General features: G+C 32.3%; 44 protein-coding genes, 1 tRNA gene, 1 other RNA gene and 2 pseudogenes. 26 read left to right on the top strand and 22 right to left on the bottom strand.

The genetic code is table 11. From position 1 onward, the window contains the following. Positions 1–130 (bottom strand): annotated as a pseudogene (locus tag C8P70_RS14335) (IS982 family transposase); the annotation flags it as partial. A gap of 259 nt (positions 131–389) precedes the next feature. Here C8P70_RS14335 and C8P70_RS11230 point away from each other — a divergent pair. The 6 genes from C8P70_RS11230 (at position 390) to lgt (ending at position 5,439) form a co-directional block, all read left to right on the top strand. Further along, a complete protein-coding gene (locus tag C8P70_RS11230) occupies positions 390–1,226 on the top strand; it encodes a universal stress protein (protein WP_133713415.1) in 837 nt (278 codons plus the stop codon). A gap of 171 nt (positions 1,227–1,397) precedes the next feature. Next, the gene (locus C8P70_RS11225; RefSeq protein WP_243832702.1) at positions 1,398–1,877 is read left to right on the top strand and encodes a hypothetical protein; all 480 of its coding nucleotides are present in this window, start codon (positions 1,398–1,400) and stop codon (positions 1,875–1,877) included. Between the two features lie 129 nt (positions 1,878–2,006). After that, positions 2,007–2,678 (top strand): GTP cyclohydrolase I FolE, encoded by a 672-nt coding sequence (gene folE, locus C8P70_RS11220; protein ID WP_133713414.1) that lies wholly within the window; start codon positions 2,007–2,009, stop codon positions 2,676–2,678. Between the two features lie 17 nt (positions 2,679–2,695). After that, a complete protein-coding gene (gene cysS / locus C8P70_RS11215; protein ID WP_133713413.1) occupies positions 2,696–4,174 on the top strand; it encodes a cysteine--tRNA ligase in 1,479 nt (492 codons plus the stop codon). 47 nt (positions 4,175–4,221) lie between these two features. Beyond that, positions 4,222–4,446 carry a membrane protein insertion efficiency factor YidD gene (gene yidD, locus C8P70_RS11210; protein WP_133713412.1) on the top strand — a complete coding sequence of 75 codons (225 nt, stop codon included), beginning with the start codon at positions 4,222–4,224 and terminating at the stop codon, positions 4,444–4,446. Positions 4,447–4,509: 63 nt separating this feature from the next. After that, positions 4,510–5,439, top strand: a complete 930-nt coding sequence (gene lgt, locus C8P70_RS11205) for a prolipoprotein diacylglyceryl transferase (protein ID WP_133713411.1) — start codon at positions 4,510–4,512, stop codon at positions 5,437–5,439. A gap of 79 nt (positions 5,440–5,518) precedes the next feature. On the opposite strand, the gene C8P70_RS11200 is transcribed toward lgt, so the two are convergent. After that, positions 5,519–6,607, bottom strand: a complete 1,089-nt coding sequence (locus C8P70_RS11200; protein ID WP_133713410.1) for a M42 family metallopeptidase — start codon at positions 6,605–6,607, stop codon at positions 5,519–5,521. A gap of 79 nt (positions 6,608–6,686) precedes the next feature. On the opposite strand from C8P70_RS11200, the gene C8P70_RS11195 reads away from it, so the two are divergent. The 4 genes from C8P70_RS11195 (at position 6,687) to C8P70_RS11180 (ending at position 10,010) form a co-directional block, all read left to right on the top strand. After that, on the top strand, positions 6,687–7,382 hold the full coding sequence (locus C8P70_RS11195) for a DUF4294 domain-containing protein (RefSeq protein ID WP_133713409.1): 696 nt from the start codon (positions 6,687–6,689) through the stop codon (positions 7,380–7,382). Between the two features lie 47 nt (positions 7,383–7,429). Continuing rightward, positions 7,430–8,515 (top strand): DNA polymerase III subunit gamma/tau, encoded by a 1,086-nt coding sequence (gene dnaX, locus C8P70_RS11190; protein WP_133713408.1) that lies wholly within the window; start codon positions 7,430–7,432, stop codon positions 8,513–8,515. A gap of 299 nt (positions 8,516–8,814) precedes the next feature. After that, positions 8,815–9,159, top strand: coding sequence for a DNA polymerase III (locus C8P70_RS11185; protein WP_133713407.1), 345 nt, complete (start codon positions 8,815–8,817; stop codon positions 9,157–9,159). Between the two features lie 20 nt (positions 9,160–9,179). Continuing rightward, the gene (locus C8P70_RS11180) at positions 9,180–10,010 is read left to right on the top strand and encodes a CvfB family protein (RefSeq protein ID WP_133713406.1); all 831 of its coding nucleotides are present in this window, start codon (positions 9,180–9,182) and stop codon (positions 10,008–10,010) included. A 134-nt stretch (positions 10,011–10,144) separates the two neighbouring features. Here C8P70_RS11180 and C8P70_RS11175 read toward each other — a convergent pair whose 3' ends face one another. The 7 genes from C8P70_RS11175 to C8P70_RS11145 all read right to left on the bottom strand — a co-directional run bounded on the left by C8P70_RS11175 (position 10,145) and on the right by C8P70_RS11145 (position 14,479). Continuing rightward, positions 10,145–10,525, bottom strand: a complete 381-nt coding sequence (locus tag C8P70_RS11175) for a DUF3037 domain-containing protein (RefSeq protein ID WP_133713405.1) — start codon at positions 10,523–10,525, stop codon at positions 10,145–10,147. Then, on the bottom strand, positions 10,512–11,312 hold the full coding sequence (locus tag C8P70_RS11170) for a HipA family kinase (RefSeq protein WP_133713404.1): 801 nt from the start codon (positions 11,310–11,312) through the stop codon (positions 10,512–10,514). Before C8P70_RS11170 ends, C8P70_RS11175 begins: the two co-directional genes overlap by 14 nt. 112 nt (positions 11,313–11,424) lie before the next feature. Further along, a complete protein-coding gene (locus tag C8P70_RS11165; RefSeq protein ID WP_243832701.1) occupies positions 11,425–11,703 on the bottom strand; it encodes a hypothetical protein in 279 nt (92 codons plus the stop codon). A gap of 363 nt (positions 11,704–12,066) precedes the next feature. Then, entirely contained in the window at positions 12,067–12,597 is a 531-nt protein-coding gene (locus C8P70_RS11160) for a mechanosensitive ion channel domain-containing protein (protein WP_133713402.1), read from the bottom strand. A 2-nt stretch (positions 12,598–12,599) separates the two neighbouring features. After that, positions 12,600–13,184 carry a Maf family nucleotide pyrophosphatase gene (locus C8P70_RS11155; protein ID WP_133713401.1) on the bottom strand — a complete coding sequence of 195 codons (585 nt, stop codon included), beginning with the start codon at positions 13,182–13,184 and terminating at the stop codon, positions 12,600–12,602. A gap of 14 nt (positions 13,185–13,198) precedes the next feature. Continuing rightward, positions 13,199–13,726 (bottom strand): KdsC family phosphatase, encoded by a 528-nt coding sequence (locus C8P70_RS11150; RefSeq protein WP_133713400.1) that lies wholly within the window; start codon positions 13,724–13,726, stop codon positions 13,199–13,201. Further along, on the bottom strand, positions 13,727–14,479 hold the full coding sequence (locus tag C8P70_RS11145) for a Rossmann-like and DUF2520 domain-containing protein (RefSeq protein ID WP_133713399.1): 753 nt from the start codon (positions 14,477–14,479) through the stop codon (positions 13,727–13,729). 52 nt (positions 14,480–14,531) lie between these two features. On the opposite strand from C8P70_RS11145, the gene C8P70_RS11140 reads away from it, so the two are divergent. Continuing rightward, the gene (locus C8P70_RS11140; RefSeq protein ID WP_133713398.1) at positions 14,532–14,921 is read left to right on the top strand and encodes a group III truncated hemoglobin; all 390 of its coding nucleotides are present in this window, start codon (positions 14,532–14,534) and stop codon (positions 14,919–14,921) included. 74 nt (positions 14,922–14,995) lie between these two features. Here C8P70_RS11140 and C8P70_RS11135 read toward each other — a convergent pair whose 3' ends face one another. Then, positions 14,996–15,835 carry a 1,4-dihydroxy-2-naphthoyl-CoA synthase gene (locus tag C8P70_RS11135; protein ID WP_133713397.1) on the bottom strand — a complete coding sequence of 280 codons (840 nt, stop codon included), beginning with the start codon at positions 15,833–15,835 and terminating at the stop codon, positions 14,996–14,998. A 293-nt stretch (positions 15,836–16,128) separates the two neighbouring features. Here C8P70_RS11135 and C8P70_RS11130 point away from each other — a divergent pair, with 293 nt between their 5' ends. Further along, complete coding sequence (locus C8P70_RS11130; RefSeq protein WP_133713396.1) at positions 16,129–17,316, top strand: serine hydrolase domain-containing protein; 1,188 nt, start codon at positions 16,129–16,131, stop codon at positions 17,314–17,316. A gap of 85 nt (positions 17,317–17,401) precedes the next feature. On the opposite strand, the pseudogene tnpA reads toward C8P70_RS11130, so the two are convergent. Both tnpA and C8P70_RS11120 read right to left on the bottom strand, forming a co-directional pair. Further along, a pseudogene (gene tnpA, locus C8P70_RS11125) lies at positions 17,402–17,713 on the bottom strand (IS200/IS605 family transposase); the annotation flags it as partial. Positions 17,714–18,147: 434 nt separating this feature from the next. Then, positions 18,148–18,711 carry a hypothetical protein gene (locus C8P70_RS11120; protein ID WP_133713395.1) on the bottom strand — a complete coding sequence of 188 codons (564 nt, stop codon included), beginning with the start codon at positions 18,709–18,711 and terminating at the stop codon, positions 18,148–18,150. Positions 18,712–18,824: 113 nt separating this feature from the next. Between C8P70_RS11120 and cobT the strand changes: the two genes are divergently transcribed. From cobT to C8P70_RS11105, 3 genes are read left to right on the top strand one after another with little or no spacing between them, the layout of a single operon-like run. After that, positions 18,825–19,829, top strand: coding sequence for a nicotinate-nucleotide--dimethylbenzimidazole phosphoribosyltransferase (gene cobT, locus C8P70_RS11115; protein ID WP_133713394.1), 1,005 nt, complete (start codon positions 18,825–18,827; stop codon positions 19,827–19,829). Then, entirely contained in the window at positions 19,826–20,602 is a 777-nt protein-coding gene (locus C8P70_RS11110; protein ID WP_133713393.1) for an adenosylcobinamide-GDP ribazoletransferase, read from the top strand. The genes cobT and C8P70_RS11110 overlap by 4 nt, the downstream gene beginning before the upstream one ends. Next, positions 20,587–21,147, top strand: a complete 561-nt coding sequence (locus C8P70_RS11105; protein WP_133713392.1) for a histidine phosphatase family protein — start codon at positions 20,587–20,589, stop codon at positions 21,145–21,147. Before C8P70_RS11110 ends, C8P70_RS11105 begins: the two co-directional genes overlap by 16 nt. 38 nt (positions 21,148–21,185) lie before the next feature. Here C8P70_RS11105 and C8P70_RS11100 read toward each other — a convergent pair whose 3' ends face one another. Genes C8P70_RS11100 through C8P70_RS11090 form a run of 3 tightly spaced genes read right to left on the bottom strand, consistent with a single transcriptional unit; the run spans position 21,186 to position 26,193 of the window. Beyond that, positions 21,186–21,965: a hypothetical protein gene (locus C8P70_RS11100; RefSeq protein WP_133713391.1), complete on the bottom strand. Its 780-nt coding sequence runs from the start codon at positions 21,963–21,965 to the stop codon at positions 21,186–21,188. A gap of 54 nt (positions 21,966–22,019) precedes the next feature. Further along, positions 22,020–24,482, bottom strand: coding sequence for a TonB-dependent receptor plug domain-containing protein (locus tag C8P70_RS11095; RefSeq protein ID WP_133713390.1), 2,463 nt, complete (start codon positions 24,480–24,482; stop codon positions 22,020–22,022). A gap of 16 nt (positions 24,483–24,498) precedes the next feature. Then, entirely contained in the window at positions 24,499–26,193 is a 1,695-nt protein-coding gene (locus C8P70_RS11090) for a M23 family metallopeptidase (protein WP_133713389.1), read from the bottom strand. Between the two features lie 194 nt (positions 26,194–26,387). Here C8P70_RS11090 and C8P70_RS11085 point away from each other — a divergent pair, with 194 nt between their 5' ends. From C8P70_RS11085 to rny, 4 genes are all read left to right on the top strand, one after another. Continuing rightward, positions 26,388–26,678, top strand: coding sequence for a hypothetical protein (locus C8P70_RS11085; protein WP_133713388.1), 291 nt, complete (start codon positions 26,388–26,390; stop codon positions 26,676–26,678). A gap of 6 nt (positions 26,679–26,684) precedes the next feature. After that, complete coding sequence (locus tag C8P70_RS11080) at positions 26,685–26,981, top strand: cell division protein ZapA (RefSeq protein ID WP_133713387.1); 297 nt, start codon at positions 26,685–26,687, stop codon at positions 26,979–26,981. Positions 26,982–27,039: 58 nt separating this feature from the next. Then, positions 27,040–27,147: non-coding RNA, 6S RNA (gene ssrS, locus C8P70_RS11075), on the top strand. A 51-nt stretch (positions 27,148–27,198) separates the two neighbouring features. Continuing rightward, entirely contained in the window at positions 27,199–28,761 is a 1,563-nt protein-coding gene (rny, locus tag C8P70_RS11070; protein WP_133713386.1) for a ribonuclease Y, read from the top strand. A gap of 42 nt (positions 28,762–28,803) precedes the next feature. Here the strand turns inward: rny and xerD are convergent, their stop codons facing one another. Both xerD and C8P70_RS11060 read right to left on the bottom strand, forming a co-directional pair. Beyond that, positions 28,804–29,700, bottom strand: a complete 897-nt coding sequence (gene xerD / locus C8P70_RS11065; RefSeq protein WP_133713385.1) for a site-specific tyrosine recombinase XerD — start codon at positions 29,698–29,700, stop codon at positions 28,804–28,806. Positions 29,701–29,812: 112 nt separating this feature from the next. Continuing rightward, positions 29,813–30,475 (bottom strand): outer membrane beta-barrel protein, encoded by a 663-nt coding sequence (locus C8P70_RS11060; protein WP_133713384.1) that lies wholly within the window; start codon positions 30,473–30,475, stop codon positions 29,813–29,815. A 417-nt stretch (positions 30,476–30,892) separates the two neighbouring features. Between C8P70_RS11060 and aroQ the strand changes: the two genes are divergently transcribed. After that, the gene (gene aroQ / locus C8P70_RS11055) at positions 30,893–31,312 is read left to right on the top strand and encodes a type II 3-dehydroquinate dehydratase (RefSeq protein ID WP_133713383.1); all 420 of its coding nucleotides are present in this window, start codon (positions 30,893–30,895) and stop codon (positions 31,310–31,312) included. Between the two features lie 29 nt (positions 31,313–31,341). Here the strand turns inward: aroQ and murA are convergent, their stop codons facing one another. The 3 genes from murA to C8P70_RS11040 all read right to left on the bottom strand — a co-directional run bounded on the left by murA (position 31,342) and on the right by C8P70_RS11040 (position 33,694). Next, on the bottom strand, positions 31,342–32,652 hold the full coding sequence (gene murA, locus C8P70_RS11050; RefSeq protein ID WP_133713382.1) for a UDP-N-acetylglucosamine 1-carboxyvinyltransferase: 1,311 nt from the start codon (positions 32,650–32,652) through the stop codon (positions 31,342–31,344). Further along, positions 32,652–33,338, bottom strand: a complete 687-nt coding sequence (locus tag C8P70_RS11045; RefSeq protein WP_133713381.1) for a DUF4290 domain-containing protein — start codon at positions 33,336–33,338, stop codon at positions 32,652–32,654. Before C8P70_RS11045 ends, murA begins: the two co-directional genes overlap by 1 nt. 71 nt (positions 33,339–33,409) lie before the next feature. Beyond that, complete coding sequence (locus C8P70_RS11040; protein ID WP_133713380.1) at positions 33,410–33,694, bottom strand: DUF493 family protein; 285 nt, start codon at positions 33,692–33,694, stop codon at positions 33,410–33,412. 119 nt (positions 33,695–33,813) lie between these two features. Here C8P70_RS11040 and C8P70_RS11035 point away from each other — a divergent pair, with 119 nt between their 5' ends. The 5 genes from C8P70_RS11035 to C8P70_RS11015 all read left to right on the top strand — a co-directional run bounded on the left by C8P70_RS11035 (position 33,814) and on the right by C8P70_RS11015 (position 38,398). Further along, positions 33,814–34,347, top strand: a complete 534-nt coding sequence (locus tag C8P70_RS11035; protein ID WP_133713379.1) for an AAA family ATPase — start codon at positions 33,814–33,816, stop codon at positions 34,345–34,347. A gap of 98 nt (positions 34,348–34,445) precedes the next feature. Beyond that, a complete protein-coding gene (locus tag C8P70_RS11030) occupies positions 34,446–36,347 on the top strand; it encodes a RecQ family ATP-dependent DNA helicase (protein WP_133713378.1) in 1,902 nt (633 codons plus the stop codon). Then, positions 36,344–37,288 (top strand): methionyl-tRNA formyltransferase, encoded by a 945-nt coding sequence (fmt, locus tag C8P70_RS11025; protein WP_133713377.1) that lies wholly within the window; start codon positions 36,344–36,346, stop codon positions 37,286–37,288. Before C8P70_RS11030 ends, fmt begins: the two co-directional genes overlap by 4 nt. Before the next feature lie 167 nt (positions 37,289–37,455). Then, positions 37,456–37,737, top strand: a complete 282-nt coding sequence (locus C8P70_RS11020) for an HU family DNA-binding protein (protein WP_133713376.1) — start codon at positions 37,456–37,458, stop codon at positions 37,735–37,737. A gap of 85 nt (positions 37,738–37,822) precedes the next feature. Then, a complete protein-coding gene (locus C8P70_RS11015) occupies positions 37,823–38,398 on the top strand; it encodes a YqgE/AlgH family protein (protein WP_133713375.1) in 576 nt (191 codons plus the stop codon). Here the strand turns inward: C8P70_RS11015 and C8P70_RS11010 are convergent. Together C8P70_RS11010 and C8P70_RS11005 are read right to left on the bottom strand one after the other, a co-directional pair. Beyond that, positions 38,395–39,246, bottom strand: coding sequence for an aminotransferase class IV (locus tag C8P70_RS11010; protein WP_133713374.1), 852 nt, complete (start codon positions 39,244–39,246; stop codon positions 38,395–38,397). The two genes, C8P70_RS11015 and C8P70_RS11010, sit on opposite strands and share 4 nt — an antisense overlap. A 51-nt stretch (positions 39,247–39,297) precedes the next feature. After that, positions 39,298–39,684, bottom strand: a complete 387-nt coding sequence (locus C8P70_RS11005) for an START-like domain-containing protein (protein ID WP_133713416.1) — start codon at positions 39,682–39,684, stop codon at positions 39,298–39,300. Positions 39,685–39,812: 128 nt separating this feature from the next. Between C8P70_RS11005 and C8P70_RS11000 the strand changes: the two genes are divergently transcribed. Then, positions 39,813–39,886: transfer RNA gene (locus tag C8P70_RS11000), tRNA-Met, on the top strand. Positions 39,887–40,500: the final 614 nt, after the last annotated feature.

Below are 40,500 nucleotides of genomic sequence, written 5' to 3'. Positions count from 1 at the left end.
TTAAAGCAAGACTTATCAATTCCAAATCCTTCAATTTTGGTGTTCGTCTTTGGTAGGGCAATAAATTTTCATTTGATATTTTTCGTAAAACTTCCAAAATTCTTTCGTAATTTGCACCTAAGTTGTTCATTGTAAATGTTTTGTTATTAATTCAATTTACTGATTTTCAATCAAATGAACAACTTTTCTCTTCTTTAATTCATAATGCACAACGGATAACATTAAGGATATTAATTTTAATTTCTAACTGCTGTTGAATAGTTATGCTCTTGCCTTATTCTTATTTGTTGGATTATTTAAAAATACACTTAATAAAAACAAAAATAAGCTTTCTGATTATAGCACATCAAATGTTTTTTTTATCTTTATATAAACAAAAAAGTATAATTATGAAAAAAATATTGTTCCCAACAGACTTTTCAGATACAGCTAATAATGCTCTTATTTATGCACTAAAAATGGCTGAAACCCAAAATGCAACTTTATTTGTTTTACATGCATATGAAATGCCCATTATTTCTGCAACAGCTAATCCTGTAATGGTGCAAGATGTATACAAAACAATTGAATTAAGCAATTTTGAAAACTTTAAAGATCAGGTTCCTCAAATCAGGGATATAGCTAAACATCATAATTTAGATCATATCCCTATGCACTTTATTTTAGAAGAAGGATTTTTAAATACTATTATAAAAAAAAGAGTTAAAGAAGAAAATATTGACTTAGTAGTTATGGGAACGAACGGCAATTCTGGTTTTGATAAAAAATTATTAGGCTCCAATACAGCCAATGCAATAGGTTCATTAAACGTACCTGTGTTAAGCATACCTCATGATGCCGTTTTTGATGGTATTAAGTCTATTGCTTTTACAACACTGTTTAATGCTCAGGATAAAAAAGCATTGGATCAGCTTATTCCAATGGCTAATAGTTTTGGAGCAACAATAAAATGCATACACATCAATAATGGAAAACATTTAGTAGATTCAGTTGTAGTACAAAACTGGGAAGAAAATTATCAAAATAGCCCGGTACAATTTTTTGTAATAGAAAGTGATGATATTGAAAAATCTATTTTTGATTTTATAGATAGTGAAAATATTGACCTCTTAGTTTCAATAACTAGAAACAGAAGCTTCTTTGAAAAACTCTTTACTTCAAGTTTGACTAAAAAATTAAGTTACCACAATTACGTTCCGGTTTTAGCCTTACAGGAAGAAGATTAATTAATTTAATACTAAATAAAACCGAAGCCGCGTACTTCGGTTTTTTTTATGTTTATAAAATACTATTTTATCCATTCAAAAATATTTTTTTCGTTATTTATAATTCTTTGATTTCTTTATAAAAAAAGCTTAATTTGCATTAAATTTACGAACACCAACTACAACACAACTATGAAAAGAAACAGGTTATTATCGTTATGTTTAATACTTTTTACTATAGGAGCTGCCAAAGCTCAGGTTTTAGAATTGTACAGTAACGATAGCAAAAACGAATATTTAGGTTGTTTAACCTGTACTGCATCAGATTCAAAATCTGTCTGGAACCATCACGGGACTTATGGAAATTTATATAACAAAAAATCTATTTGGAATAAATACGGTATATACGGAGATAATACAAGTAATTTTTCTCCTTGGAATCCTCACGCAGAAAACCCTCCTATTATTAAAAAAGATGGAGAAGTATATGGCTACTTTACCTTAAATAAATTTATTGGAGAACGTGTTGAAATTGGCTTAACTCGAATGATTTATGACTATTATATGGACATTCGAGAAGATGTAAGCAAATGGTCAGAATCCGTATCAAAATTAAATGAAGAAGAAGATCCTATTAAATCACCCCAACAAGGCACTAAAGTTCCTCAATAATATTTGTAATTTAGGATTCTTCCCCCTCTGTTTAGGTAATTATTTATCTTAATAAAGCTTCTGAAATCTCAACAATTATTACTTATATTTGTGCCAAAATAATATTTGTTAGGTAATAAATACAACATAATGAGCATTACTGAAAAGTTTCACGATGAATTAGGGGATAATCACATTGCCACGAGCGATGCCACTCCGATGAGAAGTGACGCATTTGATCGCACGGACGATGAAAAAATAGAATTAATTAAAAAAGACGTAGAGAATATTTTAAATACTTTAGGTCTGGATTTAACAGACGACAGTTTAAAAGGCACACCTAACCGGGTAGCCAAAATGTTTGTCAAAGAAGTGTTTGGGGGATTAAACCCTGCTAAAAAACCAAGCTCTTCTACTTTTGAAAATAAATATAAATACGGTGAAATGCTTGTAGAAAAGAATATAGTTATTTATTCTACTTGCGAACACCATTTACTGCCAATTATAGGACGGGCACATATCGCGTACATTTCCAACGGAACGGTTGTTGGTTTGTCAAAAATGAATAGAATTGCAGAATACTATTCCAAAAGACCACAAGTACAGGAACGGCTTACAATTCAAATTGTCAATGAATTAAAACGCGTTTTAAATACAGAAGATGTGGCATGTATCATTGATGCAAAGCATCTTTGCGTAAATTCAAGAGGTATAAAAGACATTGAGAGCAGCACTGTTACTGCTGAGTTTGGAGGTCGATTCAAAGAAGAAAACGTACGAAAAGAATTTTTGGAATACATAAAATTAGAAACAAAATTCTAATCAACTATATCAAAAACATGGCATTATATCACGATTTAGAGCTAAAAGTTTATAATTCGCTCACAGGAGAAAAGGAAATCTTCAAACCTATCCATGAAGGAAAGGTAGGAATGTACGTTTGCGGACCAACCGTTTATAACTATGTACACTTGGGTAATTGTAGAACTTTTATCTCTTTTGACTTGATATATCGCTACTTAAAACATCTGGGGTATCAGGTACGCTACGTCAGAAATATTACCGATGTGGGGCACATGGTAGATGACGTAGATGAGGGGGAAGATAAAATTGCTAAAAGAGCGCGCATTGAACAAATTGAACCGATGGAAATTGTACAGAAATACACAATCAATTTCCACCAGATTTTAAAGCAATTCAACAATCTACCGCCAAGCATAGAACCCACTGCCACCGGACACATCATTGAGCAAATAGAAATAATTCAACAAATTATCAATAATGGTTTTGCTTATGAAATAAACGGTTCTGTGTATTTTGATGTTGAAAAATACAATACTTCTCACAATTACGGAATTTTAAGTGGACGTAAAATAGAAGACTTAATGTCTAACACACGTGATTTGGACGGGCAATCTGACAAAAAAAATCCTCTTGATTTTGCGCTTTGGAAAAAAGCAGAACCACAACACATTATGCGTTGGACATCTCCGTGGGGCGATGGATTTCCCGGATGGCATTTGGAATGTACGGCAATGAGCACTAAATATTTAGGATCTCATTTTGATATTCATGGTGGAGGCATGGATTTAAAATTTCCGCATCACGAATGTGAAATTGCCCAAAACGAAGCTTCTACCGGAAACAGCCCGGTAAACTATTGGATGCACGCCAATATGTTGACCCTAAACGGTAAAAAGATGTCAAAGTCTACCGGAAACAATATTTTGCCCAATGAATTGTTTTCAGGCAAAAATACCATTTTAAGCAAGGCTATTTCGCCTGCTGTTGCAAGATTTTTTATCTTACAGGCACATTACAGAAGTATTTTAGATTTTTCTGATGAAGCTATTTTAGCATCAGAACGAGGCTTTTTCAGATTAATGGATGCTGTTAAATCTCTACCTAATCTATCTCCTTCTAATCATTCGAGCATTGACATACATAGCTGGAAACAAAAATGTTATAATGCTATGAATGATGACTTTAACAGTCCTATTTTAATTGCCCATTTATTTGATGCTGTTAAAATGATAAATCTGATTAAAGAAAATAAAGAAACTATTTCTGCCTCTGACCTAACTGAATTTACAAAACTTATCAATGCTTTTGTTTTTGAAGTACTAGGTTTAGAAAACGTAGAAGAGCAACAAGGTGATAATAAAAAACTGGAAGGAGTACTCAATATGCTTATCGGAATGAGAAATGAAGCAAGAGCCAACAAAGATTTTGCACTTTCTGACCATATACGGGATGAACTTTTAAAATTGGGAATACAATTAAAAGACGGAAAAGAAGGAACTTCTTTTTTATTATAAAACAGACAAAGCTGTAAGAAATTCTTACAGCTTTTTGCTTTTACCCTATGCTAAAAAAAATATTGATATTTCCGTTTATTATATTAGTTCGCTTTTATCAAATAGCCATCTCTCCTCTATTCCCTCCTGCATGTCGCTACACGCCTACCTGCTCTCAATATACGTTAGAATCATTGCGCAAATACGGGCTTTTTAAAGGAAGCTGGTTGGCAATAAAAAGAATTTTACGCTGTACGCCCTGGGGCGGTAGCGGTTATGATCCCGTTCCATAATTAACATTTTATTACTCTTTGTAAAATTTATTTTTTACTTTTACACATTAACGTTATTTCAGCATGATACATTACTCATTAAATATGATTTGGAATCCGTCCGAAGGATTAGATTTAGGTTTTATAAAACTGCGATATTACAGCTTAATGTTTGTCATAGCCTTTGGTTTAGGTTGGTATATTATGAAAAAGATATACGATCGCGAGGAACTTAGTGTTGACAAGCTTGACAAACTTTTTATATATACTGTATTAGCAACGCTTATTGGAGCAAGATTAGGACATGTTTTTTTCTATGACTGGGATTACTACAAAAATCATTTGTTCGAAATTATATCGCCGGTTCGCTTTTCACCAAAATTTGAAGTCGTAGGTTTCAGTGGTCTAGCTAGTCACGGCGCAGCTATTGCTATTATTGCTGTAATGTATTATTACAGTAAAAAAATTATTCATAAACCAATTTTGTGGATATTAGATAGAATTGTTTTACCAATAAGCATTGGTGGCGTGTTTGTTCGTTTAGGAAACTTTTTCAATTCGGAAATTGTAGGCAACCCAACTACAGGTATTTTTGGAATAAAATTCATCCGGGACGATATCAATCCAAGACAAGCTATGGAAATAACCGGCATAAATGATTACAACCAAGCTTATAACGCTATACAAAACGATCCTAAATTTGCGGAATATCTGACTGCTGTTTTGCCAAAACATCCTACTCAATTATATGAAGCTTTTGGATATATTCTCGTATTCGTTATTTTATATTTTTTATATTGGAAAACAGATTCTCGAAAATATCTGGGATATATTTTTGGTATATTTTTAGTATTGTTATGGCTAGTGCGTTTTATTGTCGAATTTATGAAAGAAAGTCAAGGCGGATTTGAAGATAAATTAGGTTTGCTTTCAACCGGACAATGGTTAAGCATACCTTTTATTATAGTCGGAATTTATCTTTGGCTGACTGCAAAAAACAGAAAGATTGATTAGTTTAAAATTAAATCAAAATAAAATAAGAAATGGCTGTCTATTCAACAGCCATTTCTTATTTTATTTACCTCATTTTTATTTAAAAGTATGAAAAAGACTCATTGTCCTTTATATGTAATAAAGTATTATAGATCAATTTAATCGTATTTTCCACATCCTCTTTGTGAATCATTTCTACAGTTGTATGCATATAACGCAAAGGAAGAGAAATCAAAGCCGATGCTACTCCACCATTGCTATAAGCAAAAGCATCCGTATCAGTTCCTGTTACTCTCGACATAGCATTTCTTTGAAATGGAATTTGATTTTTCTCAGCTGTATACTCAATTAATCTGCGTAAATTATTTTGTACAGCAGGAGCATATCCAATAACAGGTCCTTTTCCAATTTTATTATCTCCTTCAATATTTTTATCAACCATCGGTGTATTGGAATCGTGACAAACATCAGTAACAATAGCCACATTTGGTTTTATTGTTTGTGTTATCATCTCAGCTCCTCTTAACCCCACTTCTTCCTGAACGGCATTCACAATATAAAGTCCAAAAGGCAGCTTGTTATTGTTTTTCTTTAAAAGGCGAGCTACTTCTGCAATCATAAACCCACCTATTCGATTATCTAATGCCCGACATACAAATCGAGTGTTATTTAAAACTGTAAAAGTATCAGGGTAAGTAATTACACAACCAACATGAATTCCTAATGCTTCAACTTCTGCTTTTGAATCACAGCCCACATCAATAAAGTTAGTCTCTATTTTCGGTGATTCTTCTTTTCCTGCTCTATTTCGAATATGGATAGCAGGCCAACCAAAAACACCTTCTATAATGCCGTCTTGAGTGTGAATATGTACTTTTTTAGATGGAGCAATCATATGATCGCTCCCTCCGTTGCGCACCACGTGTATAAATCCCTCTTCTGTAATATATTTTACATACCAGGAAATTTCATCAGCATGCCCTTCAATAACCACTTTATAGGGAGCTTCTTTATTAATAACTCCCACAGCATTTCCGTATGTGTCCGTAAAAAATTCATCAACATACGGTTTCAAATAATCCATCCAAAGCTGTTGTCCCTTAGATTCATATCCGGTAGGAGAGGCATTATTTAGATAAGCTTCCAAAAAAGCTACTGATTTTTGAGTTAAAATATCGTCTGTATTCATTGTTTATATTTTTTGCTAATTTATCCAATACTTAAAAATAACTCAACTAAATAAAGTAATTTTGGCTATATTTAAACTTATGAAAAATCTGATATATTTTTTTATTTTACTGTATACAACTATTGCTTTTTCTCAAGAAGAACCCTTAATTACTGTTCCGGAAATACCACATGAAGTCATTATTGACGGCGATACAATAAATGAATATTCAATCCCCGAAATTTTTATCGGCATAAATCCTCAAGAAGAAAAATACAGAAGAGACATGGTTATTTTACGCAATCGCATACGAAGAGTTTATCCCTATGCTACTGCTACTGCTCAAAATCTCATCATTCTAAATGCTAATTTGGAAAAAATAGAAACCAAAAAAGAAAAACGAAAATATATTAAACGCTCTCAAAAATATTTGGAAGGACAGTTCAAAGAAAAATTAAAAAAGCTTTCAAAGAATGACGGCAAAATTCTCTTGAAACTGATTGACAGACAAACTGGACAAACTGCCTTTGAGCTAATTAAAGAATTCAAAAGCGGCTGGACAGCATTTTGGTCTAATACCACAGCCAGAACTTTCAGTTTAAATTTAAAATCGGAATATCATCCTGATATAGATTTAAACGACTTTTATATAGAAACCCAGTTGCAGTACTTATTTTACAGATATGAATTACAATACAGTTCGGGAAATCCTGATATCCATTTCAATGAGCTCAGAAAATTGTGGAAGGACAAGATAAGCGAAGAAGAATTTTTTCCGTTGGAATTAAGAGAATAGTTTACTCTTTGTAAAAATTGCTTAACTTTGCTGTAATATTACTTTCTATGGAACAATTTATCGTATCTGCCCGAAAATACAGACCTCAAACTTTTAAAGATGTTGTTGGACAACAAGCGATAACCAATACGCTTATCAACGCAATAGAGAGCAATCACTTAGCTCAGGCTTTGTTATTTACCGGTCCTAGAGGAGTAGGAAAAACTACGTGCGCACGGATTTTAGCAAGAAAGATAAATCAAGAAGGATATGATGACCCGAAGGAAGATTTTGCATTTAATGTTTTTGAGTTGGATGCCGCTTCCAACAACTCCGTTGATGACATCAGAAATCTGATAGATCAGGTTAGAATTCCTCCACAAACAGGAAAATATAAAGTATATATCATAGATGAAGTTCACATGTTGTCTTCTGCAGCGTTTAATGCTTTTTTAAAGACATTAGAAGAACCTCCCCGCCATGCTGTTTTTATTTTGGCAACGACAGAAAAACATAAAATTATTCCCACCATTCTTTCTCGTTGTCAGATATTTGATTTTAAAAGGATTACTATTACTGACGCCGCTGCACATTTGGCTGAAGTGGCAAAAAATCAGGGAATTTTATTCGAAGAAGATGCCCTTAGAATAATAGCTCAAAAAGCAGATGGAGCAATGCGAGATGCTCTATCAATCTTTGACCGCGTAGTATCTTACTGCGGTAAAAATTTAACTCGTCAGGCTGTTGCAGAAAACCTAAATGTATTAGATTTTGAATATTATATCCGTATTACCAATATGATCTTACAGAACAATATTCCTGAATTATTGCTGGCTTTTGACGATATTTTGGCAAAAGGATTCGATGGACATCATTTTGTGGCAGGAATGGCCTCGCATTTTAGAAATCTAATGGTATGTAAAACTCCTCAAACTGTTAATTTACTTGAAGTTGGCGAACACGGCAAGCAAGTGTTTGAACAGCAAGCAGAACAATGTTCTTTGGCTTTTTTACTACAGGCAATAGAAATTGCAAATGATGCAGATTTAAAATATAAAACAAGCCAAAATCAACGATTATTAGTAGAGTTGTGTTTAATGCAGTTAGCATCGCTGACTTTTGACTCCGAAAAAAAAAAGTTAAGCAATTTATAATTCCATCTTCTGCCCTTCCTGATAATTCGGTAAAAACATATACAAATATTCCTGAGAATGCACCTTCCTTTAAAGAAGATGGAGAAATTAAGCAAATACAGGATCAAGATCCACTGCTACTTGAATCACATAGGAATATTTCTGAGCACACAGAAAAAGAAATTATAAAATCAGAAAAATCTATTTCTGCTTTATCTTTATCAAGCATCAGAAACAGGAAAGAGTTAGAGTCTTCTTTAGAAAAAAATGTTGTAAATCTAAATGATTTACCTAAAGAACCATTTACTCACTTTCAGTTAATGGAAGAATGGAAGAAATATAGCGAAAAACTGACTAAATCTGGTTTAATGTTAATGGCTTCACTCATGGGAATGGCGCCACCTACTATAAAAGAATCTATGATATTAATTGAACTTCCTAATGAAGGTTCCCGAATTAGTTTTGACGAAAATAAATACGATTTAGTTAACTACTTGCGAAAAAAAATGAATAATTACGATATTGATATCATTATCGAGGTTAATGAAAAAATAGAAATTAGTAAAAAAGTATTAGGTTCAAAAGACCGATATAAACACTTTGTAGAGATTAATTCAAATATGGAGCTATTGAAACAAATTTTTGATTTGGAACTTCGCTCATGATTCAACTAAAAAAATAAATTATGATAAAAATAGGAGACGATAATAAACTAAAAATAGATCGAAAAACAAGTGTAGGTTTATTTTTAACCGATGGAGAAAAAGACATCTTACTGCCTAACAAATATGTTCCTAAAAAATACGAAATAGGAGATGAAATAATAGTGTTCGTTTATTTAGATCAAGAAGAACGACCAGTTGCCACTACCATTGAACCTTATATCTACATCAATGAATTTGCTCTTTTGAAAGTCAGTTACATTAATCAATATGGAGCTTTTATGAACATTGGGTTAGAAAAAGATCTATTTGTTCCTTTTGCAGAACAAGCCCGTCCTATGAAAGAAGGAAATCATTATTTAGTTTACATGTATTTAGATGAAAAGACAAATAGGCTAGTAGGTTCAAGTAAACTAAATCAATTTCTCGACAATAATGAACTTACTGTCAGTGAAGGAGAAGAAGTTGAACTTGTAGTTTCACATATTACTGAATTGGGAATTAATGTTATCATCAATGAAAAACACAGAGGATTGATGTATAAAAATGAAGTTTTTGAAGATTTGCGGACAGGTGACCGTATTATAGGATATATCAAAACAATTCGTCCCGATGGAAAAATTGATGTCACTAGAAATAAAATCGGATTCGATGGTATTTTAGATTCAGCTTCGCTTATTTTAGAAGAACTTCGCAACAACAATGGCTTTTTAGGCTTAACTGACAACAGCCATCCAGAAGATATCAAAACCGTTTTGAATATGAGTAAAAAAGCTTTTAAAAAGGCAATCGGTACACTATACAAACAAAAAAAGATTGATATTCAAGAAAATGGGATTTTTTTGATAGAGTGATTTTTATTAACCTCGTATAATGTAATTTCTACAAATAAACTATTATGGATAAATAAACCAATACTACTACCCAACTCCTTATAAAGCACATTAAACTACAAACTAATATAAATACGTTCTTTATTCTTAAGGGTTTATAATATCATTTCTCTAAAAATTCGTTCAAATGTAGACTCCAAATCTTCCTTTGTTACTATCCCTGAATGAGGTCTTGAAGTTTGGATACAAGAACTTTTTATAGCTGTTATCCATCTGAATCTTTCTGCTATATCAAATTGAGTTATCCACGTTTTTTGTATTTTCCCCTCAGCAATCATTTGAAAAGTTTCTAGATGATTTTTTAAAACTTCATATTCGACTTCAGTGGAAAAAGAAGTAATCTTTTTTTTATCTAAGTGGTACTTAAAATATATATTTTTACTAGATTTACAGAAAAACACAAGTCCTATATTAACAAATTCTTCTCTTTCTACCTTAGGAACAAATCGAATTACAGCGTATTCATAAACTTCCATTACGTATTCTTTTTGCTTCATCAATAAACAGATGAGAGTTTTTAAACCTTGTTATCAAAAAATCATAATAAACCTTTCTTATTTCAGAACTCGTCATATCTACTTCCCGCCATTGAAGCCAATCTTCAGGTATTAGACTTACTAAATCTTTAAAAAAGGCTTCATTTAGAACAGATTTAAATTCTCTATCTACTTCATACAATAAAGTAGCTTGAGGAAATAATACGTGCTCTTTGATTAAAGCAAACGGATTAAGTGCACTTTGTTTCCAATTTGTAAATGAATGATGAAAATAAAAAGAAGCACCATGGTCGATCAGCCACAATTCTTTATGCCAAATCAGCATATTGGTATTTTTAAAAGTGCGATCAACATTTGTTATAAATGCATCAAGCCATACTATTTTTGAAGCAAGATATTCATCTACTCTGTCCTGATCAGCAGAAGGTTCAAAAGTTAAAGCACCTGATAAAAAGTGTAAAGCCAAATTCAACCCTTTACTAAATTGAAGTAAATCTTGAATCTCTTCATCTCCCTCAGTCCTTCCAAAAGCTTCATCTAATTCAGCAAAAACTACTTCAGGAACTTTGAATCCCAATTTACAAGCTATTACCCCTCCTAATAATTCTGCAATCAATGCTTTTACTCCATGTCCAGCTCCTCTAAATTTTAAGACATATTTAAATCCATCATCGGCTTCTGTCAAAGCAGGCAATGATCCCCCTTCCCTTAACGGCGTGATATACCTAGTAACAATTACTGTCCTTAATTTCTGAAAGTCATGCATTTTAAATATTTGATCAATAACTTAAACATTCAATTTTAGCAAAGTGATGATATTTTTATGAAACTACAATATTTTATTCACTCCAAAATATGTAAATTTAATTTACTTCTTCTTAAATTACTTTAATTGCAGCCTCACTAGCTATTTTTTGTAATTTTTCCCTTTCTTTTATGCCTTTATACCCAAATACTTCTCTATTTTTACCGTTATTTAACTTTATTATAGTCTTTGTTGCAAGAGTTTTGGGGATCTTAATATATTCTATATTAGATTTTTCTATTTTATCAGTGGCTGTTTTTACTAGAAAGTTTTTGTAATTTAAATATAAAAAAACAGCAGTAATAACACAGAAGAGATAATCCATTTCGTGTAGATTTGACCAATCTGCCATATAAAGTCGGATAATAGACATTACCAGAATCAAAACAGACATTAATCTCGAGGATATCAATCTACTTTTATAATTATCGTTTATCTCTATTTGGTTGGTTGACTTATTGTAATTAATCATTTATTATTTTTCACATTAAATTTATTATAGACTTAGTTGATTTATATCAATAGCCAGTATATCTACCCAACTCCAATTATAAGTAAAATTTTTAAAAGATCATAATAATTATGACTTTAATTCCTTAGATAAGAAAACGATATATTCAAACATTTAACAACTCACAATTATCAAATAAATACAAATATTTCTTACCACTAATTTTTAAACTAAGGTGACTTCTTTTCCTCTTTATTTAGTTATTTATATAATCGAATTATTATCCTCATCAAATATATCTTTTTTTAAAATGACTATGCCTTTTTGTAATAATAAATTGTTTGGATATGATATTTTTTCCCCTTCTTTTGTTTCTAACAAGACATGGAATGCCTTTATGTCTAATATTTTAGCTTCTGTTGGAAAATCTTTATCTTGAATCCTAATAACATCGCCTATTCTGAATGGAAAAGAAAAAAACAATAAAATACCTGCTGTTATATTACTTAACAAAGACCACTGTGCAAACATTGCTACCCCGATTACAGTAAACACTGAAGTAAGTGTCACGAAAAAATTATCTGCTTTTACTCCCCATATTGTAAAAATAATAGTAAAAAGCAATACTAATTGTAAAATATTAAAATAACGAGTGATGATAGTTTTTCTGCTGTCATTTAAGGATGCCTTATAGGCAAAAGATTGAATGATTTTTACAGTTATTTTCTTAGTTATTAAATAAATTACGACAACTATAACAGTTGATATTATCTGGGTATAATATTCTTTCAGCATAATTAATTATTTATGAATTTAATTAATTCCGATAATAATTCGGCAGTTGGCAATCCAACGATATTTGTGTATGATCCTTCAATCTTTTGAATACCTATTAAGCCTATCCATTCCTGAATGCCATATGCCCCTGCTTTATCATAAGGTTTATAATTATCAATGTAATAATATAGAGCATCATCTGATATATTTAAAAAAGTAACTTTTGTAATACAATTAAAAATAGTTTGCTTATTAAGTGATTTGATACATACAGAGCTAATTACTTCGTGCTCTTTTCCACACATCGCTTTAAGCATTTTGTAGGCTTCTTGTCGATCTTTCGGCTTCCCTAAAGCTACATTCTTATTCCACACAATGGTATCGCAAGTAATTAATATTTCGTTTTCAACTATCGGAATAGAATTGGCTTTAGAAAGAGCTATATAATCAGAAATTTCTTCTTTTTGATAGATTTGAGGATAATTTTCCTGGATATTGGAAGCTCTAATAGTGAACTCTATTCCTAGTTCTTCTAAAAATTGTTTTCTTCGAGGAGAATTTGAACCTAATACAATTTTATAATTTCCTGTAATATTTTTTAACATGTATAGAAAGAGACTTAATCATATTTTGCTTCAAAATGTTGAAACCATTTATTTTGTGTTTTCATAACTTGTTCAATTACATCTCGTGCAGCTCCTTTACCTCCATTCACATGGGAAATGTATTTTGATATGCGTTTAATTTCAGATGCAGCATCTTGAGGACAAGTTGGTAGTGCTACTTTTTGCATAACGTGATAGTCTGGGATATCATCTCCCATATAAAGCACGTGTTCGGGAAAAATCTTATAATTATTAATAAAATCGTTAAGGACTTCCACTTTATCGGAAACTCCTAAGTAAATTTCTTTTACGCCTAAATTACTTAGTCTAATTCGAACTCCTTCATTGCTTCCTCCTGAAATTACACATACGTTATAACCTTGTTCAACAGCTGCTTTAATTGCATATCCATCACGGATATTCATCGTTCTCAATAAGTATCCCTCTTTTGATACGTGGACACTTCCATCAGTTAAAACACCATCTACATCAAATATAAATGTAGTGATATCGTTCATGATTTCTTTAAAATGCTTTGACATTTAATTAATATTTTGTATAGATTTAGTAATTATTCGGTATATATCTTTGTAATTTTTATTTTTTAACAAATCAAGATGCTTATCAATCGTAGTTTGATCGTTTCTGATAGCAGGACCAGTTTGTGCATTTTTTGGAGATAAAGAGTTAATTTTATTTGCTGTTTCTGCAATTAGTGGTTTTAGAATATCAAAAGGAACTTTATTTTCTTTACAAATTTCCTCTCCTAAAATATACATATGGTTTGTAAAGTTATTGACAAAAACAGCTGCGAGATGAATCGCTTTTCTTTGTTCGGAATTTATCTTATATACTTTTTCCGAAAAGCAAAGAGCTATTTGTTCTAATAGACTAAAATCTTCCGTAGTAGTTGCTTCAATACAAAATGGAATCTGTGAAAAATCTACTTTTCTGTCTTTTGAAAAAGTTTGCAACATATAAAATACTCCTTTTCTAGGGCTATTTTGAATTGCCTCTATAGAAATAGTTCCTGAAACATGTACAATCAATTGGTTTTTTAAACAAATAGATTTAGATACCTTGCCAATAGCATCATCACTGACAGCAATAAAAAAGACATCAGCGGGCTTTAAATCGTTAATGTTTGTTACAATTCTATCAGCATTGACCAAATTATCTATTTCATGAATATTTCTTGCGTATATTTGTTGTAAATGTAGGTTATCTTGTTCTAATATGTTTAAAACTAGATGATACGCTACTTTTCCTGAGCCTAAAATTGAAATCGTAATCATAAAGCTAAGATAAGAAAAATAGAATGTATATAATTATAAATAAAAATAAGAAGTGAAAAAAGATATAGAAAATATTGATGATATTAAATTGCTGGTAAATACTTTTTACGGTCGAGTTCAGCAAGATAAAATGATAGGAGCTATCTTTAATGAAAAGCTTGAGGGAAGATGGGATGAACATCTTGAAAAAATGTATTCGTTTTGGCAAACAATTTTGTTAGAAGAATATACTTATCATGGAAAACCTTTTCCCCCACATGCTTATTTACCTATTAGCAGTAAACATTTTGAACGTTGGAAGGTACTTTTTAATTCAACCGTTAATGAATTTTTTGAAGGAGTTAAAGCTGATGAGGCTCAGTGGAGAGCTGGTAGAATGGCGACTATGTTTTTGAGTAAAATAGAATATTGTAGATTAAATGAGAGTAAACCTTTGTTTTAAAAAGAGCAATTAAATTAATAATTGCTCTTTTCTATATTATATATTTCTAAATCTGTTTTTAGCCAATTTATAAACTACGGAATCCATTTTTTAGGAAAATCCGGCTTTCGTTTTTCCAAAAAAGCATCTCTTCCTTCTTTGGCTTCTTCAGTCATATATGCCAATCGAGTTGCTTCTCCTGCAAAAACTTGCTGTCCTACCATTCCGTCATCTGTCAAATTCATTGCAAATTTCAACATTTTAATAGATGTAGGCGATTTTGCTAATATTTCCTGTGCCCACTCATAAGCTGTATCTTCCAGCTCAACGTGAGGGATTACTGCATTAACCATTCCCATTTCAAAAGCATCTTGTGCAGAATAATTTCTTCCCAAAAAGAAAATCTCTCTTGCTTTCTTCTGCCCGACCATTTTTGCCAGGTAAGCAGATCCATATCCACCATCAAAGCTTGTTACGTCAGCATCAGTCTGTTTAAAAATAGCATGTTCTTTACTTGCCAAGGTTAAATCACAAACTACGTGAAGACTATGTCCTCCTCCTACTGCCCAACCTGGTACTACAGCAATAACAACTTTAGGCATAAATCTTATTAAACGCTGTACCTCCAGAATATTGAGTCGATGCATTCCATCATCTCCAACATATCCTTGGTTCCCTCGTGCTTTCTGATCTCCTCCACTACAAAACGAATAAACTCCATCTTTAGAAGAAGGTCCTTCAGCAGATAACAAAACTACACCGATAGAAATATCCTCTTGAGCATCATAAAAAGCTCGATATAATTCACTGGTAGTTTTAGGTCTGAATGCATTCCTCACATCAGGTCTGTTAAAAGCGATCCGAGCTACTCCATTATACTTTTTATAGGTAATATCTTCAAACTCTATCGCAGTTTTCCACTGTATTTTACTCATACTTTCTCGAATTTAGTGTAAAAATAATCTATATTTTGGAACTATTCATATAATTAAAAATTCTACTATATTTTACTAATTCTTTCCACAAACATAAAACATTTATAATAAACAGATTAGAAGCATAAGATTAGAAAAAAGATTTACAAATACCTAGAAGCAAAATAAATCAATAAAATTGATTATTACACTTTTAAAAAACATAATCTTAAAATTAAACAGTAAATAATTAAAGATTTATTTATATTAGTGCAGTCTTTAAAAAACAATTAAGATTATAGTAATTATCAGTCATGAGTAGCAAGATAGTAATCTCGTTATTAAGCCTTATTTTACTGGATTCATGTAAAAAGGAAAATTCAGAATTAGATTTAGATTTAGCAATGAATATGCCTATTATACAAGAGCACAACGTATTAGTAGATGAACCATATAAAGTAAAATTCAAAGAGCTTAAACCAGAATATATAGTAGAGAAAAGTCACTTTATAGAAGATTTTTACTCTAAAAATATACATAAAAATAATTATACCGGAAGTTTTTTGGTTGCTAAAAACGGACAGGTTTTATATGAAGATTATACAGGGTTTGCCAATAAAAAGAAAAATGAACCTATCAGTGAAGATACTCCTATGCATGTTGCGTCAGTAGGGAAAGTGATTACTGCAGTATCTGTACTGAGACTAGTTGATATGAATAAGTTGCATCTTGATCAAAAAGTTTCTGACATCCTTAGCGGATTTCCGTATGATGATATTACAGTCAGAACTTTGCTTAATCATCGCAGCGGACTAAAGTATTATGGTTATTATAATGACATTTGGGATTATAAACAAACAGTAACTAATAAAGATGTTTTAGATATAATTAAACAACAGAAAGTTGATTTAGATTTTAAACCAAACACAAGGTTCAATTACAGCAATACTAATTATGTTGTTTTAGCAAGTATAGTAGAAGAAATTACTGGAAAAAAATTTAAAAATGCAATAAAAGATTTAGTTTTTGCCCCTTTACAAATGTCTCATAGTTTTGTTTTCGATGATATTTCTAAAAAAGATTTAGTTACTCAATCTTACAAATCTAACAACAGAGAAATGCATTGGGATTATATGGATGGTACTTATGGGGATAAAAATATTTACACTACTCCGAGAGATTTTTTAAAATTAGATACTGCTCTGTACTCTGATGAATTTTTGAGTGCTAATTTGAAGAAACAAATGTATCAAGGATATAGTTTTGAAACAAAAGGGAAAAAAAATTATGGTTTAGGAATGCGTCTTATAAAAATGGCTAATGGAGAAAACTATACCTTTCACAATGGCTGGTGGCGAGGAAACACTTCTTCTTATATCCGATTAGCACAAGATAGCGTATGTATTATTTTATTTTCTAATAAATATTCAAATCTCACCTACAAAACAGTCGATTTGTCACATCACTTCGGAAATTATTCTGTTGGAAATTTAGATATTTAATTTTTCAATTTTTAAAAATAAACCACTATGGACTGAAAGTCCATAGTTTGTTAAAGCAGACTAAAGTCTGCCTCGGTGGAGCAACTTACTCAAGTATAAAGTTTCCTTCATTATCATTTGGTTTGCGGTGATGCTCTAAATATTCATTTAGCATTTCATCTGTAATATTTCCTGTACTCCAACAACCAAAACCTATCACCCAAAAGTGACGTCCCAAATATCGTTGTTTCAAAACAGGAAATTCAATTTGTAACTTTCGTGATGTACGAACTTTTAGTAACTTAACTATATTACTTAGATTTTGTGAAGGACGATACTCTATATGTAGATGAATATGATCTTTTGAAACAACTCCTTTTAGTATTTGAATATCTTCTGCTTCACAAATTTGAATTATTCCATCCAAAATATTCAATAATGGTAAATTTACCAAACTACAATATCAGAAGTGGATAGATCAGTTATACAAGAAATGACCGACTGAGAAATTTTTAAAATCTTAAACATACCTTATTAAACATTTGAAATACCCAACCATTAAAGAAACGGATTTTTATGATTATTTACCGTTGCGTTCCTATCTCAATAAAAAACAATAAATAGCTCCCCAAACAGCAATAAAAAACAATCCCGGGTAGAATATAGTTTTAAATTTCTTCATGTCCTTTTTAACAAGCAACACATATAAAGTATAGAGGACAAATACAACTACCAATCCTACTGAAATAAAAGGGTATAACATAATATTCTATTTAATTGTTATAACAGGTACCAGTATTTAATATATTAATACCCTTAAAGCAAAATTACAAAAAAATACTACATAAAAAGTTACTGCTGCAAATCTAAAATACACTGCTCCCTTATTTTCCAAATTTCATCCACCGTGTAGTTCAATCCTGGTTGTGTCTTTACCCATTTTTTCAGAAATCCTCTGTGAATATGCACCTTATAATCCGTAATCTGATTATATTCTATTTGTTGTTCTTTCAATAATCTTGGCTTTATCTCTGTTTCATAGTTGCTTTCAGGCGTTGTAACATCAATATAAATGTTGTTTATTTTTAAATAAATATGAGCTTCAGGTATAAAAGCTAATCCGGCTTTAGTAAGCGTTTTTGAAATTCGCTTGTCATATGTACCATCCATCTTAAAAATACCCAGTATTAATTTTATACCGTCAAGCTTATTTTCTAAAGCTAGTTTTCGCAAAACAGCATGTTTGGTACTACACGTTCCTCCCTTATCTTTTAATATACACAAAATATCATTTTTATCCGTATTTCTTCGGTAAGGCAGTAGGCTAATATACTGACATGCACTCTCAAAATCAGCAATCCCCAATTTTATAAATTCTTTTGAAATAACACCATTATTTTCAATTCTAAAATTCATTTTTTTATATTTTTATTATCTGTCTTAACCTGTATATTCTATAGTTTTCAAAAGCTACAAAATAAAAACAGCCTATCTTTGTCGACAATGAATATTAAAAATACAAACAAAAAATGAACTTTGACCAGCAGCTACAAAATAAAATAGATTTAAAAACCAAACCTTTAAAAGCTTTAGGACAGCTTGAAGAAATAGCTTTTAAAATAGGTAAAATTCAAAAAACCTTATCTCCCGAACTAATCTCCCCTTCACTTATTATTTTTGCGGCAGACCATGGATTAGCACAAGAGGGAATAAGTGCCTATCCTACAGAAGTAACTCAGCAAATGGTTTTAAATTTTTTACAAGGTGGTGCTGCTATTAATGTTTTTTGCCAACAAAATAATATAAATTTAAAAATTGTAGATGCTGGTGTAAATGCCGATTTTGAGAAAAATTCTAATCTCATCCACGCTAAAGCAGGATACGGGACCCAAAATATGCTAAATGCCAATGCTATGACTGCTGAACAACTTTCTTTTTGTTTTCAGAAAGGAGAAGATATAGTTGACAAACTTACCAAAAGCAAATGCAATATTGTTGGTTTTGGTGAGATGGGCATCGGAAACACCTCCTCTGCCTCGCTTCTAATGAGTTCACTTTTAGATATACCTATAGAAGAATGTGTAGGACGAGGAACAGGTATAGACGATATTCAGCTTTACAATAAAAAAGTAATTTTAAAACGAGTAATGGAAAATCGCGGCTGCCCGAATTCTGTGGAAGAAGCTCTTCTATTTTTCGGTGGTTTTGAAATTGCCCAAATGTACAGTTCAATGTTGGAAGCCTACCGCAAAAATATGGTAATTATGATAGACGGTTTTATTGCCTCAAGCGCTTTTTTAGCAGCTTATAAAATAGATCCTAAAATTTTGGACAATGCTTTATTTTGTCATCAATCTGATGAAAAAGGGCATCAATTACTTCTTAAAAAGCTAAATGAAAAAGCAATCTTAAAGCTTAATCTTCGACTGGGCGAAGGAACGGGATGCGCTATTGCATATCCCATAATAAAAAGCGCTGTAGAATTTTTAAACAAAATGGCTAGTTTTGAATCCGCAAAGATTTCCAACAAATGATATATAGAGAACTTACCTATTTTTGTACGGCAATCATGTTTTTTACGCGCATTCCTATTCCTGTTAAATTGAAGTACAGTGAAGAAATAATGAATCAATCTCAAAAGTATTTTCCTTTAGTAGGAGCGATTGTAGGCGGTATAGGATGTTTCGTTTACTTTGTTTCCCAATTGTTTTTTTCAACAGAAATCAGTCTGGTAATTTCTATGATTAGTACAGTGTTACTGACAGGCGCTTTTCATGAAGATGGTTTCACAGATGTTTGTGATTCGTTTGGAGGAGGCTACGGTAAGGAACAAATTATGACCATTATGAAAGATAGCAGAATTGGCGCATATGGTGTTATTGGCATTATACTGATTTTACTTTTAAAGTTCCTCGCTTTAAATCAAATTGCATATAGTTCCGGAACTTTAATTTATGCCGTTATTTTAAACGGACATATTACTAGCAGGTTTCAGGCTGGAACAATGATTTTTACTGATTTATATGTTACAGACATCGATAAAAGCAAGTCTAAACCATTAGCTAATAAAAAGCTGTCTTATGGAGCATTCTTTTTTACATTATTGACAACATTGATTCCTTATTTTCTATTTAAAAACTGGTTATTTTTATTAATCATTCCTTTGAGTCACATAGGAAAACTATATTTAAGTTGGTATTTTAAAAAACACATCGGCGGCTATACCGGCGATTGTTTGGGAACAGTACAGCAAGTTTGCGAAGTATTATTTTACCTCATTGTAATTATTTTATGGAAGTTTATGTAATTCGACACACACCTGTAGATGCTCCTAAAGGAATTTGTTATGGACAAACAGACCTTTCCTTGTTGGATACTTATCGGGAAGATCTGGCAGTTGTAAAACAACAGATTCCCGCAGATATAAACTGTATTATTACCAGTCCGCTCCAACGGTGTACACTCTTGGCTAAAGAATTTAACCCCTCATCTGCAACCGATAAACGATTGATGGAAATGAACTTTGGGGATTGGGAAATGGAATTTTGGAACAATATAAATGCTGAACAACTAAAAATATGGATGAGCAATATAGAAAATATCTGTGCTCCTAACGGAGAAAACTTAACTCAAGTTTACAGCCGTGCTGCTTCATTTTTGGAAGATCTCAGAAACAAAAATTATTCTAAAGTTCTTATCATTACGCATGCGGGCATTATACGGTGTTTTTGGACCTATTTGTTACAGATTCCTTTGCAAAATACATTTAAAATACCAATCGGATATGGTGAAGTATTTTCCTTTTTTTTAGGTAAAAACCCAAAAGACGATTTTATTGTTTCAAAAAAGTAAAATATAAAATTATTCAGTTAACTATTTAAAATTTGAATCTACTCATCGCTTTCTTCGCCTGTAGCTGTTTCGTTCATACTCTTTACCATTAATGGATCATAGTTCTTCACTTCCCAGTTGGCATCCAGCAAGTCAACATAAAAATAATTAATGTTGTCATCTTTATCAAATGCGCCATTTTTGTTGATGTCTTCAACTGTTCTGAAATAAAGGCGATTTTGCACATCAATAACTGTCCAATCCAACAATTCTTGTAAATTTTCGCTTAACTTTTTAAAGTTCTTTCCACTGGATTTACTGATATAAAGTGTTTTGATATCATTGGAATCTGTCTTACCGTCTCTATTAGTATCACTGTCAAATAGAGTATAAATAAGGATGTGTTTTTTTGTTTTTTCGGCAATTGTATTCAAATAGACCACCGACTGAATTTGTACCTTTTGATCAGTAAGAGGAGTTATAGTTATAGAATCTTTGTGCTGAAACATTAAGTTTTCTAAATATCCCGTCATTTCAAACGGAGCATAATTAGATACGGTATATGAAAATTGATTTACTTTGCTTGTTCCGTATTTTGAGGAGCTACTATAAACCCGTACTTCTCCTATCGGATGAATTAAATATTCCGAACGTCCCATCACTACTGGTAAATCGGCAATTCTGATATCATCTGTCCGCTCCTTTTCTTTAGGAGTTTCTACCTGAACTGCATTATTGTTTTTTTCTTCTTTGTAAATAACTTTGGGCTTTTCTTCTTGCTTACAAGCCATTGCCATTAAAATCATTCCCAACAAACAAAAACCTTTTTTTATTTTCATCACCTCAAAATTTTATACTTCAAATATACGGATTTAGTTTTTGGATTGTTCAATTTATAAAGTCAAATTAACTTTCAGGTTAAATGTTCTTCCGGTCATATAATTAGGTACTGCATACTGCCTTTTAGAATAGGTATCCCTGACCCATGTATTTGTGATAGCATTTTGATTGTCAAACAAATTGAATATTTCAAAACCAAACTGCAGTTCTTCAATTCTTCTCAGCCAGCTTTTATTTTGCCCTATTATGCTATCTTTAAACACATACGAAAATCCGATATCCGCCCGTCTGTAATCCTTTAACCTTATCTGATAATCATACGGATCTGAATAAGAAGGTGATCCTCCTATCAGCCCTGTGTTATACACCAGATTTAAATAAAGTTTAAGGTTTGGAATCTGCGGCATATAATCCTGAAACAGCATCCCGAATTTTAATCTTTGATCAGTCGGTCTGGCGATATAGCCTCTGTTGTTGTAATTTTCCTCTGTTTTTAAATAGCCAAAACTCAACCACGATTCCGTCCCCGGCACAAATTCTCCATACAATCTCATATCCGCTCCATACACATAGGCTTTAGCATTGTTGTCTGCCTGATAGCGGATGCGTACATTGTCAAGCGTATAAGTGTTTACATCCGTTAAGTATTTGTAATAAACTTCGGTTTGCAATTTAAACGGACGTTCCCACAACTTAAAGCTATAATCGTGTCCCAATACAAAATCTAAAGATTTTTGCGCTTTTAAATCCAGATTAAGACTGCCGTTCATAGCTCTGTATTCTCTGTATGACGGAGGTTGTTGATACAAACCTGTTGAAAGTCGAAATACCATATCGGTTGTCCAGTACGGTTTTACAGCTATCTGCGTTCTGGGGCTGAAAGCAATTCCGGTTTGGTTTTTATTTTCGCTAATATTCCACCATTGTGCTCTTATCCCTGCATTGAGATAAATATCTGCATTATCTGTATTGAATTGTTTACTCCACTGCACAAAAGCACCTAATCTATTAATATTAACCGTATGTCGGACTCTTACATTAAAAAAAGGAGCCAGTGGGCCTTCGTTAGGTGCATACGGTTCGGTATTAACAATATTTAAGTTAGGATTTGGTATGTGAAATCCCAACGAATCTACCACTTCCCATTCCACCATTCTATCTCTGATATTTTCAGCAGAATACTTTATTCCCCACTCTAGCAAATGTTCTTCTAATTTATGTATTCCTTTCATCTCAGCATTAAAAATCAAAGCGTCGTAATCATTGCGGGCATGGTTGAGCTGCGAACCTATTCCTTCTGTATATTTCACATTTCCTTCTGAATAATACCAGTCTTCCTGATTATTATCCGAATTACCCGAAGAGGCTGTTAACCGGTAAGCCGCTAAAATATCGTAATACTCCTGTTCCTGACTATGATATAACGATGTTATCCATTTTAAGCTATTGTGCTCATTTACTTTATATGCAGCTTTTAATACACCAAAAACAGAAGTGTATTTATCTTCTTCTCTTCCCTGATAATAAATATTGAGAACAGATACTTCGTCTATCGTTCCGAATCGGGTTTGTCTGGAAACAGGTTTGTATTTGTATTGATTGGCTGAAATATTTCCCAAAAAATTAAACTGCCATTTTTTAGAAGGAATAAAATTGACTGACGTTTGCACATCGGTAAAACTCGGACGATAGCTCCCGTCTTCCTCGTCTTTATTTACCAATAAATGATTATTTCGATAGCGAACACCTGTCACAGAACTCCACTTCTGATTGGCAGACACTAAATCTATCGTTGCTGAAGTACCCAAAAAACTCGCCTCTACCATCGTTTTAAATCGAGTTGGAATGCGATAAGTAATATCTAAAACAGAGGCGAGTTTATCTCCATATTTTGCCTGAAATCCTCCTGCAGAAAACTCTATATTCTCAATCATATCAGAATTTACAAAACTCAATCCTTCTTGTTTGCCCGACCGAATTAAAAACGGACGATATACTTCAACTTCATTAACATAAATTGCGTTTTCATCATAATTACCTCCCCTTACAGCATATTGCGTACTCAGCTCATTATTGGAATAAACACCGGGCAGCGTTTTTAAAATATTTTCGATCCCTGGATTGGCTCCGGGGATTTTTCGCAGAACACTTGGCGGAATTACAACTGTCCCGGTTAAGTTTTGGTATTCTTTATCAATAATAATTTCTTCCAACTCTTCTTGTTCCGGCAACAGTAAAACGTTTATCTCTATTAACTCATTATTTTTGCCATTTACAAAAAGTTGAGATGTTTTAAATCCATTTTTTTGATAAGTAATTTCAGTTTCTGTCGGAATATCTATAAAATAAAAGCCATTTTGATTGGAAAAAACAGTTGTTTTGCCATCAGAAATTTTAACCTCAGCAACAGGTTCTTTTGAATTATTCAAAATAACTCCTTTTACTTGTACAGACTGTGTCCAAGCTGAAGATACAGCAACTGTCCAAAAAACGATGAAATAAAAAAGCTTTTTCAATTTTTATCTCTACTTTTTATTTTCTAAAAAAATGCGTCTCATAACTTGTTTGATTTCCCATTCTGTCCGTAACTTTAATAACTACATCACTCCTTCCCGATTCCACTACTCCATCACTGAACTTATGAACTATTTTATTTGTTTTATAATCGTAATCCAATAAAATCCATTTTCCGTTAACGTTTCCTTCAATCGTATTGATTCCCGATAAATCATCTTTAACCAAAAACGAAATCGTATTAGCATTGCTCAGCCAGTCGCCTTCTTTAAAGCTTGGATTATAAACTTCAGGGGCTCTATCATCGATCATAATTTGATAATTCCCCAGATTTTTGGTATATATTGTATATAAATTGCCTTTTTTTATAGTCTTATAAAAATCACGGCGATTACCGTCTATTTTTCCTATAAAAGCTTTTTCGCGATTGGCAATTTCCATCTGAGATGTATCAAAAGTTATTGTCATATTTTTACTGGCAGGAACTGTGTTTTCATGCAGTTTTAAAACATTGTTTTTAACCTGAATATCCATATTAAAATCATTGTAGAATGTCTTTGCCGGAATAGTTATTGAAACTTGTTCTTTCTCAAACAAGTACTCTCTGTCTGAATTAATTTTATACTCTCCCTGTTTTTCTTTTTTCTCATACGCTATCTCCTGATTGTCATAGACCACGGGAATTTGAATTTCTTTTTTATTGCCATGATAATCTTCCAGTATTATTTTATAAATATAATTTTCTCCGGGCTTAACAGTTAATAATCCGTTCGTTGCTTTATCTACCGATAAAACAGAAAGCGCATACTCCTTTTCGACAAACAGCTTTTGTATTCTTTTTTTAGTCGTGACAAAACGTTCATAATCTATTAAGGCATTAACAAAGCCGGTTTCATTAAAAGATAATGTATCAAAACTATAAGCAAACAGCCTTTTGCCATTTACAAATGTTTCCAATTTATATACGCCGTTTTTATTGGCATTAAAATCTGCTGTATCAAAAATATCTATTCCAAAACCAATTTCTCCCTTTGCCCTGACCTGCTCTGCAAGTAAAACTCCATCTGCTTGTGTTTTATATGTCAATTGCTGAGGAATTTGTCCTTTGTTGGCTACAGCATCATCACTTATCGGATAAACAAATAACGAATTGACAGAAGGAGCTTGTGTATCCACCAGCAATTTATCCATTCCCTCTCTAAGCGGATTAATTATGTTTTGTGTTTTTGTATCTCTAAATTCATAGTGTAAATGCGGTCCTCCTGAGCCTCCCGTATTACCGCTATAAGCAATTATTTCTCCTTTTTTTACGGACAATTCTCCTTTTCTGGGGAAAATTTCTATTTCAAAACTTTTTTCCGCATAATGTCTTTTTTTAACCAGTTCAGCAATTGCTCCTTCGTATCCGTTCAAATGTCCGTATACTGTGGTTTGTCCGTTCGGATGATCTATATACAGCGCTTTTCCATATCCCCATGTTGATACTTTAATTCTTGAAACGTACCCGTCTTCAGGAGCATAAACCGGCAAACCAATACGTTGCTGAGTTTTTATGTCTAATCCCGTATGAAAATGAGTTCCTCTTAACTCCCCAAAATTACCTGAAGCATTTATTGAAATATTTAAAGGACTTGAAAATTCTGTTTTTTTATGGCCTTGTGCATACAGACTCATGGCTCCCAAAAGGGAAAATATCAGCAAATTCTTTTTCATTTTACAAAAATAACTTTTTCGCTAAAATAAAGAATTAACTACAGTTATTTTGAGTATAATCATTAAAAATGAAACACATAAGAAATTTCATTTGTAAAAAAGTCGCAATATTCCTTTTTTTATACAAAAAACTTTTTTACTTTTAAATAGTAATTGTAATTTTGTGCTATTAGGATAGTGGATATTTGAGTGTAATGAGTGAACTGACTGACATTATTAATTCTTTAGAAGTAAAGTTTGCAAAACTTATACAAAAGCAAAATGTTTTAGAAGCTGAAAATAAACAACTCAAAAACAGTTTAGCTGTTGCTAAGCAAGAAATTCAACAAAATGAAGCACAGTTGGATGAAGTTTATAAAAAATATGAATCCTTGCAATTAGCAAATTCCCTATTGGGCAGTGAAGATAATAGAAGAGATACGAAACTGAAAATAAATACATTGATAAAAGAAATAGACCAATGTATTGCTCATCTCACCAAGTAGAGAGATATGAATGATGAACCATTAAAAATAAAAATATCAATCGCAGACAGAGTTTACCCTCTTACTGTGGCATATTCGCAAGAAGAGGCTTTGAGAAGCGCTTCAAAAAAAATTGATACTATGATTCATCAGTTCGAAGAAAACTATGCCGTGAGAGATAAACAAGATGTTCTAGCTATGTGTGCTTTGCAGTTTGCCTCGCAAAATGAGCAACGGACAATAGATACATCTGAAAATTACAACAAAGCAATTGAAAGATTAATAAAATTGGATGAAGCTTTGGATCGTATTCTTTCTAAATAAAAAACACGTTCTTTAAAATAAAACTAAAATACTGCTCACATTAGTACCTGTTTGATAAACTCAACACTAACAAATTAAAATGGGTGAATCTTTGCAACTAAAGCACGCTGCCTTCGGCAGATCCTTGAACGGCAAGCTAGCTCAAAACTTGTCTTTTTTCGAGTTTATGCAACTCTCCTAATGTGAGCTTTTTTTATATATAATTTTTACAACATCTATGGAAATATTACTAATTATCGGAGGATTTATCGTTGGTTCGGGAATAGGCTTTGCAATTGCCAAATACCTTGAAAAGAACCACGCATCTTCCATATTACAAAATGCCAACAACGAAGCAAAAACTATTTTACGCGATGCTAAAGCTGAGAGTGAGGCAATTAAAAAAGAAAAAATACTACAAGCAAAGGAAAAATTTATCGAGCTAAAAGCAGAACACGAACAAGTAATATTGTCTCGCGATAAAAAAATGGCAGAAGCCGAAAAGAGAACGAGAGACAAAGAGTCTCAGATTTCAAACGAGTTGGCAAAAGCAAAAAAAGCTGCAGAAGAAAGTGAAAAAATAGTCAGCGAGTACGAACATAAACTTGAGTTGGTTGAAAAAAAGCAGGAAGAAGTAGAAAAGCTTCATCGCTCTCAGGTGGAACAGCTTGAAATTATTTCCGGTTTAACCGCTGAAGAAGCTAAAGAACAAATTATTGAAAGTCTTAAAAACGAAGCTAAAGCTGATGCAATGTCTTACATTCAAGACACTATTGAGGAAGCAAAACTAACTGCACAACAAGAAGCTAAAAAAATCATTATAAACACTATACAGCGAGTAGGTACAGAAGAAGCTGTAGAAAACTGTGTTTCTGTTTTTAATATAGAATCAGATGATGTAAAAGGTAGAATTATCGGACGAGAAGGACGAAACATCAGAGCAATTGAAGCAGCAACAGGTGTGGAAATCATTGTTGACGATACACCAGAAGCTATTATTCTTTCTTGTTTTGATCCTGTAAGAAGAGAAATTGCCCGTTTATCATTACACCGCCTAGTAACCGATGGTCGTATTCATCCGGCACGTATAGAAGAAGTTGTTGCTAAAACAACCAAGCAAATAGACGAAGAAATCATCGAAATCGGAAAAAGAACAGTTATTGATTTAGGAATCCACGGATTACATCCTGAATTAATAAAAGTAGTGGGTCGAATGAAATATCGTTCGTCATACGGACAAAATTTATTGCAACACTCTCGCGAAGTTGCCAAACTTTGTGGTTTAATGGCTGCTGAATTAGGACTAAACGTAAAACTTGCCAAGCGCGCCGGCTTATTACACGATATAGGAAAAGTACCTGAAACAGAAAGCGAACTACCACACGCTATTTTAGGTATGCAATGGGCAGAAAAATACGGAGAAAAACCCGAGGTATGCAATGCGATCGGAGCGCATCACGACGAAATTGAAATGACTTCTTTAATTTCTCCGATTGTTCAAGTATGCGATGCTATTTCAGGGGCAAGACCTGGTGCAAGACGCCAAGTTTTAGATTCTTATATTCAACGATTAAAAGACCTGGAAGGTATTGCTAACGGATTTAACGGAGTTAAAAACTCTTATGCCATTCAAGCCGGTAGAGAATTACGCGTAATTGTAGAAAGTGAAAAAGTATCCGATGATATGGCTGCAAACCTATCTTTTGACATTTCTCAAAAAATCCAAACTGAAATGACTTATCCGGGACAGGTAAAAATTACTGTAATTCGCGAAACGAGAGCAATCAATATTGCTAAATAAAGATATACCTCTTAACTTATAATAAAAGCCATTGAATCATCATCAATGGCTTTTATTTTTTTTAATACTCCGCGGGTGAAAATCTTCAATAACTGTTCGCAAACGCTCTCTGCTTATATGAGTATATATCTCAGTAGTAGTTATTGATTCATGCCCTAACATCAATTGAATTGCCCGGATATCCGCCCCGTTTTCTAACAAATGTGTAGCAAAAGAATGCCTGAAAGTATGCGGACTGATATTTTTTTGCAAACCAATTTCTATTGCCAGTCTTTTGATAATAGTAAATATCATTGCTCGCGTTAACTGCCCTCCTCTTCTGTTTAAAAATACAATATCACTATCTTCTTTTTTTACCTGTATATTACTTCGAATTGTACTTACATAAAGGTCAATATACTCTATTGTTTTTATATCAACAGGAACAAATCGATGTTTACTTCCTTTTCCGATTACTCTTATGAATCCCTCTTCAAAAAATAAATCAGAAAGTTTTAATCCAACTAACTCGCTTACCCGCAAACCGCAACTATACAGCATTTCGAGCATAACCTTATTCCTATAACCTTCATTTGTTGACTGATCAATAGCCGAAATTAATTTATCTATTTCTTCCAAGCTCAATATATCAGGAAGCTTACGTCCCAATTTCGGCACTTCTACTAAATCAACCGGAGATTTCACTATGTATCCTTCTAATATAAAATAGTTGAAAAAACTTTTTAATCCCGAGATGATTCGTGCTTGAGTAGTCGGCGCGACAATATCCGACAAATCATACAAAAACTGATTGACCAAATCATCTGTTATCTGCTCAAGAGTAATATCATTTTCGCCTGTATCATGAAGAAACCTCAGAAATTTTTGAATATCCAGAATATAATTTTCTATAGAGTTTATAGATAACCCCCTCTCTAATTTGAGATAATTTCGATACATCTTGATATTTTTCTTCCAATATAAATTCACTTCTGGCTTTTACTACAAATATAGCAACAAAAAAAGAGCTCCTTTCGGAACTCCTTTTATTTATTTCTACTCTATGAGACAATTAGAATTTATATACTAAACCAAATTTAGCATTATCAAAAAAGTTGTCAAAAACATTAAGATTTGCATTTGTAGTAGATACAGTTCCTTGTTTTTCTCCTTCAAATTTTAGATTATAATTACTATAAGAGAATACGTTCCCTAAATTAAAAGCAATAGCTAGGTTTTCAGTAACAAAATAATTAAAACCTAAATCCACTCCTGCTTTAATACCTGTTGCCTTAAACTCTCCTAAATCTGCGTTGACAATACCTTGACTATATCCAATACCCACTTCAGTATAAGTTTTGAAGCGTTTACCTAATTCCAAAAAATAATAACGAGCAAATGCACCAGCATATGTTGTTTTTATATAATCAGAATCAATCTCATCAAAAATACCTCCAAATATTTCATTATCTGTACCTATTTTACCAAACCCCAATGAGGCTCCAACAGCAAACTTATCATTTAACATGTAACCTACTTTAGGAGATACTTGAAAAACAGTAGCTTTATAATCTGGTTCGTTTTCCGGTTTTACTTTCATATCAGAAATTTGAAAACTTCCTTCTAAGAAAACATTATTTTCCTGGAATCCAAAAGCTGGTTTTTCTTTTTCTTGTGCGTTAGCAGTAAAACCAAAAGCAGCTACTGCCATTAACGATAGTACTAATTTTTTCATATGTTTAGTCATTTTATAATTAACTAGAGCAAAGGTATAGACAGTTCCCATAAACAGGAGTTTTTTTGACTAAAAAATAACATTTAAGAAACTCTTACTTAGCTTTAAATAAACAATTAATTATCTATCAATTAATTATAACCAACGTCATCTTTATTAAAAAAAAGTTAATTACAGGTTCTCTCAATATAAAAAAATAATGTTTTAATAGCATTTTAAACATAAAACATACATTTCCAAACACTTATATGTTAGGAAACTAAAATATAAATAACATATTAAGCATAGTTAACATATAACAAAGCAAATCCCATACTTTCTCTTCGTTTTGAGATAATTTTCGGTGAGTAATTTTAAAACAACACTAATTAAATAATTATCTTTGCTTAACACTATAAAAGTATAAAATCGATTATCATGAAAATTTTAATTATCAATGGTCCTAATCTAAATTTATTAGGCATAAGAGAACCTAATATTTATGGAAATCAAACATTTGAAACTTATCTAAAAAATTTAAAAATAAAATTTAAAAATATTCAAATCAGCTACTTTCAATCCAACATAGAAGGAGAGCTGATTAATGAGATACACGAGAAAGGTTTTTCATATGACGGTATAATTTTAAACGCCGGGGCTTATACTCATACCTCAATAGCAATTGCCGATGCTATCAAAAGCATAACAACGCCCGTTATAGAAGTACATATATCCAATACATTCACAAGAGAAAAGTATAGAAAAAAATCTTACCTGTCTCCTGTTTGTAAGGGAATTATTAGTGGTTTTGGATTGAAAAGCTATGAAATGGCTATTACTTATTTTGAATTACAATGAATGACTTTTAAACAAATGTTTTTATAATATCAATCAATTCTCTCTATTCTTGCACCAAGCCCTCTTAATCTTTCATCTATTCTTTCATATCCGCGATCTATCTGATCAATATTTTGAATAACACTAGTTCCTTTTGCTGATAGTGCAGCAATTAATAGAGATATTCCGGCTCTGATATCCGGTGATGACATTTTTGTAGCTTTTAACTGAGATTTAAAATCATGCCCTATAACAACTGCTCTATGAGGATCACATAAGATTATTTTTGCCCCCATATCTATTAGTTTATCCACAAAGAATAAGCGACTTTCAAACATTTTTTGATGAATAAGTACTTCTCCTCTTGCCTGAGTTGCCATTACTAAAATTACACTAAGTAAATCAGGCGTTAATCCTGGCCAAGGCGAATCTGCTATTGTTAAGATGGAACCATCTATAAAATTTTGAATTTCATATCCATTTAAATGGGGGGGTATATAAATATCATCTCCTCTTTTTTCCAAAGTAATTCCAAGTCTTTTAAATGTACTAGGAATAATACCTAAGTGCTCCCAACCTACATTTTTAATGGTGATTTCACTTTGAGTCATTGCCGCTAATCCAATCCATGAACCTATTTCAATCATATCTGGAAGCAAGGTATGCTCGCATCCGCTCAACTGCTGAACACCTTGTATCTTCAAGAAATTAGAACCTACTCCTTCTATCTTTGCTCCCATCCGGATTAGCATCTTGCAAAGTTGCTGAATATAAGGCTCACATGCTGCATTATAAATAGAAGTTTCTCCTTCTGCTAAAACTGAAGCCATCAAAATATTTGCTGTTCCTGTTACAGAAGCTTCTTCAAGCAGTATCTCTGAACCTATTAATCGTTCAGCTTCTACCCCATAAAAATGCTCTTCCTTGTTATAGCGAAACTCCGCACCTAATTGAACAAATCCTTCAAAATGGGTATCTAATCTTCTTCTCCCTATTTTATCTCCTCCCGGTTTGGGAATATATCCCTTTCCAAAACGTGCTAATAGAGGCCCTATCAACATAATAGATCCTCTTAAAGACTTTCCTCCTTCCTTAAAGTCTTCCGAAGTTAAATAATCAAGGTTTAATTCATCTGCCTGAAAACTCATTTTATTACTTGCGAGTTTTTCAACTTTCACCCCCAATTTTCGCAATAATTCAATCAATATATTGATATCGATAATGTCTGGAATATTAGAGATTACAACTTTCTCATCAGTTAATAAAACAGCACATAAAATTTGCAATGCTTCATTTTTAGCTCCTTGAGCCTGAATTTCTCCGCGTAATTTATAACCGCCTTCTATTCGGAATGTACTCATTATTTTTTGCCTTTAGTCAGATGATTATTGTGCTTATTAAATTTTTTATTGCTTTTTTGGTTAGAATAATTGGTCTTATTTGACTGTTTTTTATTAACCTGAATTAAATTAGCAGTAGTTGAAAGTTCTTCTTCTTTTTTAGACAAATTAATTTTCCCTTCTGACAATTCATACAGATGTTCAAAAATTACTTCATCCTTTACGCTATCCTTATTCCAGCTTAAGTAACTTTTTTTCATATGATTTGCAATAACCATGATTAAAGCATCTTTCATCTCTCCTTCTTCCCAAGTTAAGGCCTTATTTATCATATAAGTAATATTGTTTCCATAGAACCTATATTTTGGATGATTTTGAGGATAATTCAACCGCTCCGGTTTAGAATTGATACTTTCTCGCGTAGCAATAGGATAAGGGCAATCTACATCTAGTTTAAAATCAGAAATCATAAACAACTGATCCCATAGTTTATGCTGAAAATCAGGCACATCTCTTAAATGCGGATTCATGTCTCCCATTACACTTACCGCATATCGGGCAGCTTTATTTCTTTCTTCTCTGTCTTTTATCAAACAGATCTGTTCTATTAAATTTTGGACGTGGCGCCCGTATTCTGGAATTATTAGCTCACTACTAGCTGTATTATACCCCAAATGGTTTATAGCTTCTTTTGAATCAAAATTCATTTATCTAAAAATTTACAAGCGTATATAAAAAAAATCAAATTTTGAATAACTAGAAAGCTATTCAAAACGTATTACAAAGACATTAAGCCCTCTATTGTAGAAAGTTCTATATATTTATCAACTATAGCTTGTGCACTAGGCATGGTTACTTTTACAGACACACTCGTAAAAGATCCTTTACTTGAACTTCTCAACTGAATGTCGGCATTTGTTTTATCAAAAGCTTCTTCAATACGCGCAATATTTTCCGGATTTCCCGGAACTATAAATTTATATAAATATACTCCCGGCCAAGTTTTGTCTTTTTCCAACTCTCCTTTTAACCGAACGTAAAACTCTTTTGTTTTTGTGTCCATCAATTATTTTTGCATGCAAATATAATCATTTTTAAACTGATATCTTTGTAAAGATACTATTAAAAACCTTTTCTTAATAGAGATTTATTGTAATTTTGCAGCTTTGATTTTAAAACGAAATGAACACCAAACTCATTTTAGTCATTGGCGGTCCGGGATCAGGAAAGACCACTTTAATTAACGAATTAACAAAACTCGGATATGTTTGCTATCCTGAAATTTCGCGAGAAGTAACTCAAAAAGCCCAGGAACAAGGTATTGATCAGCTTTTTTTGGAAAACCCTTTATTATTCAGTGAACTCCTTTTGGAAGGTCGGATCAGACAACATCAAAGCGCAGTTAACGAACATACCGAAATGGTTTTTATTGATCGTGGAATCCCTGATGTTTTAGCCTACATGCATTACAAAGGCGATTACTATCCTGAGCGTTTTGATCTTGCTTGTAAAGAACACCTTTACCATCAAATATTTCTACTTCCGCCTTGGGAAAATATTTATACCAGCGACAAACAGCGGTATGAAAATTTTCAGCAAGCAAGCGAAATACATCTTCACTTGATTGAAACTTATGAAAAATACGGTTACAATTTAATTGAAGTTCCCAAAGATACGGTTGAAAACCGGATAAACTTTATCTTAAACAAAATTTAAATAATTCCTTGCTTTCATATGATTTTAGATATATTACATCCTTTTTAATTAAAAACTCTCTATCTTCGTTAATAGCTAACAAAATTTATCACATTTGTATGAATACTCCAATAGCATTACTACAACAATTTTGGCAGCACGAAGCGTTTCGAGATCCCCAAGAGCAAATTATCAACTCTGTTCTGGCTTCAAAAGACACACTTGCACTATTACCTACGGGAGGAGGAAAAAGTATTTGTTTTCAAATACCTGCTTTGCTTACACCCGGGGTATGTCTCGTTATATCTCCCTTAATTGCACTAATTGAAGATCAGGTAAACAATCTTAGCAAAAAAGGAATAAAAGCTGCTGCTATTATCGGTGGTACTTCTGCAGAAATAATCGACGCTACACTTGACAACTGTATGTACGGCGATTACAAATTTTTATATCTTTCCCCTGAAAGACTTCAACAAAGCTGGTTTTTAGCAAGACTTGAGAAATTAACAATAAATACTATTGCCGTTGACGAGGCACACTGTATTTCACAATGGGGGCATGATTTCAGACCGGCTTATTTAGAAATTAAAAAACTAAAAAAAATATTTCCAAATATTCCTGTCATCGCCCTAACAGCATCGGCAAACCAAAGAGTAATAAAAGATATATGCCAATATTTAAACTTAGATAGTCCTCATATTTTTAAAAAGAGTTTTTACAGAGAAAATATAATTTATGGTGTATATAAAGTAGAAAATATAGCTTTAACACTTGAAAAAATGTTATTAAACTATCCTTTTCCAACAATCATTTACGCCAGAACAAGAAAAGAAACACAACTATTTGCCCAAAAACTAAACCACAAAAACTTTAAAGCTACCTTTTTTCACGGCGGATTATCCGTTTCGGAAAAGAAAAAAAGACTACAAGATTGGCTAGAAGAAAATACTCCGATTATAGTAGCAACAAATGCTTTTGGCATGGGAATAGATAAACCTAACGTCAAAAACGTTATCCATATCCAAATACCCGAAAATTTAGAAAATTACTATCAGGAATCTGGAAGAGCAGGAAGAAACGATCAAAAAGCTTTTGCTTCTATTTTAATTTCTCCAAACGAAATTGAATCTTCAGAAAAATGGATCAAAAGTAATTTGTTTGATAAAAGCCTGCTAAAAAAAGTATATCAAAAACTCAATAATTATTTAAACATCGCTTATGGCGAGGGATATGACAGCACTTACAATTTTAATTTTAACAAGTTTTGCTTACATTATCAATTTGCTTACAAGCAAACCTACAACGCTTTACAATTTTTAGACAGACAAAGTATTTTAAAACTTTCACAAAATGCTATAAACAGAAATAAACTGATATTTACAGCTTCAAGCAGTGAACTTTTAGATCTTGTTTACGACAATGAAAGACAAGAAAATGTTCTACTATTTATTCTGAGAAATTACCCTAATATTCATGAGTTTGAAACAGTAATTAACTTAGATTTTATAAGCCAACAAACGAGCGAAGATACATCCTATATAACAGAATGCATTTTATATTGGCAATCTCTAAATTTATGCAGATTTACTCCGGAAGAAAATGACATAACTGTCACATTCAACGAATCATGGGAAGGAGACAGAACTATTTTTCGCATTCTTCCTTATCTTGAACAACAGAATAAACTAAAAATAGACCAATACAAATCTATGCTCTTTTACATAGAAAATGAAGATATTTGCAAAAACAGAATTCTACTCAAATATTTTAATGAAATAAAAGAAGAAGACTGTGGAGTTTGTTCAGTTTGCGTTTCTAAAAAGAAAAAAACACAATTAACAACAAACTTAAAAGAACTCAAAGAAAAAATTCTATCACATCTTATTCGAACTCCTGCTTCAATTTCGGATCTTGAAAGCTGTGGTATATCATCAAAAGAAGATATTACTATCGGAATTCAAATACTATTAGAAGAAGGAGCAATAATTGCGAATTTTAAAAACCAGTACATTATAAAATGAAAGATTTACGCATTATTTTTATGGGCACCCCTGAGTTTGCAGTAGGAATTTTAAAAGCAATACTCAGTAAAAAATACAATGTAGTAGCCGTAATCACTGCCCCGGATAAACCAGCAGGAAGAGGTCAAAAGATAAAGCTTTCCGCTGTAAAAGAATATGCTTTAACTCAGGATATCCCCATTTTACAGCCTACAAATTTAAAAGATTCCAGCTTTTTGGAGGAATTAAAACAATTCAATGCCAATTTACAAGTAGTAGTTGCCTTTAGAATGTTACCCGAAGCAGTATGGAAAATGCCCGAGTTGGGAACTTTTAATCTCCACGCTTCTTTACTGCCTGAATACAGAGGTGCTGCTCCTATCAACTGGGCTATCATTAATGGAGAAACACACACAGGAGTTACAACTTTTTTTATAGATGATAAAATAGACACTGGTGCTATTATTTTAAAAAAACAAACAGCAATAAGCAAAGACGAAAATGCAGGTGAGCTACACGATAGACTCATTTGTTTAGGAGCTGAAGCCGTAATAGAAACACTAGATTTAATAAAACACAATCAGGTTTCTCTTACTATCCAGCCTAAACAAGAAACAAAAACAGCGTATAAACTATACAAAGACAATTGTAAAATTGACTTTACAAAAAGCGGTATAGAAATCTACAATCAAATCCGAGGCTTAAGTCCCTACCCAACAGCCTGGTGCTTTTTTAAAAACAATAACGAATCCTGGAATGTAAAAATATATGAAAGTACTTTGATTAAAGAAAAGCACAATTTTGAAATCGGAACAATAATACACGACAAAAAAGAACTCAGAATAGCAGTTAGTGATGGTTTTTTAAATATTTTAAGGCTGCAATTTCCCGGCAAAAAACAAATGACTGCCAATGAATTACTAAACGGAATCAGTTTTCAGGAAACAATAAAAGCCATTTAAACAATTAAATATCAAACATTTAATATAAAAACATATATTTGATGTAATTTTAAATTTTGAGTTTATGGTTTTTTAGATTTTTTTTTCACAAAAAGCTTGCTTTATAACGGAATAGTCCTAAATTTGTAATGAAGACTTTAAGAAAGTTAACCTTAAAAAAAATTATTATGAACAAAACAGAATTAATCGACGCAATCGCTAAAGATGCAGAAATCAGTAAAGTGGCAGCAAAAAAGGCTGTAGAATCATTTTTATCAAACATTGAAACTACTTTGACTAAAGGAGGAAAAGTTTCTTTAATTGGATTCGGATCTTGGTCAACATCTGATAGAGCAGCACGTGAAGGTAGAAATCCTCAGACAGGGAAAACAATCAAAATCGCAGCTAAAAGAGTTGTTAAGTTTAAAGCAGGTTCTGAATTAGAGACAGCTGTTAACAAAAAGAAATAATAAATATTATTATAATTACAAAAAAGCCTTGCTGTTTATAGTAAGGCTTTTTTTGTATTTTAGTACTAAATATTTTATCTGCCCTATGTCTTTCAACAACCAAGCCATCCACAAAGGAAATATCATTATTTCTCTTCCTACCAATAATCCTGGAGATTTACAATTTTCCAGAGCAGTTATTTTATTGACAGATCACAATAGAGAAGGTTCTATAGGCTTCATTTTAAACAAACCCTTACAACAAGTTACTTTAAGTCAACTTATACCTTCTACAAACGGTGCCTTTACAATATATGAAGGAGGTCCGGTAGAGCAGGACAAGCTGTTTTGTATTCACAATAGACCAGATTTAATCCCGAACAGCAGACATATTATTGAAGATTTATATTGGGGTGGAGATTTTGATATTATTTTTAATTTAGTCGATACAGGATTACTCACTTATCAGAACATTCGCTTTTTTCTTGGATATAGCGGATGGGACGGCGACCAACTCAAAAACGAGCTAGAGGATAATTTTTGGATTAAAGCCGAAAAAGAATTAGATTACAATAATGTTTTGTCTAGTACATCCGCTGAATATTGGAAAAAATGCATTGCCAAGCTGGGAAATCAATATTCATTGTGGATTAATGCACCTGAAAACCCAACTCTTAATTAAGAAAGGCGAATCAAAGTATTTAGTTTTACAATTAAATCTTTTGCTAAATTATTCTGATATTCTTTTTTTCTATACTTTGTGACAGATTGAATACCTACAATTGTATTAGTAATAAATATCTCGTCTGCTTTTTGAAGTTCAAAGGGTGAAACAGATACTTCTTCCAAAACATAATTTGTATTTTTATTTAACAAATCAATAATTTGTTTTCTCATAATTCCTTTTATACAGCCATCACTTAGCGGAGGAGTTTTAACTATACTGTCTTTTACCACAAATACATTTCCATTTAAGCTTTCCACTACATTCTTGGCGTCATTAATCAGCAAACAATTTTGATATCCATTCTCTTCCGCAAAGATACTTCCGGTAATATTGATTAATCGATTGGTCGTCTTAAGGTTTGATAATAAGTGGGCAGTAATATAGAAATCCTTATATAATTCAATCTCATAAGGAACATCATGCAAAATAAAAACTTCATTTTCAAGAGCTTCACAGGAAGCAATGAACTCAATATTCCTGTTTTTAGGCAAGTATTTTCCTCCATCGGCTCTATATACTGTAAAACGAACGCGAAAAGCATTTTTTTTCATTTCTACAGATACTTCTTTTATCGTTTTGAGCAACTCTTCCTGAAAAAACTCCATGGTAAACTCCATCGGAATTTCCATTCTTAAGATACGCATAGAAGACATTAATCTAAAATAATGGTCCTCCAAAAATAATATTTTATTATCTACAATTCTAATTGTTTCAAAAAGAGCATCCCCATACAAAAAACCTCTATTATAATTTATATTGATTTCTTCTCTTCCAGAAACAAGTTTGCCGTTAACATTAATCATATTTATATCTGATTATTATCAACGGCAAATATACTTTAATATTTTCTTTTATTAGGCGGAACCCAGCACTTGTTTTAAATCCATAATTTGATTTTCCCACAATTGTTTAGATTCCTCTATTTCATCCGGTTCTGCAAAATCTGTTACTATAATCGTTACATCCTTAGTTAACTCGTCTTTATGAATTTTTAATTCAAAGAAATATTCCGTCTCATTTCCTTCATCATCTAGCCATCTATATTTTATACGCTCGTCTGCTTTACGTGTTACAACTCTAGCTTTTTCTTCCGAATCTCCCCAAATAAAAGAGTAAAATTCTCCTCTTGAATTTACATTATCAGCGAACCACTCACTTAGTCCCGAAGGATCAGACAAATATTGAAACAATAATTGTGGTGATGAATTAATTGGAAATTCCAATTCGTATTTTTCCTTCATAGCCATATCTTAACAAATTATTTTTTCCGAATATAAAGATATTTTGTAAATAAAAAAATATTTTTTCATTTATTCAGAATTTGTTTAATCTTTTTTTTATACTACTTTTGCATCCGGAAAATGTATTTGGCGGGGTAGCTCAGATGGTTAGAGCGCAGGATTCATAACCCTGAGGTCACGGGTTCAATTCCCGTCTCCGCTACTAAACAGGACAAATGAAATTTATTTTCGTTTGTCCTGTTCTTATTTTGGAGTAATCCGTTGTTTATCTGAAAGATATAGTTTGCGATTACGTTTATTCGAGAGGTTCGATAAGTTTTTCCGTCAAACTCCAATTTTTCGGGGAATATCGAACCGATTATACCTCTCCTTGTGTTGATTTCACCCTCGCTGTACATCTTGGGAATATTTTCTATGTACTTTAAAGCCCTGTCCAAAGACTGTTCTATATTGATTTTCTTGGTATCAGAACCGTCCTTGCTCAACTGTTCTTCCAAACTCTCGATTCGTTTCCTACACTCATCTTTGATTTCGAGGTATTCCTCATCATCAATAATTTCAGATAGCAGTTTGTTGCGTGCTACTGACAACCTTGCATTTAGTTTATCTATTTCCTGTGCAATCTGTTTCTTTTCGTCAAGTGGGTTGTTTACGAATTTCTTGTAGTTGTCCAACAACAGTTTTTTCACTATGTGAGCAGAACCGTTTAACGCAAACTGTCGCATACTCTTTTCAAAAATATCGTTGGCTAATTCAGCTTTTTGGCGGAAGCCACAGGATGAAACGCAATGATAGTAGTAATAACGGCTTGTTCTT

This window comes from Myroides indicus (genome assembly GCF_004364575.1).
GTDB lineage: Bacteria > Bacteroidota > Bacteroidia > Flavobacteriales > Flavobacteriaceae > Flavobacterium > Flavobacterium indicum_A.
This window is presented reverse-complemented; position numbering and strand designations above follow the sequence as displayed.

Bases quoted from the DNA above. Each gene is read 5' to 3' on its own strand.
- C8P70_RS11230 (WP_133713415.1), top strand. From the start codon at position 390: ATGAAAAAAATATTGTTCCCAACAGACTTTTCAGATACAGCTAATAAT.
- C8P70_RS11225 (WP_243832702.1), top strand. From the start codon at position 1,398: ATGAAAAGAAACAGGTTATTATCGTTATGTTTAATACTTTTTACTATA.
- folE (WP_133713414.1), top strand. From the start codon at position 2,007: ATGAGCATTACTGAAAAGTTTCACGATGAATTAGGGGATAATCACATT.
- cysS (WP_133713413.1), top strand. From the start codon at position 2,696: ATGGCATTATATCACGATTTAGAGCTAAAAGTTTATAATTCGCTCACA.
- yidD (WP_133713412.1), top strand. From the start codon at position 4,222: ATGCTAAAAAAAATATTGATATTTCCGTTTATTATATTAGTTCGCTTT.
- lgt (WP_133713411.1), top strand. From the start codon at position 4,510: ATGATACATTACTCATTAAATATGATTTGGAATCCGTCCGAAGGATTA.
- C8P70_RS11200 (WP_133713410.1), bottom strand. From the start codon at position 6,607: ATGAATACAGACGATATTTTAACTCAAAAATCAGTAGCTTTTTTGGAA.
- C8P70_RS11195 (WP_133713409.1), top strand. From the start codon at position 6,687: ATGAAAAATCTGATATATTTTTTTATTTTACTGTATACAACTATTGCT.
- dnaX (WP_133713408.1), top strand. From the start codon at position 7,430: ATGGAACAATTTATCGTATCTGCCCGAAAATACAGACCTCAAACTTTT.
- C8P70_RS11185 (WP_133713407.1), top strand. From the start codon at position 8,815: ATGGAAGAATGGAAGAAATATAGCGAAAAACTGACTAAATCTGGTTTA.
- C8P70_RS11180 (WP_133713406.1), top strand. From the start codon at position 9,180: ATGATAAAAATAGGAGACGATAATAAACTAAAAATAGATCGAAAAACA.
- C8P70_RS11175 (WP_133713405.1), bottom strand. From the start codon at position 10,525: ATGGAAGTTTATGAATACGCTGTAATTCGATTTGTTCCTAAGGTAGAA.
- C8P70_RS11170 (WP_133713404.1), bottom strand. From the start codon at position 11,312: ATGCATGACTTTCAGAAATTAAGGACAGTAATTGTTACTAGGTATATC.
- C8P70_RS11165 (WP_243832701.1), bottom strand. From the start codon at position 11,703: ATGGCAGATTGGTCAAATCTACACGAAATGGATTATCTCTTCTGTGTT.
- C8P70_RS11160 (WP_133713402.1), bottom strand. From the start codon at position 12,597: ATGCTGAAAGAATATTATACCCAGATAATATCAACTGTTATAGTTGTC.
- C8P70_RS11155 (WP_133713401.1), bottom strand. From the start codon at position 13,184: ATGTTAAAAAATATTACAGGAAATTATAAAATTGTATTAGGTTCAAAT.
- C8P70_RS11150 (WP_133713400.1), bottom strand. From the start codon at position 13,726: ATGTCAAAGCATTTTAAAGAAATCATGAACGATATCACTACATTTATA.
- C8P70_RS11145 (WP_133713399.1), bottom strand. From the start codon at position 14,479: ATGATTACGATTTCAATTTTAGGCTCAGGAAAAGTAGCGTATCATCTA.
- C8P70_RS11135 (WP_133713397.1), bottom strand. From the start codon at position 15,835: ATGAGTAAAATACAGTGGAAAACTGCGATAGAGTTTGAAGATATTACC.
- C8P70_RS11130 (WP_133713396.1), top strand. From the start codon at position 16,129: ATGAGTAGCAAGATAGTAATCTCGTTATTAAGCCTTATTTTACTGGAT.
- C8P70_RS11120 (WP_133713395.1), bottom strand. From the start codon at position 18,711: ATGAATTTTAGAATTGAAAATAATGGTGTTATTTCAAAAGAATTTATA.
- cobT (WP_133713394.1), top strand. From the start codon at position 18,825: ATGAACTTTGACCAGCAGCTACAAAATAAAATAGATTTAAAAACCAAA.
- C8P70_RS11110 (WP_133713393.1), top strand. From the start codon at position 19,826: ATGATATATAGAGAACTTACCTATTTTTGTACGGCAATCATGTTTTTT.
- C8P70_RS11105 (WP_133713392.1), top strand. From the start codon at position 20,587: ATGGAAGTTTATGTAATTCGACACACACCTGTAGATGCTCCTAAAGGA.
- C8P70_RS11100 (WP_133713391.1), bottom strand. From the start codon at position 21,965: ATGAAAATAAAAAAAGGTTTTTGTTTGTTGGGAATGATTTTAATGGCA.
- C8P70_RS11090 (WP_133713389.1), bottom strand. From the start codon at position 26,193: ATGAAAAAGAATTTGCTGATATTTTCCCTTTTGGGAGCCATGAGTCTG.
- C8P70_RS11085 (WP_133713388.1), top strand. From the start codon at position 26,388: ATGAGTGAACTGACTGACATTATTAATTCTTTAGAAGTAAAGTTTGCA.
- C8P70_RS11080 (WP_133713387.1), top strand. From the start codon at position 26,685: ATGAATGATGAACCATTAAAAATAAAAATATCAATCGCAGACAGAGTT.
- rny (WP_133713386.1), top strand. From the start codon at position 27,199: ATGGAAATATTACTAATTATCGGAGGATTTATCGTTGGTTCGGGAATA.
- xerD (WP_133713385.1), bottom strand. From the start codon at position 29,700: ATGTATCGAAATTATCTCAAATTAGAGAGGGGGTTATCTATAAACTCT.
- C8P70_RS11060 (WP_133713384.1), bottom strand. From the start codon at position 30,475: ATGAAAAAATTAGTACTATCGTTAATGGCAGTAGCTGCTTTTGGTTTT.
- aroQ (WP_133713383.1), top strand. From the start codon at position 30,893: ATGAAAATTTTAATTATCAATGGTCCTAATCTAAATTTATTAGGCATA.
- murA (WP_133713382.1), bottom strand. From the start codon at position 32,652: ATGAGTACATTCCGAATAGAAGGCGGTTATAAATTACGCGGAGAAATT.
- C8P70_RS11045 (WP_133713381.1), bottom strand. From the start codon at position 33,338: ATGAATTTTGATTCAAAAGAAGCTATAAACCATTTGGGGTATAATACA.
- C8P70_RS11040 (WP_133713380.1), bottom strand. From the start codon at position 33,694: ATGGACACAAAAACAAAAGAGTTTTACGTTCGGTTAAAAGGAGAGTTG.
- C8P70_RS11035 (WP_133713379.1), top strand. From the start codon at position 33,814: ATGAACACCAAACTCATTTTAGTCATTGGCGGTCCGGGATCAGGAAAG.
- C8P70_RS11030 (WP_133713378.1), top strand. From the start codon at position 34,446: ATGAATACTCCAATAGCATTACTACAACAATTTTGGCAGCACGAAGCG.
- fmt (WP_133713377.1), top strand. From the start codon at position 36,344: ATGAAAGATTTACGCATTATTTTTATGGGCACCCCTGAGTTTGCAGTA.
- C8P70_RS11020 (WP_133713376.1), top strand. From the start codon at position 37,456: ATGAACAAAACAGAATTAATCGACGCAATCGCTAAAGATGCAGAAATC.
- C8P70_RS11015 (WP_133713375.1), top strand. From the start codon at position 37,823: ATGTCTTTCAACAACCAAGCCATCCACAAAGGAAATATCATTATTTCT.
- C8P70_RS11010 (WP_133713374.1), bottom strand. From the start codon at position 39,246: ATGATTAATGTTAACGGCAAACTTGTTTCTGGAAGAGAAGAAATCAAT.
- C8P70_RS11005 (WP_133713416.1), bottom strand. From the start codon at position 39,684: ATGAAGGAAAAATACGAATTGGAATTTCCAATTAATTCATCACCACAA.